The following is a 57671-nucleotide window of genomic DNA, read 5'->3' as shown; positions in this document are numbered from 1 at the left end:
AGATCCGCCGCCTGCTCGACTTCCTGCCTGCCAACAACATCGAGGGCGTGCCGGAGATCGAGAGCTTCGACGACGTCGAGCGCCTCGACAAGTCGCTCGACACCCTGATCCCGGACAACCCGAACAAGCCCTACGACATGGGCGAACTGATCCGCCGCGTGGTGGACGAGGGCGATTTTTTCGAGATTCAGGCCGCTTACGCCCGCAACATCATCACCGGCTTCGGCCGCATCGAGGGCCGCACCGTCGGCTTCGTGGCCAACCAGCCGCTGGTGCTGGCCGGCGTGCTCGATTCGGACGCCTCCCGCAAGGCCGCCCGCTTCGTGCGCTTCTGCGACAGCTTCTCGATCCCGATCGTTACCTTCGTTGACGTGCCGGGCTTCCTGCCGGGCACTGCGCAGGAATACGGCGGCCTGATCAAGCACGGCGCCAAGTTGCTGTTCGCCTACACCCAGGCGACGGTGCCGCTCGTCACCATCATCACGCGCAAGGCCTTCGGCGGTGCCTACGACGTCATGGCGTCCAAGCACGTCGGCGCCGATCTCAACTACGCGTGGCCGACCGCGCAGATCGCGGTGATGGGCGCCAAGGGCGCGGTCGAGATCATCTTCCGGAGCGAAATCGGCGACCAAGAGAAGATCGCGGAGCGGACGAAGGAGTACGAGGACCGCTTCCTCTCGCCCTTCGTCGCGGCCGAGCGCGGCTACATCGACGAAGTCATCATGCCCCACTCCACCCGCAAGCGCATCGCCCGCGCGCTCGGGATGCTGCGCACCAAGGAGATGGAGCAGCCCTGGAAGAAGCACGACAACATTCCGCTGTAAGCGGGCTGTTCGACGCTCATCCCACCAAATCCCTCATCCTAAGGTGGCGGCGCGCAGCGCCGCCCTCGAAGGAGCGCTCCAGTGAGTCGCGCGATTCATTGGAAGCCTCCTTCGAGGCCGCTTCGCGGCATCTCAGGACGAGGGTGAGTGTCGGTAGAAGCCGCTTCGACGCGCTACTCCGGCACCGCCGCCACGCACAGCCGCACCGCCGCGTCGAGTTCGAGGTCGCGCGGGTCGCCGATGTTCACCGTCTCTTCCAGGCAGCGGATGAAGTAGTCGCGGTCGAGCCGCGGCGAGAGCGCCGAGAACGACTTGGCGAGGCGGTTGGCGAGGTCGATCCGATCCTGGCTCGACGCGCGGCGATAGGTGCTGAGCTTGTCGGTCACCGACAGCCGCGCCTCCGCGACCGCCGTCAGACCTCCCAGGAGACCGCAGGCGAGAAGCATCGTGCGGGTCCGGCGAAGCCGAGCCGTCGAGGGTTGAGCGCGGGTGGTCGGCATCGGCGATCCTGATCGGCCCCCATAGATGGGGAGCCGACAATTTCCACGCGGGACCGAGGCCCGGTCAATGGCAATCGGTCAGCCAAAATTGCCCGCCCGGCTGGTCTTCAACGCCGGGGCGGCGCCCGTGAGCCGGCGCTTGAGGCGCACCAGGGCCTCGCGCTGCAATTCGCTCGGCGCCGAATGGGCCGAGGCGACCTGCGTCAGCATCTCGACGAAGTGCAGCCGTTCGTCCTCGGTCAGCCGCTCGCGGAACAGCGGCACCAGCGGGTCGGCCACCAGCGAGAACGGGCGGCGACCTTCCGTGTAGCGCCACGCCCGCTCGAAGGTCGCCGAGATCGCCTCGACCTGAAGCGGGTTCTCCATCAACTCCAGAATGCGGGTCTTCTCGGAGGCCGTGACCGGGCTGCCGGTGCGCACGATCTGGATCATCAGGATCACGGCGGCGAGCCGCACGTCGTTCACCCGTTCGAGCGGCGTGCCGATCAGGCCCTGGATCGCCGACTTCGCCCGGCGCTGGAGCCCCTTGGTGTCCCGATCGACTTCCCGAATCTGCTTCACGGTGCCATGCGCCCGCAGGACCCAGAACAGGATGCCGGCCAGGACGGTGATCGCGACGATGAGGACGGGCAAACGGCATCTCCGCACGCCCGGATTGGGCGAATCGGCGGCAAATCCAGCACAGCCGGAAGCCCAAGGTCAAACCGCAGTGGTCGATCCAAGAATGACGGAAGAAGAGGGCGTGGTGGGCGCGACAGGGATCGAACCTGTGACCCTTCGCGTGTGAAGCGAATGCTCTCCCGCTGAGCTACGCACCCGAGCCCCGACGTGCCGCTCGGGAAAGGCGGCACGGGCGCCGCAAACGCGGCGTGAGGGCCGTATACGTTGGGTCGCGGCGCTCGTAAAGCGCCTTGTTCGCGGGAATGCGGCCTGTCCGATTTGTCCGCCGGCTCGCCTTGTCCTGTCCGACGAATCGGACTAGTGAGCCGAACCGTACCGTACAGTACGGCTCCGACCCACGGTCCATGTCCGCCAGCGCCGCCATCCTCGACACCCCGTCCGAACCGCCGTCCCTGCGCCAGCAGGCGGTGCTCGATGCGGTTCTGTCGCTGATCGTCGAGGGCGGCGACCCGCTCACCATGGATGCGGTGGCCCGGCGTGCCAGCTGCTCCAAGGAGACGCTGTACAAGTGGTTCGGCGACCGAGACGGGCTGCTGAACGCAACCGTGCGCTGGCAGGCCTCGCGGGTCCATGCCGGGCGCACCGAGATCGACGCCCTCGACGCCGCGACGCTCAACAAGAACCTGCGCGACTTCGCCGAGTCCTGGCTTTCCGTGATCGCGAGCCCGACCTCGGTGGCGCTCAACCGCATCGCGGTGGCGCATGCGGGCTCGCACAAGAGCAACCTCGGCGCCATCGTGCTGGCCAACGGCCGTGTCGCCATCGGCGCTCGGGTCAAGCCGGTGCTGGAGGCCGGCCGCGCCGCCGGGCTGCTGGCGTTCGAGGACACCGAAGCGGCGTTCCGGACCTTCTTCGGTCTGGTCGGCCGCGACATCCAGATCCGGCTCCTGCTCGGCGACGCGCTCCCCCTCGACGCCGCCGGCATCGGACGCGACGCGGCGCAGGCCGTGGAGCAGTTCCTGGCCCTCTACGGCCGGGCGAACCCCTGACCCCAACCCACGAAGAAGAGAGGACACCCCCATGCGCGTCTATTACGATCGTGATGCCGACCTGAACCTGATCAAGGGTAAGAACGTCGTCATCGTCGGCTACGGCAGCCAGGGCCACGCCCACGCGCTCAACCTGCGCGATTCCGGCGTGAAGGACATCGTCATCGCGCTGCGCGAGGGCTCGGCCACCGCCAAGAAAGCGGAGCACGAGGGCTTCAAGGTCATGAACGTCGCCGACGCCGCCAAGTGGGGCGACGTGGTGATGATGCTCACCCCCGACGAGCTGCAGGGCGACATCTACAAGGAGTCGCTGGAGCCGAACCTGAAGCAGGGCGCCGCCCTCCTGTTCGCCCACGGCCTCAACGTGCACTTCAACCTGATCGAGCCGCGCAAGGACCTCGACGTGCTGATGGTCGCCCCGAAGGGCCCCGGCCACACCGTGCGCGGCGAGTACCTCAAGGGCGGCGGCGTGCCGACGCTGATCGCCATCGCCCAGGACGCCTCGGGCAACGCCCACGACCTCGGCCTGTCCTACGCCTCGGCCAACGGCGGCGGTCGCGCCGGCATCATCGAGACGACCTTCAAGGAGGAGTGCGAGACCGACCTGTTCGGTGAGCAGGCCGTGCTCTGCGGCGGCCTCGTCGAGCTGATCAAGGCCGGCTTCGAGACCCTGGTCGAGGCGGGCTACGCCCCGGAGATGGCCTATTTCGAGTGCCTGCACGAGGTGAAGCTGATCGTCGACCTCATCTACGAGGGCGGCATCGCCAACATGAACTACTCGATCTCGAACACCGCCGAGTACGGCGAGTACGTCACCGGCCCGCGCATCGTGACGCCCGAGACCAAGGCCGAGATGAAGCGCGTCCTCAACGACATCCAGTCGGGCATCTTCACCCGCAACTGGATGCTGGAGAACAAGGTCGGCCAGACCTCGTTCAAGGCCACCCGCGCCAAGCTCGCCGCCCACCCGATCGAGGAGGTCGGCGCCAAGCTGCGCGGCATGATGCCGTGGATCTCCGAGAAGGCCCTCGTCGACAAGAGCAAAAACTGATCTCTTGCGAGTTGCAGGCCGTGCTTCGCTCGGCCTGACCGTTGAGATTGAGGCCGGCGCCGCGAAAGCGGCGCCGGCCTTTTTCGTGCGGCACGGCGGGCATTTTGCCCTTCGCCGGCGGGCCGCCGACGTGCCAAAAGGGCCCCGCCCGCGAAAAGACGGGTCGGACAGGGAGAACGAGAATGGAATCGCTCTACAGCGAGGAGCACCGCGCGCTCCAGGACAAGTTCGAGACCCGAAAACTCGCCGACTTCCTCGACAAGCACCACGTCCAGCCGGCGATCGGCGATCAGGACCGCGCGTTCATCGAGAGCCGCGACCTGTTCTTCCTCTCCACCGTCGATCCGGACGGCAACCCGACCGTCTCCTACAAGGGCGGCCCGACCGGCGTGGTGAAGGTACTGGGCCCGAACGAACTCGCCTTCCCCGGCTTCGACGGCAACGGCATGTTCCTGTCGATGGGCAACGTCGCCGGCCAGGGCAAGGTCGGGCTGCTGTTCATCGATTTCGAGACGCCCCACCGCCTGCGCGTCCAGGGCACCGCCCGGATCGTGCGCGACGATCCGCTGCTCGCCGAGTGGGCCGAGGCGAAATACGTCGTGCGCGTCGATGTCACGAAGGCCTGGGTCAACTGCCCGCGCTACATCCACAAGCACACCAAGCTCGAGCAGAGCCGCTACGTCCCCAAGCCCGACGCCGAGACCCCGCTCGCCCAGTGGAAGCGCCTCGACATCGTCCAGGAGGTCATCAGCGACGAAGACAAGGCCCGCGTCGCGCAGGAAGGCGTGCTCGATCTCGACGCCTACGGCGCCAAGGTGATGCGGGGCGAGGGCTGATCAGGCGCCGAGCAGCCGGCGCCCGGATCGCCCTGCGGTTCAGACCGCCCGCAGGGCCGGCCCGCGGCGGACGAAGCCGACGATGTCCTTGACGGCGTCCAGCGTCGGCGCCGCGATGGCCTCGGCGCGGCCGGCACCGTCGGCCAGCACGGCGTCGATATGGGCGGGATCGGCCACGAGCCGCTTCATCTCGGCGTTGATCGGCGCCAGGGTTTCGACGGCGAGATCCACCAAGGCCGGCTTGAAGCTGGAAAACTGCGCGCCGCCGAAATCCTTCAGCACCTCCTCCCGGGTGATGCCGCGGAGCGCCGCGAAGATGCCTACCAGATTGTCGGCCTCGGGCCGGCCCTTGAGGCCCTCCACCTCGGACGGCAGCGCCTCCGGGTCGGTCTTGGCCTTGCGCACCTTCTGGGCGATGGCGTCGGCGTCGTCGGTGAGCGCGATGCGCGAATACTCGGACGGGTCCGACTTCGACATTTTCTTCGTACCATCCCGAAGCGACATCACCCGCGCGGCCGGGCCACCGATCAGCGGTTCGGTGATCGGGAAGAACTGCTCGCCATGGCCGTGCGCCTGGATCGACGGACCGAAATCGTTGTTGAATTTCTGGGCGATGTCGCGGGTCAGTTCGAGATGCTGCTTCTGGTCCTCACCGACGGGGACATGCGTCGCCCGATAGGCCAGGATGTCGGCGGCCATCAGCACCGGATAATCGTAGAGGCCGATGCTCGCGTTCTCGCGGTCCTTGCCGGCCTTGTCCTTGAACTGCGTCATGCGGTTGAGCCAGCCGAGACGGGCGACGCAGTTGAAGATCCAGGCCAGTTCCGCGTGCTGCGGCACCTGGGACTGGTTGAAGACGATGGAACGCTTCGGATCGATGCCCGCGGCGAGGAAGGCGGCGGTGACTTCGCGGATCTGGCCGCGCAGCGCCTGCGGGTCTTGCCACAGGGTGATCGCGTGTAGATCGACCACGCAGTAGAGGCACTGCGCGTCGCGCTCCTGCATCTCGACGAAGCGCTTGATCGCGCCGAGATAGTTGCCGAGGTGCAGGTTTCCGGTCGGCTGGACGCCGGAGAAGACGAGTTCGTTGAACGCGGCCATCGGCTCGGGTCCCAGGTGCAGGCCGGGCCGAGGCGATCTCGCATCCCGTTCGAAGGGGCGTTCTCTGGCCCGCCGGTGCCGCCGGGTCAAGGCGAGGGGTTGAGTAGGAGGCAGATGCCCCACCGTCATTCCGGGGCGCGAAGCGAACCCGGAATGACGGCGTAGGAGACGGCGAGGAGCGTCCTCGCCGCCCGTCTCTTCCTACAGGCTCGCTTCCTCGAACGCCCGCACCCACTCGGCGCAGATGCCGGAGCGGACGATGTCGTCCAGGGTGAACTCCACGATCGGAATGTTCATCATCCGACTCTTCACCAGATGGATCACGGTGCGAAGCCCCGAGGTCTCGCGCAGGTCGGTCTGCGAGACGTCGCCGTTGATGATGACCTGACAATCGTCGCCGATGCGGGTCAGGAACATCTTGATTTCGGGGGTGGTGGTGTTCTGCGCCTCGTCGAGGATCACGAGGCAGTTCTTGAAGGTGCGCCCGCGCATCACCTCGAACGGCACCACCTCGATGTCGCCGGCCTTGACCGCGACGTCGAAGGCACCCGCGCCCATCCGCTCCTTCATGGTCTCAGTCAGCGGGGCGACCCAGGGGGCGATCTTCTCTTCCAGCGTGCCGGGGAAGAAGCCGAGGGATCGGCCGGAGGGGACGTTGGGGCGGGTGATGACGACCTTGGCGATCCGGCGCTGGCGGAGCTGGTCGGCGGCGCGGGTGCCGGCGATGAAGGTCTTGCCGGTGCCGGCGGGGCCCAGGACGATGACCTGGGGCGAGGTGGCGAGAGCGTCGAGATATTGGCCCTGTCGATCGGTCAGGGGCTGGATCGGGGCGGGATTGCGTTCCTCGTCGAACCGGGTCCGATGCATCCGGATCGGTCGGTCCTCAACCAGTTCAAGCCGTGCGCGTCGTCTCTTCATGGATCAACACTCCACCTGACTCGTGCGTGACTTCAGCAGTCTCGATGTCTCAACCGGCCTCGACTGTCCTAAAACCCCCTGAAGATTGTACAGCATCACGGCCAAGGCCGCTCCAGCGATTGCAAGAGCAAAGCCAACCCTGGCGAGTCGGTTCCACGCCCGCGATGAATCGTTGTGGATGCGTCATTGTAGTCACGCTGCTCCTCCCGCGAAGCTTTTCAGCCGCGGGCGACGGTGGCGTGACGGGTGAGCGAAGAAGCGATGACGCGGCCCTTTTCGGACCGGAGCCGGCGGATCGGGACGATCCAGGCATCGTCATCGCGGGCGTCGCCCTCCTCGGGCGAGCGGACCGCCGGCGGAAACGCCCACCGGCCGGAGGCTTCAACCGGGCTGGAGGAAGCTCTCGAGGACCATCTTCCGGCCGGCCTTGTCGAAGTCAACGGTGAGCTTGTTGCCGTCGATGCCCGCGACCGTGCCGGGGCCGAACTTAGTGTGGAAGACCCGCGCGCCGTTGGCGAAAGCCGACGCGGTGGCGGTGGATTTGGCCACCAATTCGCCCTCGATCTCCCGCGGGCCGCCCGAGCGCCCGCCGCGATTCCCGCTCCCGAAATTGCCGGAGGTGTTGGCCTGCGCCCGCTGCCAGCCGGGCGTGCCGTAGGACGAGCCGAACGGGGCCGGGTTGCGGTCGAACCGCGAGGCGCCCGCCGAGAAGTGGGCGGGGGCCTCGATCACGTCCACGGCCTGGGGCGGCAACTCGTCGATGAAGCGCGACGGGATCGTCGAGGACCACATCCCGTGGATGCGTCGGTTGACCGCGAACGACAGTTTTGCGCGCTTGCGAGCCCGTGTCAGCCCGACATGGGCCAGCCGCCGCTCCTCTTCGAGCCCGGCGCGCCCGCTCTCGTCGATGGCGCGTTGGTTGGGAAACAGGCCGTCCTCCCAGCCGGGCAGGAACACGGTGTCGAATTCCAGCCCCTTGGCGGCGTGCAGCGTCATCAGCGAGACGCGGTCGGCACCTTCCGCCTCACTGGCCTCCATGACGAGCGAGACGTGTTCGAGGAAGCCCGCCATGTCCGGGAATTCCTCCATCGAGCGGACGAATTCCTTGAGGTTCTCCAGCCGCCCGGCGGCGTCGGCCGAGCGGTCCTTCTGCCACATCTCGGTGTAGCCGGACTCTTCGAGGATCGTCTGCGCCACCTCCGGGTGCGGCTTCGATTCCACCAGCCGGGTCCAGCGCGAAAAGCTCTCGACGAGGCCGCGCAGCATCGAGCGGGCGCGGGGCTTCAGCTCGTCGGTCTCGATCAGCTTCCGGGCCGCGGCCAGCAGCGGGATGCGGTCCGCGCGGGCGAAGGCGTGAAGCGTCTGCAGCGTCGCGTCGCCCAAGCCGCGCTTGGGCGTATTGAAGATGCGCTCGAACGCGAGGTCGTCGGCCCCGTTCATGGTGACGCGCAAGTAAGCCAGAGCGTCGCGGATCTCGGCCCGCTCGTAGAAGCGCGGGCCGCCGATCACGCGGTAGGGCAGGCCGACCTGCACGAAGCGGTCCTCGATCTCGCGCATCTGCGCCGAGATGCGCACCAGCACCGCGATCTCGGAGAGCGCGTGCTGCTTGCGCTGGAGCGACTCGATCGATTCGGCGATCTGGCGCGCCTCCTCTTCCGAGTCCCAGGAGCCGGAGACGGTGACGGGCTCGCCCGCCTCGTCCTCCGTTCGAAGCGTCTTGCCGAGCCGGCCCTCGTTCTTGGCGATGAGGCCGGAGGCGGCGGCCAGGATGTGGCCGGTCGAGCGGTAGTTGCGCTCCAGCCGGACCACGGTGGCGCCAGGAAAATCGTGCTCGAACCGAAGGATGTTGTCGACCTCGGCCCCGCGCCAGCCATAGATCGACTGGTCGTCGTCGCCGACGCAGGCGACGTTTTTTCGGAGTTGCGCAAGCAGCCTGAGCCAGAGATATTGCGCGACGTTGGTATCTTGGTACTCATCGACTAGGATATATTTGAAGCGATCCTGATAATTACGAAGAATGTCCGGGTTCTCGCGCCAGAGTTTGAGGCAAAGGAGCAAAAGGTCGCCGAAATCGACCGCGTTCAGGGTCGCGAGCCGCGCCTGATAGGCGGTGTAGAGCGCGCCGCCCTTGCCGAAGGCGAAGGCCTGCGCCTCGCCCGCGGGCACCTGCTCCGGCGAGAGGCCGCGGTTCTTCCAGCCGTCGATGGTGTGGGCGAGCGAGCGGGCCGGCCAGCGCTTCTCGTCGATGTTCTGATCACCGATCACCTGCTTCATCAGCCGGATCTGGTCGTCGGTGCCCAGAATCGTGAAGTCGGATTTCAGCCCGACCAGCTCGGCGTGGCGGCGCAGGATCTTGGTGCCGATGGCGTGGAACGTGCCGAGCCAGGGCATCCCCTCCCCCGCCGGCCCGATCAGCGCACCGATGCGGTGCTTCATCTCGCGGGCGGCCTTGTTGGTGAAGGTCACCGACAGGATGTCGTAGGGCCGCGCCTTGGCGGTCGCGATCAGGTGGGCGATGCGCGTCGTCAGCACCCGCGTCTTGCCGGTTCCCGCACCCGCGAGCACGAGAACCGGGCCTTCCGTCGCCTCGACGGCGCGGCGCTGCTCCGGGTTGAGGCCGGTGAGGTAGGACGCGCCCTCGGGTCGCAGGGCCGCCATCGCGCGGGCGGCGATCGAGGCCGGAGGGGAGCCCGGCTCGCTGTCACGGTCTTGCATCATGCGCGCATCCCTGGACCAAAAGGCGAACGCCGTCGAGACCCGCCCCGGAACCGCCCCCCACCCTCGGGCGTCACACCCGACGAGACTAATTCTCTCTTCCACAAGGACCCGCGAGGCCATGAACGCCCCGAAACCGAATGCCTCGACACTGCGCGTTCTAACGATCGCCTTTTTCGCGCTGCTCGCCTGTCTGACGGCGGCGGAGGCCCAGGTTCTCGGCCAGGGCCGCACCGGCGGCACCAACCGGATGAACCAGAATTTCGAGGTTCAGAACCAGAACCGCAATTTCCAGCAGCGCCAGTCGCTGGAGAACAGCGCGATCCGCAATCAGATCCAGCGAGCCCCGCTTAACCAGCCGCCGCCCGCCGGGCCCGGATACATCCGGCGCTGAGGGTCGGACCGCACGCCCCTTGAAGACGTGCCGATTGCGCGTTTCAGTGGCAGCGCCGCGGATCGGGCGGCGCTGCGAACGCTGCGGACCGGCATGAACAGGCGAACGAACGGGCAGGATGCTCAAGCCGGCGGCAGCGACGGGCCCCTCGCCGGACGGCTCGGCCCGGCTCCGCCGCTCTCGGACGGGCCCCGCGCCGAAGAACGTTTCGCCGAGATCGCCGAGGCGCTGCCGACCGTGTTGCGCGAGGGGCCGGCCCGCGGCCTGCTCCTGGCGCTCGCCGACCACTCGCCCTTCCTGTGGTCGCTCGCGGCCCGCGAGCCCGACCGCCTCGCGCGGCTCTTCCACGAATCGCCCGAGGCGTCGGATGCCCGCATCCTCGCAGACCAGCGCGCGGCCGGGCGCGCCGCCCCCGATCTCGACGCGCTCGGCAAGACGTTGCGCCGCAACCGCGCCGAGCACGCGCTGCTCGTCGCGCTCGCCGATATCGGCGGCGTCTGGCCGCTGGAGCGGGTGACGGCGGCGCTCTCAGATTTCGCCGACGCGTCCGTCTCCGCGGCTTTCGACGCGCTGTTGCTCCAAGCGGCGGCATCCGGCCGCTTCCTCCCGCCCGACCCCGAAAACCCGCAAGCCGGCTCCGGCCTCGTGGTGCTGGGGCTGGGAAAACTCGGCGGGCGCGAGCTGAATTATTCCAGCGACATCGACCTGATCGTCTTCTTCGATCCCGAGACCGCGCCGCTGAAAGAGGGCCTGGAACCGACGCCGTTCTTCACCCGCCTCGCGCAGGGCGCCTCCAAGCTGCTGCAGGAGCGCACCCGCGACGGCTACGTCCACCGGGTCGATTACCGCCTGCGGCCCGATCCCGGCTCGACGCCGACCGCAATGAGCCTCGCCTCGGCCTACGTCTACTACGAGACGACCGGGCAGAACTGGGAGCGCGCCGCCTTCATCAAGGCCCGGCCGATCGCCGGCGACATCCCGGCGGGCGAACGATTCCTGGCCGAGCTGACGCCCTTCGTCTGGCGCAAGTATTTCGATTTCGCGGCCATCGCCGACGTGCACGCGATGAAGCGCCAGATCCACGCCGTGCGCGGCCACGAGGCGCTCGCGGTCGCCGGCCATGACATCAAGCTCGGACGCGGCGGCATCCGCGAGATCGAGTTCTTCGTCCAGACCCAGCAACTCGTCTTCGGCGGGAGGCGACCCACCTTACGCGGTCGCTCGACCGTGCCGATGCTGGCGCGCCTCCACGAGGACGGCTGGATTGCAGAAAGCGCGCGCGACGAGCTCGCGCAAGCTTACGCCTTCCTGCGCACCATCGAGCATCGCCTGCAGATGGTGCGCGACGAGCAGACCCAGCGCCTGCCGACCGACGGAGCCGAACTCGACGCCTTCGCCCGCTTCGCCGGCTTTGCCGACCGACCGGCCTTCGAGGCGGCGCTCCTCCACCACGCGAGGCGGGTGCAGGCGCATTACGCCCTGCTGTTCGAAGCCGGGCCCGATCTCTCCTCCGAGGTCGGCGACCTCGTCTTCAGTGGCGCCGCCGACGATCCGGCGACGCTCGCGACGCTCCGCAGCCTCGGCTTCCGCGAGCCCGAGACCGTGGCCGAGACCGTGCGCGGCTGGCATTTCGGCCGCCGCGCCGCCGTGCGCTCCCCCCGCGCCCGCGAGGTGCTGACCGAACTCGTGCCCGCCCTCCTCAAGGCGCTCGCCGGCACGCCCGATCCCGATGCGGCCTTGGGCAATCTCGACCGCGCCTTCGGCCGGATGCCGGCTGCCGTCGAGTTGCTGACCATCCTGCGCGAGCACGAGCGCCTGCGCCTGCTGTTCGCCGACCTCCTGGGCAGCGCGCCGCGGCTCGCCGGCACCGTCGCCTTCAGTCCGCACGTCCTCGACGCGGTGATCGACCCGGATTTCGGCGACCCGGTCATCGACCCCGAGGGGATCGCCGCCCATTACCGCGCGCTCCTCGGAAAGCCCGCCGAGCACGAGATTTTTCTCGATCGCAGCCGCGACGCCGCCCGCCAACTGCGCTTCGTCGCGGGCGCGCGGCTGCTGTCGGGCATCCTCACGCCCAGAGGCGCGGGCGAGGCCTTTTCCGCCATCGCCGACGCGGCGGTGACGACCGCGCTCGAAGCCGTCTGCGAAAAATTCTTCGCCGAGCACGGGGCGGTGCCGGGCGGGCGCCTCGTCGTCATCGGCTACGGCCGCCTCGGCACGCGGCAACTCACCGCCGAATCCGATCTCGACCTCGTCGTGCTCTACGATTTCGACCCCGAGGACCGCACCAGCGCCGGCCCGAAGCGGCTCGATGCGGCGGTGGCCTACAACCGGCTGACGCAGCGCCTCGTCGCCGCGCTCACGGCCCCGACCCGGCGGGGCCTGCTCTACGAGGTGGACCTGCGCCTGCGCCCCGGCGGCGGCCAGGGCGCGACGGCGACGCAGTTCCGCAGCTTCCGCAGCTACCAGAGCGAGGAGGCGGAGTTGTGGGAGCACATGGCGCTGACCCGCGCCCGCATCATCGCGGGCGATGCGAGCCTCGCCGCGGAAGTCTCAGACGTGATCGGCGAGGCCCTGCGTCGCCCCCGCGAGGCCAAATTGGTCTACCGTTCGGTGCGCGACATGCGCGCCACCGTCGCGCACGAGAAGGGCGACCACGGCCCGCTCGACCTGAAGCTCAGCCCCGGCGGCCTGCTCGATCTCGACTTTCTGGGCCAAGCCCTGGTGCTCGCCCACGTGCACGCGCACCCCGATCTCATCGGCCTCGACGCCCCCGCCCTGTTCGTCCGGGCGGCGGAGGTCGGCCTCCTCGACGGCGGCGAGGCGGAGCGCCTGAGCGACGCCTACCGCCTCCTCGACGACGTGCATCAGTGGCAGCGCCTGATGGTCGAAGGCGACCCGACCGAGGCCTCGCAGGTCGCGATGGCGCGGCTCGCCCGCGCGGCTAACCTCCCCGACGCCAAGGCGCTCGCCGCCGAGTTGGAGGCCGAGCGGCGCGCGGTCCGGGCGATCTTCGACAAGAGATTGGGCAAGGCGGGGTGAAGGATGTCGCCTTGCGGGCGCCCCACCCCGCCCCCTAATCTGCCCCGATGAGCGTCGTCGCGATCGATTTCGAGACCGCCAACGAGCGGCGCGACAGCGCCTGCGCGGTTGGTCTCGCTTGGATCGAGAATGGTCGCGTCGTGCGGCGCGAATCGCGGCTGATCCGGCCGCCGCAGATGCGGTTCTCGCCGGGCAACATCCGCATCCACGGCATCCTGCCCGCCGACGTGCGCGATGCCCCGACCTTCCCCGAGGCGATGGCGCCGTTCCTGCCCGATCTCGCGGGTGGCATCGTGCTCGCCCACAATGCCGGGTTTGACATGGGGGTGCTCGCTGCCTCGCTCGGTGCCTGGAACGAGCCGGTGCCGACGCTGACGGGCCATTGCACCCTTCAGATCGCCCGGCGCATCTTCCCCGATCCGGCGGGCTGCGGCCTGTCGAAGGTGGCCGCCCGCCTCGGCATCCGCTTCGAGCACCACGATGCGGGCGAGGACGCCTATGCCTGCGCCGAGATCGCGCTCGCCGCCGTGCGCGAGACCGGCGCCCGCGACGTGCCCGACCTCGTCCGCGGCCTCGGGCTGACGCCGATCCGCGCGGTGAACGCCCCGCGCCGCGACCTCGTGCGTTCGACCTCGGTCCAAGCGCTCCGCGTGGCGGGCGTCGCCGCCGCCCCGTCGGAGCTGCGTTTCTCGCTGCGCGGCAGCACCGGCAACCGCTACGTCGTCGTGCTGGAGGAGAGCGCGAACGGCCCCTACCTGCGCTGCTCCTGCCCCGCCGGCACCCACCGCCGCCGCTGCCGCCACGTCGACGCGCTGATCGACGGCGACATCACCGACCTGACCTCGAACAACCCCGAAGACGTGGAACGCCTGCGCCTGCGCATCGGCGACGCCACGGTCGGGCCGGTGCGGGTGAAGGGTGTGGCGGCGGCGTGAGGTAACGCCCCCGGCTCTCCTACCCAGCCCCCTCATCCTGAGGTGCGGAGCGAAGCGCAGCCTCGAAGGAGGGCTCCAGCTCGCTCAGCGATCCCTGGAACCCTCCTTCGAGGCCCGCTGAAGCGGGCACCCCAGGATGAGGGGGGGATGGGACGAAGGGTGCCGTGGAGGCGTGCGCCCCGGTCCCAAAATCACGGCCGCACGCCCGGCGGCGTGATGTCCAGCGGCGCAGGCGCATCCGGCGTCGGCTCCGCCTCCTGCCTGGTACGGCGGGCGGCGTCCTCCGCGTCGCGTTGGCGGCGGGCCGCCTCTTCCGCCTCGCGCTGCCGACGAGCCGCCTCCTCGGCGGCCTGTTGCGCCTTGATCCGGGCTTGTCGCGCGGCCTCTTCCGCGGCGGCGCGGCTGCGATCCATCTCGATGCGGGCGCGGCGGCGCTGGCGCTCGGCCCCGTCGGCGTCGAACAGCTCGATCTTTTCGAGTTCCCGTTGCAGCACCAGGGCGGCGAGCCCGGTCGTCAGCGGCGCGGCATCGACCCGGCGCTCAGGCGCAGCGAGCGGGCCGGCGAAGCCCAACTGCACGGCGGGCGGCGCGCCGGACCAGCCCTTGGGCGCGGTCGTACCGGTGAGCGTGCCGCGAGCATCGAGGCTCCCCTGGCGTAGATCGACCGCGACCGTGCCGGTCCAGCGGCCGGGGCCGAGATCGAGGGTGAGCGGGGCGGAGCGCAGCACGCCGCCGACCAGCGTCACCGCGGCGCTCACCGGCCCCTTGGCGATGAGCGGGGCGGCGGCGAACTCTTCCGTCACCAGCGCCTGGGGACGCCCGTCGCGCAGGGGATCGTCCTCGGCGAGCGCGCGAGCGAGCGCCCGGTCGAGGGCGGCGGGGTCGGCCTCGGGCAGGCGGATGTCGGACAGCCGAATGTCGCCGTTGCCCGACAGGTCGTCGGCGAGCGCGGCCGGGTTCGCGCCCGAGGCGCTGAAGCGCAGAGCCCCCGAGATCGTGGCGGCGACGCGTCCGCCGTCGAGCAAGCGGGTCAGGCTCACGTCCTGAAGCCGCGCCTCGCCCGCGACGGCGGCCCCCCCGTCCGGTCGCGTCAGCGTCAGGCTGGCGCCGATCCGCCCGCCGCCGAGGCCGGCCGTAAGGTCGGCAACCTTCAGGGCGTCGCCCTCGCGCTGGAGCCGGAAGGTCGCGACCTCGGCCACGAACCCGCGGCCGAGATCGAGCCGCCCGACCCGGAGATCGAGGCCTGCGAGCGGCAGGTTCGGCGCCGGGGCGAAACGAGTGCCGCGAGCATCCGTCGGAAGGATCGAAGCCGCGATCATCGTCGGCAGGGCGAGTTGCCCGAGGGTGGCGGTGCCCGACCACGCGCCGTCCGGGCCGCGGTCGAGCCCCGCACTGAGGTCGGTGCCGGCGGCCCGACCCGTCAGGTCGAGATGCGGGGCCTCACCGCGGCGGGACATCGTGAGCGTCAGCGCCGCCGGCAACGGGGCGGAGACGGGCGTGCCGGCGAGCGCGAGGACGGGGCCGAGGTCGGCGCCCTCGATGCCGATCTCGCCGCCGAGCGGCGGACGGTCGGCGGCATCGAGCAGGATCGGCTTGCGCGTGGCGAGGCTGAAGCCCGGAAACGTGCCGTCCACCGTGACGGCAAGCGGCGGCGCGCCGCGCTCGGTCGCCCAGGCCTCCGCGGAGCGCGTGCCGGTCAGGCGTAGGCGGGCAGGCTGGCGGAAAGCCGCGATGTCGTCGCGGCCGAACCACAGGCCGGCGCGCGGGGTGTCGAGCGTGGCGTCCAGGCGGTCGATCCGACCGGCGCGGGTGAGCGCGGACAGCGCGATGTCGCCGCCGCCGGCCTTGCCGCGGGCCTGGGCCCGCAGCGCGTCGGCCTCGCCGGATTCGCGCTCCAGGGTCAGGGCGAGGTCGAGGCCGGCCTCGCGGAAGGCGGGCGGCATGAGGCGCGCCTCCGCGAGGTAGCCCCGTTCCAGCAGCGCCAGCAGCGGAGCGGCCCGCGGGGCCGAGACCCGGCCCTCGATCCGGCCCGATCCATCCGGGGCGATCCGTCCGGCGAGCCGCGCGCTGGCGCCGGCGAGGTTCTCGATGTCGAGGCTGTCGACGACGAGGCTCGCCCCGTCGGATTGCAGCCGCACCGTGATGGTGCCCCCGGTCCCGGACGAGGCGCCGTAGCGCACGTCGCGCGCGCTCAGCGTCAGGCCGAGATCGTGCCGGTCGAGCCCCTCCATCAGGCGGCTCGCCGGGGGCAGTTCGGCGATGTCGATGCCGCTTGCCGCGATCTGCGCCTCAAGCCGCCCGCGGCGGTCGGCCTGCGGGCGGGTGTAGGCGGCGTTGCCGGTGACCTTCAGCGACCCGAGCCCGAGGCGCAGGTTGCGCAGCGACAGGTCGGCGGCGGTGGAGGATACGTCGGCGCCGAGATCGAGCGTGCGCCCGTCGAGCAAGGCGGCGACCGCCTCCTCGGCGCCGAGCCGCCCGAGATAGCGCCCGAGCCCCTCGGAGTTGCGCGCCGCGATGTCGATGTGCCCATTGAAGCGGGCGGCGGTCGAGAGGTCGATCTCGCCGGTCGCCGCGACGGTCGCGGCCCCCGGCGCGGTGCCGGAAAAGCGGCGCAGCACCAGCCCGCCGGAGCGGTCGAAGGTGCCGCGGAAGGCCACGTCCGACCAGTCGTCGAGGCCGAGCGCCACGCTCTCGGCCCGAAGGTCGAGGTCGAGCATCATCGGCAGCGAGGGCGCGAGGCTCCCCGTCCCGCGCGATATCAGTGCGCGTCCCCCCGGCGTCAGCAGCAGCCCGTCGAGGTCGAGCCGGCGGGTGCGGAGTTCCAGCCCGGCGCGGGGCGTGCGCAGGTCGATCCGGCCGGTGCCCGAGAGGCGCACCGCCTTGCCGCCGGGATCGAGTTCGAGTTCGACGGTCTTCGCGGTCACGCTCGTGCCGCGGGCCTCGAACTTGGCCGCGAGCGTCAGCGGCAGGTAATCGCCCGCAGCCTGGACCGGCGGGCCGACGGTGAGCCGGGCCGAGCCTTCCGCCTCCGGCACGAGGCCGCGGCGGGACTCGATGGATTCCGGCTTGAACGCGAGGCGGGCGTCGGCCTCCAGTCGCGGCAGCGCGTCGCCGCCGCCGGTGAGCTTGAGGGCGAGCGCGCCGTCAGCGCTCACGGTGCCGGTGGCCAGATGGAACGGGCTGCCCGCCACCATCCCTTCCGCGAGCCACGGCCCGGCCAACGCAGGCGCTTTCAGCCGCACGTCGTCGGCCGAAAAAATCTCGCTCGGCGCCGCGCCGTCGTGGATGGTCGCGACGGAGAGGCGGCGCACGGTGAGCGCCTCGATCACCACGTCGCGGCGCGGCGCCTCACCGGAGCGTGGCAGCAGCAGCACGTCCTGCGCCACCGGCAGGGTGACGCGGGCGCGCTCGATCAGGGTGGCGGTGAAGCGCACCTCGCCCTTGAGCAGCGGCGACAGCGCGATTTCGGCATCGACCCCGTGGGCGTCGAGCGCCGGCCCGTCCTCCGCGCCGAGGATCAGCCGGTCGAGGCGCAGGTGCGGCGAGGGCAGGAGGCGCAGATCGACCGCGCCCTCGCTGCGGGCCGGAGTGCCGAGGGATTGCGTGATCGCCCGGTCGATCAGCGCGCGCTGACCCGACCAGTCGATGAAGGGCGGCACGACGAGCGCCGCCACGAGGATCAGCACGACGACGCCCGCGAGCGCGGTCAGGAGGTCACGCACCGAATTCGCTTTCGCCTCGCCTCACGGGCATCGCCGCTCGGCGACGATGCAACCCCTCCGGCGGCCATAGCACAGGCGGCGCCGGGATCGCATCTCAAGCTTGACGGCCATGCGCGGGACGATCCTCGAAGCCGATTATGAGCCCTTCCGACCGGCCCCCTTCCGCCAAGCGCCGAGCCGCCGTCGGCACGTGCACCCATCGATCCCGAGACGGATGGAAGTGGGCGATGAACCCCCGAGTGGTGCGGTGAGACGCAGCGTCAAGGGATTCGTGCGAACCGGTAGCCTCCCTCCGTATGCGCCGCTCGCAAACTGAGCTAGTCCCGTCTTAACTTTCAAAGATGGGGGCAAGAGCATAATGGCCAAGTCAGGACTGAAACTCGATTATTTCACTGCTGCCGTTGAGGTGACGAATCTCGCCCTCAACTTGATCTCGATGATTCCCGGCGTCGAGCTGCCTAAAGAACTGACGGCGCTCTTCGGTGGCGCGGATACGGATCCGACCGTGGAACGCCTGGATGACATGAGTCAGAAGCTCGACCAGATCATAGCGCTGAATGAAAAGGTTCTTGCGGCCGTCGATGGCGTTCGGGAAACGATCCATCGCAACATTCTGTCCAACATCAAATCCGACGTAAGCGATGCCAAGTCCTACGTCCTCCAGTACCTGACAACAAGCAACGCCGAGCTGGCCGGCAAATACCTGTTCGAGGCAGAACGACTCTCGACTTCTGCGATCACGAGGGCGAAAGACTATCTCAGGGGAGAGGATTCCGACGCCGCCATTGCCATCCCGGCCCTACTCTCCGCCATCACCACGCGAATCGCCGTCATCCGTGAGATCGGCGATGGAGCAACGTCCAGCGAACAATACAAAGAGACCTTGCAAGATGCAATTGGAGCACTCGTCACGGGAATCGGGAAGTTCGAAGAGTCCGCCCACGATAATATGCCGGCGGAGGTTCGTATTGATATAAATGCTAACAAGCAGGTATATATCACAATTGAGTATAAGGCAAATTCCGGATACATTGAACAGTCGAGTGTATTTGTGGGAGATAAGGGTTCCGTCGGACATCAGAAGGCGGTCGCCGCCTCAATGCTCCTCTTTTCAAACAATACCAGCACAACCGAGCAGCAGATAAGGCAGATAACCGATTATGCAGCTGTCAAGCAATTGTACGCGGACCGTGCGGCCGGGATAAGCCAACCAGACATCATGATCAAATTTGATGAAAAAGAAGACAATACATTTACCAGTTACTTCAGAAACGAAAGAGGCATTGAAAAACTCGAAAAAGCTGCCGCAGCTCTGATGGCCCTGACGCAAGGTCAGCACAAGAAGGGTACGAACGACAACGACATGGACGTCCGGGTCGATTCGACCCTCGACGTGGTCACCGACAAATGGGGGGTGGAGCACCTCGTCCCTCACACGCTGGAGGGCCTGAAGGGCAACGACACCCTCTTCGGCGGCAGGGGCGGCGACACGCTCCGGGGCGGCGGCGGGGGGATCATCTATTCGGAAGAAGGCGACGGCGACGATAGCCTTCACGGCAACGGCGGCGACGACATCCTGATCGGCGGCACCGGCAACGATTGGCTCGACGGCGGCGTCGGCGACGACCGCATGGACGGCGGCGCGGGCATCGACATCGCGAGCTACCGGTCGGCGAAGGAAGGCGTGACGGTCTCCCTCGATGAGCAGGACTGGCAGGTGGTCGTCGCCGAGAAGACGATCGTGTTCCAGCCGGACCCTTTCGTCTCCGAGGGCGGCGTCATCATCACTCCCGATCCCATCATCACGAAGGTCCCGGCGGAGACGGACCGCCTCCTGAACATCGAGAACCTCGAAGGCAGCGCGTTCGGCGACCGGCTCACGGGCGACGAACGGAGCAACGCGATCTTCGGCTTGGTCGGCGACGACACCATCGACGGCCGTCGGGGCGCGGACCGGATGGAGGGCGGCGCCGGCAACGACACCTACGTCGTCGACAATGTCGGGGACGTCGTCGTCGAGGCGGCCAATGCCGGCAGCGACACCGTCCGTTCCTCCATCAGTTCCACGCTGGCGGCCAATGTCGAGAATCTGACGCTCACCGGCACCGCCGCCATCAACGGCACCGGCAACGCGCTGGCCAACACGCTCGTGGGCAACGGCGCAGCCAACGTCCTCAACGGCGGCGCCGGGGCCGACAGGATGATCGGTGGGGAGGGTTCGGACACCTACACCGTCGACAACGTCCGCGACAAAGCCGTCGAGACCAACGGCGCGGCCGGTGTGGACCACGTCTACGCCTCGGTCTCCTTCTCGCTCGCCGGCTCCGAACTGGAGAACCTGACGCTGACCGGTACCGGCCATATCAACGGCACCGGCAACTCCATCGCCAACGTCATCGTCGGCAACGGCGGCAACAACATCCTCAACGGGATGGGCGGCGCCGACCGGATGATCGGCGGAGCGGGTTCGGACACCTACACCGTCGACAACGTCGGCGACCGAGCGGTCGAGACCAGTGGCGCCGCCGGCATCGACACGGTCTACGCCTCCGTCTCGTTCTCGCTCGGCGGCTCCGAACTGGAGAACATGGTGTTCATCGGGACGGGCAACCTCAACGGCACCGGCAACTCCATCGCCAACAACATGAAGGGCAATACCGGCGCCAACGTGCTAAACGGCGGGCTCGGCAACGACACGCTCACGGGTTTGGCCGGCAAGGACACCTTCGTGTTCTCGACGGCGCTCGGCGCGGGCAACGTCGACCGCATCACCGACTTCTCGGCCGCGGACGACACGATCCAGCTCTCGAAGAGCATCGTCACCGCCCTCTCGGCCGGGACGCTTGCGGAAGGCGCGTTCAAGGAACTGAGCGTGGCGGGCGCCAAGGTCGATGGAGACGACCGCATCCTCTACAACAAGACCACGGGCGCCCTGTCCTACGACGCCGACGGCAGCGGATCGAAGGCGGCGGTGCAGTTCGCGGTCATCGACACGAACGTGGCGCTGACCCACGCCGACTTCCTCGTGGCGTAAGCCCCGCGAAACGCCTCGGCCGAACGATTTCGGTTCGGCCGAGGCGCCTCACCTATCCGGACTGTCGTCTGCCTCCGTGATGTGTCGGCGGCAGGGTCTTCGCGCATGTAACGGTCGGCATCGTCGGATCGCGTTCGCTTGAAAGAGCGTTTCGGCGCCGGCTTGTGCCGACGCTGCTTGCCCAAAGGGGCTTGTCGAAGGCATCGGGTTGCCGCCGATGCCAAGGCGATCTCGGCAGGCCCGGGGGTATCTCGAAATCGTGTTTGCGACGTCGAAACCGCGCAGGGTCGAACAGCTTGCTCGGCCCGCGGCGGACCGCCTAGGAATTCAGTACCGGACGGCTCCGCTAACGGACGCGTCGGTCTGCGGGGTGTAGACTTCATGTCGGCCGAAGAGGGCCTGCCGCACTTCTTCCTCACGACATCGGGTTTGCCGCCCGACGAGGCTTTCGAGCGATGGCGCACCCTCCTGGCGCCGATGTACGAGGTCGGTCCGACGACGCCGTCCGCTCCGCTGCCGTTCGGTTCCAACATCGCCTACCAGATCGGCGACCTCGTCACCCACCGCACGCAGCTCTCGACCCAGCGGCTCCGGCGTGACCGCAAGCGCGTCGAGGCCGGTCCCGACCATTACATCGTCCAACTCTACCGCTCTGGCCGCTTCCAGGGGACCGTCGCCGACACACCGCTCTCGGCCTCGCGCGGCACCGTGACCCTCATCGGCCGCCGGCATCTGCTCGATGCCCGGCTCGACCGAGCCGACGCGATCGGCATCGCCGTGCCCTGCGAGCGCTTCCACGGGATTCCGGTCGAGAAGCACGGCCTGCTCTTCGATGCGGCCCGTAACCGGCTGCTGGCGGCCCGCATCCTCGACATCTACCGCCGATTGCCGACCACCCGCGCCGACCAGGCTCCGGCGCTCGCCGACGATTTCGTCGCCTTCCTGCACCGCCTGCTCGACGGCTCGCGCGCCGCGGACGTGCTGGACGGCCGCGAACTCGACGGCGGCCAGATGGCGCTGGCCCGGATGATCGTTCGAGCGAACCTCGCGCGGCCCGATCTCACGCCCGCGTTCATCGCCGGGGAGATGCAGGTTTCGCGGGCCACCCTCTATCGGCTGTTCGAACCGGAGGGGGGCGTGATGCACTTCGTGCAGGGCGAACGGCTGGGAGCGGTGCGCGACGCCCTCGCCGATCCGATGGAGACCCGCACCCTCGGCCGGCTGGCCGACGTGTTCGGCTTCAGCAGTCTGTCGCAGCTCAGTCGTAGCTTCCGCAACCGCTACGGCGTCCCGCCCCAGGCCTGGCGCGGCGAGCGTCGGATGGTCCAGCGGATCAGCGGTCGGGGGACGGTGCAGCACGTCTGGAAGTGGCTGCGCGAAAGGTGATCCCTTCACGGTGATCCCTTCACGGTGATCCCTTCACCGGGCGGCTCGGTCGATCGACGCCGTGAGACGACAGCCTCAACTCACAAAGGTTGCGTCGAGCACCCCGGCGCAAGCCCTCGATCCGTGACGCTCACGCCGCCCGAAGGGTCGCAACGAAGCGGCGCACCGTGTCGGCCAGCGTCTCGCACTCGCCCGCCAGCCGCGAGGAGGCGTCGAGGCCGGAGGCCGCGGCGGTGCCGGTGAGGTCGGCGGAGCGGGTCAGGCCGTCGAGGGTGGAAAACACCTCGCCGCTGCGGCGCGCCGCACGCTCGGCGTTCTCGGCGATGGCGCGGGTGGCCGCGCCCTGCCCCTCGACCGCGTCGGCGACGGAGCGGGTGATGGCGTCGAGTTCGCCGATGGTGCCGCCGATCCGGGCGATCGCCGCCACCGCCTGATCGGTCTGGCCCTGGATCGCGCGGATCTGCGCCTCGATGTCCTGCGTGGCCCGCGCGGTCTTGCCGGCGAGCGCCTTCACCTCGCCCGCCACCACGGCGAAGCCCCGGCCCGCCGCGCCTGCGCGGGAGGCCTCGATGGTGGCGTTCAGCGCCAGGAGGTTGGTCTGCTCGGCGATGGTGCCGATCAGGGTGACGATCTGCTCGATGCGCTGCGCGGCATCCGCCAGCGAGCGCACGGTCTCGTCGGTCTGGCCCGCCTCGCCGGTCGCCCGGCCCGCGACATCGGCCGTCTGCGCCATGTGGGCGCCGATCGCCCGCACCGAGGCCGAGAGCGTGCCCGCGGCGGCGGCGACGCTGCGCACGTCGTCGGCAGTCTCCTGCGAGGCGGCCGATAGGGCCGCCGTGCGCTGCGCCGTGTCGCTCGCCGCGTTCGAGAGATCCTGCGAGGAGTGGCGCACCCGCGCGGCGGTCTCGGCGGCCTGCCGGACGAGATGATCGATGCTGCCCTCGAACCGCTCGGCGAGGTCGTCGGCGGTGCGGCGGCGGGCGGTGCGGGCTTCCGACTCACCGGCGATCTCGCGGGCATGGGCCTCGGTCTCGGCGTTGCGCGCGGCCTGGGCTTCCGCGATCGAGCGGGCCGAGAGGGCGAACAGCCCGACGAGTTGCGCGGCGAGCCATGCCAGAACGGCCGTCTCCAGGACGACGATGACGGCATGCAGCACCACGCGGCCGAGATCGGCCCCCTCGGGATAGACCGCGGCCGGCAGCAGCAGGTTCAGCGTCAGGTGGTGCAGGGCTGTGGCCCCGGCGGCGGCGATGAGCACGCGCCAGTCGCAATAGACCGACAGCACCGCGAGCATAGCGAAGAAGTACATGTGGAGGTCGAGCTGCCAGGGATGGCCGGCCATCGCCTGGAGCAGCAGGGCGACCATGCCGACGAGCGCGACCGCGACCGTCAGGCGGGTGGCGAGCACTTCGCCGCGCATCCGCCACATCGCGGTCGCCGCCGCGGCGAGGCCGAGCGCCATCAGCCCCTCCGTCAGGGCCGGGCCGCCGCGCCACAGGGCTATGCCGGCGATCAGCGGCACGTGGAGCCAGATCAGGGCGATCAGCCCGCGGCTCGCCGCGCGGCGCAGGCTGTCGAGATCGCGCGAGGCTGTCGTCATGGTCGGCGCGTTCCGGCGGGGGTGCAGAGGCCGAGGCCTCTCGGATCGAACAGGAGCCACGCGCCCGCCGCGTGCAGGCGAGCCTCGAAGCCCGGCGCGGAGGATTGCGCGATGACGAGGCCCGGACCGGCCCGGAGCACGGCCCCGCCGGCCGCGACGGCAGCGGCCACCCGCTCGGCCGAACTCCACCAGGGCGGAAAGATCGCCGCCACCGGCTCGCCCGCCTTCGCCGAGGGCAGGCCGAGCCAGACGGACGCCGTCAGGCTCGCGGCGAGCAGCGCGCCCGGTAGTCGCCAGGTCGTGGGCTCGGGATGTGCGACGGGTGCGGGCACGGCCCCGGCTCCTGTCATGGGCAGTCCGGCAAAGGTTCCGCCGGAAACACAATCTATGACGGTTTATTCGCGCGGCTTCTTAAGCGATCGTTACTGCCGTGTTCGCTGCCGGAAATTCCTCGGCTGCGGTTCGAGGCGTTCCGCCGGGCACCGCAAAGGTGTCTTCCGGATCTCGGTTCTACGGTGCCGGCGGCGGAACGCCTTGCTCCGCTGCGAGAATCCGACCGAGCCTATTCGAAATCGTTCTTCGGAGGCGGCCGGATCGACGATCCGATCTTTCCGGGCCTCATCCTCATTCGGGGGCTCAACAAGAGAAGCCTCGAGCAGAAGGAAAGGATGGGAGTCGAGGTCGATCACGGCAGCACCGGCGCGCACACCGCCCGCCCCGTCTGCGGCAGCGGCACCACCGCGACCTCCACGCCGTAGAGCAACCGCAGCGTCTCCGGCGTCACCGTCTCGACCGGGGCCCCGAGTCCCGCGAGGCGCCCGCCGTGGAGCAGCGCCACCCGATCGGCGCAGAGGAAGGCGTGGCCGGGATCGTGGGTCGAGAGCACCACGGCGATGCCGTGCTCCGACAGCCGCCGCACCTGCCCCAGCACGCGGGCCTGATTGCCGAAATCGAGGCTCGCGGTCGGCTCGTCCATCACGAGGAGGCGCGGCTCTCCGGCGAGCGCGCGGGCGATCAGGGCGAGCTGGCGCTCGCCGCCGCTGATCTCGGTATAGACCCGCTCCGAGAGATGCCCGATGCCGAGCATCGTGAGCGCCCGCTCCGCCGCCGCGTGGTCGGCCGGGCCGGGGCTGGCGAAGGCGGAAAGCCGGCTCGCGCGGCCCATCACCACCACCTCCCGCACCCGGAACGGGAAGAACGCCGCATGCGCCTGCGGCACGTAGGCGACTTTTTTGGCGATTTCCCGTCGAGGCAGCGCGGCGAGGTCGGCGCCGTCCAGCAGGATCCGCCCACTGAGCGGCGGCAGCAGGCCGAGCATCGTCTTGAACAGGGTGGTCTTGCCGCCGCCGTTCGGCCCGAGCAGGCACAGGGTCTCGCCGGGGGACAGCGTCAGGCTCACACCCGAACCGACGGTTTTGGCGCCGTAACCGAAGGCGAGGTTTTCCAGTTCGAGCATCAGGCCCAGCCGCGCTTGGCGGTGGCCAGCAGCCACAGGAAGAGCGGCGCGCCGACCAGTGCCGTGAGGATGCCGAGCGGCACCTCGATGGTGGCGACCGTGCGGGCCAGCAGATCGACCGCGGTGAGGTAGCCCGCGCCGAGCAGCAGCGAGGCCGGCAGCAGGCGGCGGAAATCGGGGCCGACCAGCAGGCGGGCCACATGCGGCACGATCAGCCCGACCCAGCCGATGACTCCGGTCACCGAGACGGCCGCCGCCGTCACCAGGGTCGCGGCCGCCACCAGCACCGGACGGATCACCCGTGTCTCGACGCCGAGCGCGCGGGCCTCCTCGTCGCCCAGACTCATCAGGTTGACGCGCCAGCGCAGCAGCACCAGCGGGATCAGGCCGATCAGCATGGCGGGCAGGATCGCGCCGAGATCGCCGCGGTTGACCGAGGCGAGGCTCCCGAGCAGCCAGAATGTGATGGCGGGCAGCTGGTTGTAGGGGTCGGCCAGCACCTTGAGCAGCGCGATGCCCGCGCCCAGCAGCGCGCCGACGGCGACGCCCGCCAGCACGAGCGTCAGCACCGGATCGGACGCCCCGCGCCGCCGCACCGCGATCCCGACGCCGTAGACGATGGCCACCGCCCCGAGCCCCCCCGCGAAGGCGAGCCCCTGGATGGCGGCGGCCGGCAGCGTCAGCACGATGCCGAGCACCGCCCCGAGGCTCGCCCCCGCGGACACCCCCAGAATGTCCGGCGAGACCAGAGGATTGCGAAACAGCCCCTGATAGGTCGCCCCCGCCGCCGCCAACCCGGCCCCGACGACGAGCGCGCCGAGCACCCGCGGCAGGCGCACCTGCAAGACGACGATCTGCGCGGTCGGATCGACCGCGGACGTCAGGCCGAGGGCCTTCGCCAGCAGCAGCGAGAACACGTCGGCGAGCGGCACGGGATAGCGGCCGGTGCCGAGGGAGACGAGCACCAGCAGGAGCAGCGCCAGCACCGGCAGGGCGGCGAGGCCCGCTGTCGTCAGGCGTCGCCGGGCCGGGAGGGTGACGACGGCCTCGCTCATCGCGGCTTCGCCAGCGGCGCGGTGGCGGACAGCAGCGCCTCGATCTGCGCCGAACTCGGCTCGACATGGTAGAACCGCCGGTAGAAGCCGCGCACGGCCTCCGGCAACGGCTCGGTGAACTTGTCCGGGAAGAACAGGCCGGCGAGCCAGCGCAGACCGATCAGGCGGTTGATTCCGGGCGGGGCATCGACCCAGCCGAAGGGCAGCACCGGCGCGGCGTAGACTCTCTTCTCGCGCACCGCCTTGAGCCCGCTCCAGAGCGGGTCGGTCGGCAGGCTCGCGGCGAAGGCCGGATCGAGGAGAAGGATCACGTCCGGATTCCAGGCGAGCACCTGTTCGGGGGAGATGCCGGCGAGCCCGCCCATCCCTTCCGCGGTGGCGACGTTGCGCCCGCCCGCCGCCTCGATGATCTCGGTGTTGATCGAGCCGGCGAGCCCCGTCTCCAGTCCGCGGGGGCCGCGGCCGTAATAGACCCGCGGGCGCTGCTCCACCGGCACCGTGGCGACGGCCTCGGCCACCGCCTTCAGGATTCTTTCGGACTCGGCGGCCAGCGCCTCGCCCTCGGCTTGCGCGCCGATCAGGGCCCCGAGCGTGCGAAACGTCTCGGCCGTCTTCGAAAAACTGCCGTCGAGGAGGATGTAGGGGATGCCGGTCTGCGCCTGCACCCGGTCGGCGAGCGAGGCGTAGGTCGCGCCGGTGCTGCCGACATCCACGATGAGGTCGGGCTTCAACGCCAGCACCGCCTCGACGTTCGCGGTCCCGCCCCGCCCGGTCAGCCGCCCGGTGGAGGGCAGAACGGAGGCTTCGGGCGTGAGGAAGGCGCTCTCCTCCGGGCGCGGGGCGCGGGGCCAGCCGATCATCGTCTTGGGCGCCAGCGTGTAGAGCAGCACCGCCGCGGGCGGGCCGGCGGCGAGCACCCGCTCGATCCGGTCCGGCACCTCGACCCGGCGCCCGGCGGCGTCGGTGACGGTGCGGCTTTGCGCCGAACCGAGGCCCACGGTCAGGCAGGCGAGCGTGAGCAGGCAGCGCAGCAGGGGCATCGATGGGAGCCTCGTGATCTCAGGCCCTCTATAGCTGCGTCCGGCGCCCGCCCGAACCCCGCCGGCCCTGCGGCGTTCGCCGCATGAGCCCTTCCCATGGACGCCGATGCCCGACCCCGATCTCCGCCATCGCCACGTCTCGCTCGGGGGTTTGCGCCTCCACGTCGCCGAGGCCGGCCCAATGGGCGGGCCGCCGACGATCCTGCTGCACGGCTTTCCCGAATCCTGGCGCGGCTGGCGCCGACAGATCGGCCCGCTGGCGGCAAGCGGCCTGCGCCTCGTCGTGCCGGACCAGCGCGGCTACGGCCTCAGCGATCGACCGCGGGGCATCGAGGCCTACCATCTCGACCGGCTCGCCGCGGACGTGATCGCGCTGGCCGACGCCTGCGGCTTCACGCGGTTTCGACTCGTCGGGCACGACTGGGGCGCCCTGGTCGCGTTCTGGACCGCGAGCTTTTTTCCCGAGCGCGTCGAGCGGCTGGCGGTGCTCAACGGCTTCCATCCGGGGGTGTTCGGGCCCTATCTCCGGCGCCATCCGGGACAGGTGCTGCGCAGTGCCTATGCCGGCCTGTTCCAGTTGCCGCTGCTGCCCGAGCGCCTGCTCACCGCCCGCGATTTTCTTGGATTGCGCGAGATGCTGCGCCGTTCCGCCCGGACCGGCACCTTTTCCGATGCCGATCTCGACCGTTACGCCGAGGACTGGCGCCGCCCCGGCGCGGTGACGGCGATGCTCGATTGGTACCGGGCGCTCGCCCGCCTACCGCGGGAGCAAAATCCGCCGCGGATCGCGGCGCCGACCCTGATCCTGTGGGGCCGGCGCGATCCGGCGCTCCAGCCGGGGCTGGCCGAGGCGAGCCTCGCGCTGTGCGAGCGAGGCCGGGTGCAGTGGATTCCGGACGCGACCCACTGGGTGCAGCACGAGGCGGCGGACGAAGTGAACGCGGCGTTGATCGAGTTCTTGCGGGCGTGACGCCTACGCCGCCAATCCGCCCCACCGTCGCACGTCGCGAAACCTGCGCCCGTCCGAAAACCGCAGCTCCACGCTCTCCGACAGCCGGCCCGCGGCCTCGATCCGTACGGAATCGGGGCGTTCCATCTCGTCCTGCCGCTCCAGGGCCTCCGCGACGGTGAGCGGCACCGGCTCGGCCCCGCCGCAGGCGCGCCACCACGCCACCGCGCGCTCGCGGGCATGGCCCGACTGCTCCAGGCCGATCTCGACGCGGCAGCCGCCGCCGGGCCAGCGCAGAACCGCCTCCAGCCGGTCGGGCCCGTGGCCGCCGGGACTGCGCGCGAGGCTCCAGGCCGACACCGAACGCCAGCCGGCGACCGTCTCGGACAGGATCGGCAGCGCATCCTCGGCGGTTGCCGCGTGGGGCGCCTCGGCATCCTCGGCCTCCGGCTCGACCCAGCAGGCCTCACAGGTGCTGGCGTTGAGCGCGATCAGGGCACCGCAACCGGGGCAGGGCTTGGCTCGCGCAGCGCCTCCCAGAGCGGGCCCGAGCGCGACGCTGCGGGCGGTCACGGCATCGACCGGGCCGTGCATCCGCACGAGGCCGGCATAGTCGAGCACGAGCCCGTCGGACTTCCCCGGCGCGCGGCGGAGCGCGCGACCGACCTGCTGCACGTAGAGCCCCGCGGATTGCGTCGGGCGCAAGAGCGCGATCAGGTCGACCTCCGGCACGTTGAAGCCGGTCGAGAGCACTCCGACCGAGGTGAGGCAGCGGATTTTGCCTGCCCGAAAGTCGCGCACGACCCTGTCGCGCTCGCGCTTGCCCATCTCGGCCGTGACGGTCTCGCAGGAAAACCCTTGGCCCCGCACCGCGTCGCGCACGGCGCCCGCGTGATCGACCCCGGCGCAGAAGGCGAGCCAGGCCCGGCGCTCGCGCCCGTAGGCCGCCATCTCCTCGACCGCGGCGCGGGTGATCCACTCGCGGTTGACCGCGGCCTCCAGCGCCGAGGGGATGTAGTCGCCGCCGCGCTGGCCCACGCCCGACACGTCGAGGGTGAGCGCGGTGGCCTTGCAGATCAGCGGCGCGAGGTAGCCCTGCCCGATCAGGTCGCCGACGGCGGAATCGTGGACGATGCGCTCGAACACCCGGCCCTCGCCCTCGTCGAGGCGGCCGGAATCGAGACGGTAGGGCGTCGCGGTGAAGCCCGCGACCTTGAGATCGGGATTCTGTGCGCGAAGCCCGGCGAGGAAGCGGCCGTAGCCGGTCTCGGCCGAGCGTGGCACCAGATGCGCCTCGTCGATGACGACGAGATCGGTCCCCTCGAACAGCGCCGCGCGGTCGCGCACCGACTGGATCGAGGCGAAGGTGACCGGCGCCCCGCTCTCGCGCCGCCTGAGCCCGGCCGAAAAAATGCCGGCCGGCGCCTCGGGCCAGTAGGCCAGCAACTCGGCGTGGTTCTGCGCCACGAGTTCGCGGACATGGGCGAGCACGCAGATGCGAGCCTGAGGCGCCCGCTCCAGCCATTCGCGCACGAGGGCGGCGATGACGAGCGCCTTGCCGGCCCCCGTGGGCAGCACGACGAGGCCGGGCCCGCCGTCCGCGTCCCAGTGCCGGTGGAGCGCGTCGAGGGCGGCGCGCTGATACTCGCGGAGGCGCAGCATGGCGCGCCGTTTAGCCAAGCCGGGGCGTGGGGAACAGAGGAGAAACGCGAGCCTCCTACGCCGGGCCGGCGATCTCGTAGTGGATCGGCTTGAAGGAAAAGTTGTTCGATTGCAGCGCCGAGCAAGCCGTGAGCCCGATGATCAGGTCCGCCTTCGCCTCGAACACCACGCGGTCGCCCGCCCGGCTCAACGGCGGCTTCACCGCGATTTCGCCCGTGGTGCCGTCGATGGCGACATGCATGAACACGTTGAAGGCGACCGGGATGCGGTCCGGCCCGATGCCGTAGGGTTCGAGCGCCGCCGCGAGGTTGCCGAAGCAGCCGCGATGGGGGTGCGCGTCGCCGTAGATGAGGCGGAAGGTGTCGGCCGAGCAGGGCGTGAGCAGGAAGTCGTGGCGCCCGACCGTATCCTCGACGATGTCGAGCAGCACGTTCGAGCGGTTGGAGTAGATCGGGTCACCCGTGGTGAGGAACAGGCGCGAGGCGTAGTCGATGGTGCGGCCCGACGAGATCACCTCGTCGATGTCGTCGCGCACGAAGGCCACGAGGTCGGCGACCTGCTCGCCCTCCGGGTCGATCACGGTGAGCCGCTGGCCGCGCTTCAGGGTGAAGGCGACGCCGGAGCGCGGTTCGATTTTTTCGGGGGCGTGCCCGCCATGTCCACACATCTCAGCGCACTCGTCCGTCCAGGCGGGTGAAGGGCGTCGGCACGAGGGGCGTCTCCCGTCGGCCCGCGGCGTTCTTTGCCGCGGCAGGGAAAGACCGCCGGACCCGCAAAGTTTCCCGGCCCGGAACGTGCCGCACCGGAGCGCGGTGCTCGCAGGATTCTTTGCCGCCGTGCCCGCGCCCGCTCCGACCTCGCGGCATGTCGAGATCCCATGGCGCGGACTGCCGCTCGGGGCGTCCATCGTGATGGCCGCCGATCCCGGCCGTGCGGATGCTCGATCAGCGCGCCGCGAGCTTGCCCCCGCCGATGCCGTCGAGCACGACCGCCTCGGTCAGGATCTGCGGCAGCACCCGCGCGTCGCCCTTGCCCCGGTAGACGAGATAGAGCGGCACGCCGGAGCGGCCGTGGCTTTCCAGAAGCCGCGTGATTTCCGGGTTCTGGTTGGTCCAGTCGCCCTTGAGATAGGCGACCGAGCCGGCCCGGAACGCCGCCTGCACCGCCTCGCGCGAGAGAACCGTGCGCTCGTTGACCTGACAGGTGATGCACCACGCCGCCGTCATGTCGACGAACACCGTGCGCCCCTCCGCCCGCAGCGCGTCGAGGCGGGCCTGCGTAAAGGGCTCCTCGATGCCGGCGAGCCGCACCCCCGCGGCGCCGGCTCGCTGGCCGTCGAGGGCGGCGGCGAGCGCGAGCGCCCCGACGAGGGCGAGCGCCGCCGTGGCGCGCCCGAACCCGGTGCCGAACCGACCCGCGGCGCGGGCCCGCTCCCAGGCCCAGGCGGCGAAACCCACGAGCACGAGGCCGCCGAGCGCGCCGAGCAGCCCGTCCGGCCCGACCTGCTGGGCCAGCACCCAAACGAGCCACGCGGCGGTGGCGTAGACCGGGAAGGCGAGCGCGCCCTTCACCGTCTCCATCCAGGCGCCGGGCCGCGGCAGCAGGCTTAAGCTGCCGGGAAACGCGGTGAGGGCCAGGAACGGCAGGGCGAGGCCGAGGCCGAGGCAGGCGAAGATCAGGAGCCCGACGCCCGCGCCTTGCGTCAGTGCGAACCCCACCGCCGCGCCCATGAACGGCGCCGTGCAGGGCGTGGCCACCAGCGTCGCCAGCACGCCGGTGAAGAACGAGCCTTGATAGCCCGCCCGCCGGGTCAGCCCGTCGCCGATCCCGGCGAGCCGCCCTCCGACATGCACCACCCCCGACAGGCTCAGGCCCACGGCGAACAGGCCATAGGCCAGCAGTGCCACGACCACGGGCGACTGAAGCTGGAACCCCCAGCCGATTCCGGCGCCGCCCGCCTTGAGTGCGATCAGCAGCCCGGCCAATCCCAAAAAACTCGCCAGTACGCCCGCGGTGTAGGCCAGCCCGTGCAGGCGCACCCGCGCCCGCTCTTCGCCCGCCTGCTTCACGAGGCTGAGCACCTTGATCGACAGCACGGGGAAGACGCAGGGCATCAGGTTGAGCACGAGCCCGCCGAGCAGCGCGAGGCCGGCGGCGCTCCACAGCGTCAGGTTTTCGGACTCCGCGACCGGAGCGGGGGCCGGCGCCGGTTCCGCGGCGGTCGCGGCCGGGGCGGCTTCGGGCTCGGGGCCGATCGCGTAGGCCTTGCGGGTGCCGGCCTCGTCGAAGGTGAGGACGCCCCCGAGCGCCTCCGGCGCGACCTTGCCGTCGCCGGGCTTCAGGACGAGGCGCTGCGCCCCGCCCTCCCCCGCAAGGGTCTGCTCGGCGGCGTTGTCGAGGGCGTTTTCGGAATAGGGAAAGAAGGCCGCGCTCGTGATCGCGGGAGCACCGTTCGGCCGGTCGAGCTGGATTGAAAAGTCCTCGCCCTCGCGGGTCGCGCGGACCGGGAACGGTGCCGGCTCGGGTAAGGCCGCGCGGGCCTCCGTGAACAGGTGGGCCTGCGCCGGATCGGGCTGAGCATCGGTGCCGACGGCTAGATCGAGGGCGAGTTCGGCCGAGCCCGGGATGCAGATTTCCTCGCAGACAAGGTAGGACAGGGTGCCGGACAGGGGCACGCTGCCGCCGGCCGGCAGCGTCTCGGGCACGCGCAGCGGCACCAGCAAGGTGACCTCGCCCTCGTAGCCGAAATTCATCAGGGTCTGGACCGGGATGCGCTCCGGCGCCGGCCATTGCGTCGGGCCGACGGAAAAGCCCTCGGGCAGGCGCCACGCCATCTCCGGCGGCAGGCCGGAATCGCCCGGATTGCGCCAGTAGACGTGCCAGCCGGGCTTCATCGCCATGTGCAGGCCGAGCGTCACCGTTCGGCCGGGGGCGAGGGTGGCGGCCTCCGACACGAGGCGGGCGCGCACCAGATCCTTCGGCGCCAGATTCTTCGCAGTCTTGCTCAGCTGCGCCGCCGCGAAGTCGGGGGCGGCGAGGAACAGGACCAGAAGGAGGATGCGGAGCATGGGTCCTGTCAAAAAAAGCCCCGGCGCCTTGGCCGGTCCACCGAAGTTTAGCAGAGCCGTCGGGCCAACGGGAGCCGGCCCGCCCCGCGACCCCGCGAAGCGGTTTTTTCGCTATTCGGCGTCCGCGGGCGAGCGTCCGTCCATCTGCGCCAAGCGCACCGCGTGGTTGATGAGCGCCATGTGGGTGAAGCCCTGCGGGACGTTGCCCCGCTGCTCACCCGTCTCGGCGTCGATCTCTTCCGCGAACAGGCCGAGATCGTTGCCGCGGGTAATGAGGCGCTCGAACAGGGCGGTCGCCTCCTCTCCCCGGTCGGCCAGTGCGAGGCAGCCGACGCGCCAGAAGGCGCAGGCCGTGAAGGTCGCCTCCTCGCCCTCCAGGCCGTCGTCGAGGCGGTAGCGATAGAGCAGGTCGCCTGCCCCCAGCGCGTCCTCGATCCGCTCCAGGGTGGCGGCGACGCGGGGCGAGCGCCCGTCGAAGGCCCGAAACAGCACCGCGCGCAACACGGCGGCGTCGAGATCGGGCGAACCGTAATCCATGGTGTAGGCGCCGACCGCCTCGTTCCAGCCCTCGGCGTGGTACTCGGCACGGATCTCCCCCGCCACCCGCTCCCACTCGGCGATCCTTTCGGGCGCGGCGAGACGGTGCCGGGGATCGGAACGGGCGATCTGCACCGCGCAATCGAGCCCGACCCAGAGCATCGCCTTGGTGTGCAGGATCTGGCGCATGTCCCCGCGCAGTTCCCAGATGCCGTGGTCGGGCTCGCGGCGGCGGTCGATGATGTGGCCGGTCAGATGCGCCAGGGCCTCGGGCAGGTGGTCGTTGACCTTCACCGGCGGGTCGAAATCGACCGCCTCCAGATAGTGGTGCAGCGCCACCAGGAACTCGCCGTAGATGTCGAACTGGCGCTGGTCGCTCGCCGCGTTGCCGAGCCGCACCGGCTCGGTTCCGCGCCAGCCGCGCAGATGATCGAGGATGGTCTCGTCCGGCACCGGCCCTTCGAGGGCGTACATCAGTTGGAGATGGCGGCCGCGGCTCGGGTCGGCGGTGCGCAGGAAGCGCAGGAACTCGGCGGCCTCGCGGTCGTAGCCGAGGTTGACGAACGCGGTAACGGTGAAGCTCGCGTCCCGCATCCAGACATAGCGGTAATCGTAGTTGCGGTTGCCCGGCACCGCCTCGGGCAGGCCCATGGTCGCGGCGGCGACGATGCCGCCCGACGGCGCGTGGGTCAGCAGTTTGAGGGTGAGTGCGCTGCGCAGGACCGTCTCGCGGTAGGGACCGCGATAGGTGCAGCGGCCGGACCATTCCTGCCAATAATCCTCTGTTGCCCGGAACCATGCCTCCGCCCGTTCGAGCCCGACCGCGCCCTCCGCCCCGTGGGCGAGGACGAGGTCGGCCCCCTCCCCGGCCTCCAGCCGGAACGCGGCCTCGGCACGCCCCTCCCCGATGTCGAGGGGGCTGGAGCAGGCGGCCTGCATGGCATCGCCGCCGCCGCGGAACAGCACCGTGCCGTCGGCCCCGGCTTCGGCCGTGGTGGCGGCGCGGGCATAGTCGAAGGTCGGCCGCACGATCCAGCGGCCGGAGACCGTGCCGGCCACACAGGCGAGGCGGCGCACCACACGCGCCTCGGCCCGGCCGTCCGGCCCCTCCTCCGGCACCGGCTCGCGACGGCTGAGTGGCATGAAGTCGGTCAGCCGCACCCGGCCAGTCTCGGTGGTGAGGACGGTTTCCAGGATGTTGGTGCCGGGGCGGTAGCGGCGCTCGCTGCCGGTCACACCATCGAGGAGAAGGCGGCAGGCGCCCCCTCTCTCGCGGTCGAGCAGCGCCAGGAACGAAGCCGGCCCGTCGTGGCGGGGCCAGCACAGCCAGTCGAGGGAACCGTCGCGAGCGATGAGGGCGGTGGTGCAGGTATCGCCGATCACGGCGTAGTCGGCGATGGGTCTGTCCGTCACGGCCTCGTCCTGTTTGCGTCGCGCGGCAACGCTCCGGATCGAGGCGAAGTTGCCCCCTGCGACACCCGCGCGGGGTCAGCGGTGACGGCGGCGATGCGGTGCAAAGCGGCGGGCGCCGTTGACGCCCTGGCGCAGCGAGCGGCGAGTGCCGTCGCTGCCGGGCCGCCGGTCATTGCCGTCGTTGACGCCCGCCGAGCGGTCGTTGCCGGTGGCGCTCGCCCCCGGCGACAGCCCGCTGCCGGCATTGGCGTTGCCCTCCTGGGCCAGCGCACCGGCGCTCAGGAGCAGCCCGGCGGCGGGGGCGAAGGGTCAGAGGCGAGTGAGGCACGGCATCGGGATCGGCTCCGGGGCGTCCGTTCACGGTTCTGTGAACGCGGTAGGGAGGGCGATCCAAGCGATGCCGCGTCTGTTCCCTTGCCCCTATTTGATCGCGATCAGCGACTTGGTGAACAGCCCGAGGAAGCGCTCGCGCACGATCTTGCCGTCCGGGAAAAGCGACTTCATCTCAAAATGGTCGAGCAGGGCCGCGTCGTTGAGGATGCGGTCGGCCTCGTCGATGCTGTCGGTGCGGGTGTGGAAGGCGAAGTCGCGTCGCATCACCAGGGCCCGCTGCCACGGCCGGGGCAGCCAGTGGAAGAACAGGGCCCGGAAATGCGGCTCGACCGGGAACCAGTAGTTCGGCGTCTGGATGAAGTAGCGGGTGCCGAGGCGGCGCGCCTCCTTGGCCATGCGGACCTTGTTCTGCCAGCTTCCGACATGCTCGATGACGGAGTTGGAAAATACCAGATCGAATTCCCCGTCGGCGTACATCGGCAGATCGCAGGCGTTGCCCTGGATCACGAGGAAGCGCGGATCAGCCACCGGGGTCGGCACCAGATCGACCAGCGTGACGTAGATCTTGCGGTTGCGCCACATGTGTTCGAGGCCGAGCCAGTAATCGGACCGCCCACCGAGATCGAGAATCCGGCACATGTCCTTCTTCTGCAGGACCTCATCGACCATCTCCAGCAGCATTTCCATCCGCTTGGCGCGGAATTTGTTGCTGTAGACCTCTTTCGCCGACGGACGCTCGACTCTCATCAACATGCTGGGATTCCGTTAGGCGGGAAAAAATTCGACGATTGCACATCGGATTTGCAGGATATGTGCCAATCTAGTCGCATCTGGTGCGCTGCAGCAAGCGCTTCAGATCGACGATCTCGTCAATCCACAACGATGCGAGATCAGTATTCGCTCCGGACGGCGCCGGTTGTATTTCGTCCGAACACACGTGATGAGCGGCGTGACGCATCATGGCGTCAGCGGACACCGCCGACCGGATGGGTATGTCCGGTCAAAGTCCAGTCCGGCGTTGCGACATCCTTGTCCACGGCGCCTGCCGACGGTTGCGGCGTCGCCTTACGTTTCGGAGAGCCCGCGGGCATCACGGTCGAGACCAGGGCGACCCAGCCGAAGATGAACGCGACGAACAATCCTTCGGCGAGCCAGAACACCGCGTGGGAGCCGCTCGCCTGCCACGCGAGCGCGACCCAGTAGAGGCCGAAGTTGCTCGCGCAGAAGCAGGCCAGCGAGTGGCGACCGAGCATGGCGAGCGCCCGTCCGATCTGGGTCTCGACGATCCGGAAGCGGTCGGCGAGCCAGATCATGGCGACGACGACGCACAGCGAGGAGACGATCTTGAGCGGCCCCAGTGTCGCCCGGTCCACGCCGGGCAGGATCCACGGCGATTCGTCCAAGCCCATTCGGTGCGGATACTTCTGGCCGATCCATCCGATGGCGATGACGGCCAGGAGGAGGCACGCCCCGCGAAAGATCCTCGGATCGGTGACGATGACGCGGGCGATTCCCGCGTAGCGCCGCCCGACGCCGAGCCACATCCCGCCGAAGAACGTGATCTGCCAAGCCCAGATGTTGATGGCGATCGTCTCGTCGTGTTCGAGACCGATGGTCCGCGACCAGATCCCGACGGCCACCCAGCAGGTCACCAGCCATGCCAGCGCGGCACTGGGCGACTTGAGCAGCAGCCAGGCGAAAAGCGGGGTCGCGAGGAAGAAGATGATGTAGATCTGCAGCACGTCGAAGCCGAAGGGCGCCGAGCGCATCAGCACGAAGTTGCGCGCGGCCGTGAACGGGTCGGTCGCGAACAGATCGAACCGGCCCGCGCCGAGCAGCGTCGGGCTGGCAAGGCTCATGAAGGCCATCACGAGGAGAAGAGTGACGGCGTTGTAGGCGTAGAGCTGCCACGTGCGCTTGAGGGTGTCGCCGAGGAAGGTGCGATCGACGGCCGTCATCTTCGCCAGGCGCGTATGCCCGAACAGATAGCCGCTCATCAGGAAGAAGATTTCGGCCGTCGTCGACGGCAGCACCTGGGCGATGGTGATCGGGCTCGCGGCGTGCCGACCCATCGCCCGGCACAGGCTGGTCCCATGGTCGAGCGCCATGCTGATCAGCATGAAGCCGCGGATGAAATCGATCTCCAGGATGCGCGCGCTAACGCCGGTCGCCTCCGCGGCACGATCGCTCGATCGAATCTGGCTCATCACGGCCTCGCGGCTCAGCGCATCAGGGACGGTAGGGCACGTATCGGAACGGCGCGATCGCGCGCGTTGCCTCGCGTGGGCGGCCCGCGGACGCCTGCGCCGCCAGGGCGAGGCACGGCAAGGCGTAGAAGCTCAGCGACAGGAACGACACCAGGCCGCCGATGGTCGGCTCGGTGATGCCGTAGAGCAGGTAGAAGATGACGATGCCGATCACGTTGTGCGCCCTGGCGGACCACGCCCGACGCAACGTGAGAACGAGGCTCGTCAGGAAGATCGACAGCCCGATGAGGCCGCCCGAGAACAGGATGTTGAGATACATGTTGTGGGCGTGGGCCGCCGCCTTGAACAACATCGGATGGAACGGCAGGATGAACTTGGCCGAGCCCGCGCCGTAGCCGAACAGCGGCTGCTCCATCCACAGTTCGATCACCACCGCCCAGATCCGTGTGCGCCCGGTGCCGCTGGTGATCTCGTCCGCCGAGCCTGAGCGCGACAGGCCGCTCATGATCGAGTCGCCGAAGCTCGCCATCACCAGTACGCCGAGCGCGGCGACGAGCAGGCCGAGGGCGAACTTGATGCCGAAGCGCCCGCGCATGGCGTAGACGTAGAGGAGGCCGGCCATCATCGCGGCGACCGACATGCGGTTGTTGGAAACCAGCAGGCAGAACGCCATCGGGGCGATCAGCACGTAAAAGAGGGGCCGCCGCAGCGACAGGCCGGAGAACAGCACCGTCAGCATGATGCCGATCGCCGCCGCCGCGCCCGCGGCGTTGGCCGTGCCGAACACGCCGGTGAGCCGCGAGGTCGGGATGAAGGCGCCGTTGACCCAGTCGCTCATCCGCCCGAGCAGCGGGTTGAGGAAATAGGCCGCGATCGACACGATGCACAGCACGAAGCAGGCGGTGATGAGGATGCCGGTGGCGTTGCGCACCCCGAGGAAGCGCACGAGGCTGTAGACGTAGAGAAAGGCAGCGATGTTCGAGACGGTCTCGACGAAGGACAGGGTCGGCTGGACCGAGTTGGCGCTGGTCACGATCAGGTAGGCGAAGAAGGCGAACCACAGCAGCGCTTCGGACGATTCCCGCAGCGGCCAGCGCCGGACCATGGCCGCGAGCGCGAGCGTCAGCATCGAGCCGACGCAGGCAAGCTTGATCAGGATCTGGAAGTCGATCGTCTTGTCCTCGATCTCCCGCACCCGCAGGTTCGCGCATTGCAGGATGATGACGAGGATCGCCCCGTAGAAGGCGTAGCTCTGGTTCCAGGCCAGCGTCTGGGTGCCGACGAACAGCAGAATCGGCAGCGGCAGCGCCGCCAGCATGATCACCGGCGGCAGGCTCTCGCCCTCCGTCGCGCTCAAGCCGATCACGAGCAGCGCGACCGCCGCCACGATCGCCACCGCGGTGGCGGCGGGCAGCCAGATCCAGTCTCGGTGCGGGGTGAGGCCGGCGGCCTGCATGGCGCCTCGCGCGGGTGGCGGGAAGGACGGGGCGGAGCGGGTCAGCCGGGGGTGAGCTGGCGCGGGCGGAGCTTGGCGAGACCGAGGCGGGCGAGGAACACCGCGTTGCCGACGAGGTAGCGCTGGGCCAGCCGCCGCGGCTCGACGCAGAGGCGAAACACCCATTCGAGGCGAGTGCGGCGCATCCAGGCAGGCGCGCGCGGCACCGTGCCGGTCAGGAAGTCGAACCACGCGCCGACCGCCATGGCGTTGTCGCAGATGCCCGGCACGTGGGCGGCGATCCAGCTCTCCTGGATCGGGTTGCCCATGCCGACGAGGATCAGGTCGGGACGTGCCGCGGTGATCGTCCGGCTCAAGGCGTCCTGGTCGGCTTCCTTGAGGAAGCCGTGATGGGTGCCGACGATCGCGTGGCGCGGCCAGCGCCGGGCGATGAGGCGCCCGGCCTCGGCCACCACCTCGGGACGGGCACCGAGGAGGTAGATGCGCAGGTCGTGGACCGTTCGGTCGAGGTAGTTCGTAACGAAGTCGGTGCCGTTGAGGTTCTCCGAGAACGGCTCGCCGTGCAGCACCCGTCGGGCGATGTCGAGGCCGACCCCGTCGTTGAGCACGAGGAACTGGTCGAGGCAGCCGCGCAGCTCGGAATTGGTCGAGGCGAGGTTGGAGAGATGCGCGTTCAGGAACGCGACGCGGGTGCTGTCGCGGGACTGGATGCGCCCGTCGATGTGCTGGACGACGTGACCGACAGAGCCCGAATGGACCCGCACGCCGAGGATATCGACCGACGTCAACATGGAACGGCCTCCGCTGATCTCGATTTCATCGGTGTCGTGTCGCAGGGCCGGCCTCACGTGCCGAGGCCGACGATCCGGCGGTCGCGCAGCAGGACGATCAGCAGGCCGAGCGCCATGCCGACGAACAGCGAGGCCGCCAGGATGATCGCCGACTTCGGCGCGCTCTTGGATTGGGGCGGGTAGGCGAGGCTCGCGACCTGGGCGTCCGGCAGCGTCATGAATTGCTGCTGCCACGTTTCGGCGTAGCGCTCGAGAAACTTGTCGTGCAGGACGCGGTAGGTCTGCGCCTTGCTCTCGAGGTTCTTCAGGGTCACCCGCGCCAGCGCCGAACTCTCGCCCGCGAGCGAGCCGGAGAACTTGAACTGCTCGACGGCGTTCTCGGCCTTCCGGGTCTCGGCCTGCAGCTCGTCGGTGCGGGCCTTGAGCATGTTGCTCATGCGCCGCGACAGCTCCTCGCGCAGGCTGGCCTGATCCTGGATGAAGGCGTCGGCGTAGGCGTTCGCCACGGCCGCGGCCTGGGTCGCGCTCGGCATGGTGGCCGAGACCTCGACGACGTAGGTGGTGCCGAGGCGCTTGACCGTCGTCAGCTTCTGCAGGGCGCGCGCCGCCCCCGTGACCTTCGGATCGGCGCCCTCCGCCGCGGGCGCCGGCTGCTTCCAGAACATCACGGTGCCGGTGATCGCCGATAGGGTGCGGGCGAGCGGACCGGGCTGGAGCGCGGGGTCGTCGGCGAGGTTCTGGGCCACGACGACCCGGCGGACGATGCGCTCGGATTTCAGGAGTTCGACCTGGCTCTCGATATTGGCCGAGTCGACGTTGGCGTCGGAGACCGTGGGAGCGGTGCTGCGGAGGCTCGCACCGTTCTTCAGGTCGATCAGGATCAGGCCCGAGGCCGTGAATTGCGGCGTCGCCGTCGCGAGATAGGCCACCGCCACCGCGACCGCCGCCACGCTCGTCAGGGCGATGGTCGGCCAATGGCTGAGCACCGCCTTCATCGCGGTCGCGACGGGCGACGGTCCCTCGGGCGCGGCGCTCGTGAGCGGCTGCGGATTCTCGATACTACGGAGCAGAGCCTCCAACCGCAGAGCGTCCCCCATGCGATTCTGCCTCCTGCGATGACGAACGCCCGGGCCGAGCGAAGTCGAGATGCCTTGCCGGCAAGATGACGAGGCGTCTCCGGCGATGCATTTCTGGTGTCGCAGGGGAGCCCTGGTCGGGCACCGTGCGCACCGCAGCATCTCGGGAAACGAACCTTGTGTGCAGTGCCGAAACGCTGCCTGCCGAAAATAATCGCATCCCTTTGCAAATTGCACGCTCAAACTTTGAGCAGCAACAGCGTAAAATATCAGCACCACTATACGGCTAAGTAGAATAACAGTGACGCTTGGCCGAGTTCCAGAGGCATGACTCAAGTTATAGTGAGCTGAATATCTTTGCAAGAGGCCTGTACGATACTGCCTGAATCCCTGAATTTTGCCGGCCCAGCGCTGTCGAGGGGCGCTTTGGGCGATGCGGATGCGGGCTTAGATAGAACCATAATTCACGACGACAACGTCACAAATGATTTACCGACTATTTACCTTCCGGGTGGGAACGCTTCTGGCGTCTCGGGAGATCACGAAGCGCCGCATTTTCGCCTTCAAAAAATTGACTAAATCTTCATCACTGTTTGGGTGCGGCGCTCCGCTGCGGCGCAAAATAGCGTTGACCGATCGTTACCCGTTCGCATTAATACGGAGAGATTGTCAGCAGAGCGAGAGAACGAATGGCGGCCGAGTCTTCACGCCCCAGGCTTTCCCCGTGGCTGCGGCGCGAGCACGCCGGTGTTGCGACATCGACCGCATTGCCGAATGCGCGTTGGCCCAAAGTCGCTTCGCGCGCGATGCCGACGGTCGTACGTCTGCGCGAGCGCGGATACAGCGCGCGCTCGCGCCGCAACTATCTCGATTCACGCCAGAAGCGGGCGCTCGACTTCACCGCGGCCCTTTCCGCGATCCTCTTGCTGCTGCCGCTTCTGATCGTGGTGGCCCTGCTGGTGCGGGCGACCTCGAAAGGTCCGGTGCTGTTCCGCCAGAAACGCTGCGGCCTTAACGGTCAGCCGTTCGAAATCTACAAGTTCCGCTCGATGCACGTCGTGCCCGACGAGGCGGTGGTCCAGGCGACCCGCGCCGATCCCCGCGTGACCACGGTCGGCCGCTTCATCCGCCGCAGCAGCATCGACGAGCTGCCCCAGCTCTTCAACGTGCTGCAGGGTCACATGTCGCTGATCGGGCCCCGCCCGCACGCCATGGCGCACGACGCGTTCTACGGTGAGCGCATCCCGCGCTACGCCGACCGCTTCGTCGCCCGGCCGGGCCTGTCGGGCCTCGCCCAGGTCCGCGGTGCCCGCGGCGCCACCCCGCAGCTCTCCGACATGGAGCGGCGGATCGACCTCGACCTCGAGTACATCCGCAATGCCAGCCTCGCCTCCGATCTGCGCATCATCGGCGCGACCGTGCGCGAGATGATGTTCAGCTCGACCGCCTACTGACCCGACGCCCGGCCGCTCCGGGCGCCCCTCCCCTTCCACGATCGGCGCGCGAAACGACGCGGCCGGAGCCAGGCTCCGGCACGGTTCTGGCTCCGTGCCGAATCGGCACCCCGCCCCGATTCAACGACGAGGCAGATCATGATGCTGCGACCGGCTCGGTGGACGACGCAGATGGCGCTGGTCGCCGTGCTCACCGGCACGGCGGCCGGCCCCGCGCTGGCGGAGTACATCATCCGCCCCGGCGACACCCTCGAAGTCGCGGTGGCCGGCATCCCCGACCTCAAGCAGCGCAGCGTGGTCGATCTCGACGGCCTCGTCACCCTGCCGATGATCAAGCCGGTCCCGGTCGGCGGCCTCGGCCTCACGGCGGCCCAGGCGGCGGTCAAGGAGGAGATGTCGAAGAAGCTCTACCAGCAGCGCACCCCCGCGGGCGCTGAGAGCGTCACGGCGATCAGCCCCGACGCCGTCACGGTCAGCATCGCCGAGTACCGCCCGGTCTACCTCAACGGCGACGTGTCGAAGCCCGGCGAGCAGGCCTACCGGCCGGGGATGACGGTGCGGCAGGCGGTGTCGCTGGCCGGCGGTTTCGAGATCATGCGCTTCCGCATGACCAACCCGTTCCTCGAATCGGCCGACCTGCGCAACGACTACCAGACCCTGTGGATGCAGTACGTGAAGCTGCAGGGGAAGGTGTGGCGCATCAAGGCGCAGCTCGCGGCCCCCGGCGGACCCCAGGCGCCCGCTTCGCCGCCTGCCAAGGGCAAGGCCGCCGCCGACGACCCGACCGCCGACGTGAAGGCGCTGGAGCAGCTGACCCAGGCGCCGCTGCCGAAGGAACTCCTCGACCGCACCCGCGACAACGCCCGCCAGCAGCTCGAACTGGAGCGCACCCGCTACGGGGCGGAGCGCGCCTTCCTGCAGCGTACGGTCTCGGTCTCCGACGACCAGATCGCGCTGCTGCGCTCGCGCCAGGTGCGCGACGACGAGAACGCCCAGGCCGACACCGCCGACTACAACAAGCTCAAGGAATTCTCGGAGCGCGGCAACCTGCCGATGACGCGCCTGTCGGAAGCGCGCCGCCTGTTCCTGTTCTCGGCGACCCAGTCGCTCCAGACCGGGGTGCAGCTCACCAACACCATCCGCGAGCGCGACGACGCCGCCCGTAAGGTCGTCCGCCTCGAGGAGCAGACCCGCGCCGACCTGCTTAAGGATCTCGACGAGGCCAATGTCGAGCTTGGCGGCCTGCAATCGAAGCTCCAGGCGGTCAGCGAGAAGATCACCTATACCGGCATGATCCGCTCCCAGCTCGTCCGCGGCGGCGGCGCGAAGCCCTCGATCCGCATCGTGCGCTCGGGCCTCGACGGCGGCGGCAGCGAGACCGCGAGCGAGGATTCGCCCGTGCGGCCCGGCGACACCGTGGAGGTCGCCCTGCACACGGAGGTGCCGGAGCTGTCGCAGTGACGCGCCGAATGACCCGGTCCATAGACGGGATGCCGTTCCTGCCGCATCGCCGGGCCGTGCTCGGCGGGGCCGCCTGCCTCGCCGGGGCTGCGCTCGCAGCCCCCTCCGCCGTCCGGGCCCTGTCCGAGGCAGCACCGCTTCGCCGCGGCGTGAACCTGTCGCATTGGTTCGCCCAGAGCTTTCGCGGCTACGGGCGCGATCACCTCGCCGGCTACATCGCCCCGTCCGATCTGGAGCGGATCGCGCGGGCCGGCTTCGACCATGTCCGCCTGCCGGTCGATCCCGGCATCCTGCTGTCTCAGGGTGGCACGGAGCTGAACGGGCCGGTGTTCGAGGCCGTCCGCGCCGCGCTGGCGCTTATCGACCGCTTGGGCCTGACGACGGTGCTCGATCTCCATCCCGTCGGCGCCGGCAAGGTGCCGCTGCAGACGTCGGAGGGCGCGCGCGCCTTCCTCACCGGCTGGACGACGCTCGCCACCGCGCTCAGCCCCTCGCAGACGCCGGGTCTCGTGCTGGAAATCCTCAACGAGCCGGAGCCCCTGAAGGGCGAGGCGTGGTGGGCGCTTCAAGCGGAGGCGCTGGCGGCGATCCGGCGGGCCGGCTGGCGCGGGCGCGTCGTCGCCAACGGCGGCGGCTGGTCCGGCATCGACGACCTCGTCGCGCACAAGGCCTACGACGACCGTGCGATCGTCTATACCGTGCATTGCTACGCGCCGCTGCTGTTCACCCATCAGGCCACGACCTGGAGCTGGGACGTCGCCCGCCGGATCGACGGCCTCGGCTGGCCGATCCCGAAGGACGAGGCCGAGCGCGCCGCAGCAGGGGCCACCCGCGACGACGAGGCCCGCGGCCATGTCCGCTCGCAGATCGCGGCGGGCGCGTTCACTTCTGCTGCGATGGCGGCGCAGTTCGACCGGCTCGCCGCGTGGCAGAAGGCGGAAGGCGGCCCAGCGATCTATGTCGGCGAGTTCGGCGTCTACGAGCCCAAGGCGCCGGTCGAGGCCCGGCTCGCATGGCTCAGAAGCGTGCGTGAGGCCTGCGAATCGCGCGGCTTCGGCTGGGCGATGTGGGACTACTCCCCCTCCTTCGGGCTACTGCCGCCCTCGGGCGCCCGCGTCATGGCGCCGGACACGCTGCGGGCGCTGGGGATCGGCGCGTCATGAGGGCGTGGCTCGGGCGCAAGCTGCGGGGCGGCACTGGCGGCATCGGATCGAGCGGGCCGCTCTTCGTGGCCAACATGCTCGAAGCCGTGTTGCCGTTCCTGCGCAACATCGCGCTCGCCCACCTCATCGCCCCGACCGATTTCGGGCTCGCGATCTCGCTCTCGGTGGTGATCGGCATCGTCGAGGTGCTGACCGATTTCGGCCTGCCGGTCTTTGCCGTGCGCAAAACCTCGGACACCCCGCCCGCCCTGATGATGGGCACGCTCCAGAGCCTCGCCCTGATCCGCGCGGCGCTGATCGGGCTGGTGCTGGTGGCGGCCTCGCCCTGGATCGCCGGCCTGTTCGAGGCGCACGGGGATTTCACCGTCTACGCGCTTCTCGGCATCGTCGTGGTGGTCCGCGGTTTCGAGAATCTCGGCGTCAAGGAGATGATGCGCCATTACGTGTTCTGGCGCGAGGCGACCGTGCTGGCGAGCGCCCAAGCCATGGGCGCCCTCGTCACCGTCCTCTCCGCCTGGATGGGCTACGGCTTCGCCTGCATGCTGCACGGGATGCTGGCGACCGCGCTGACCACGGTGGCGCTCTCGCACCTGCTGTCGCCGACGCCGTTCCGACTCGCCTGGAGCACCCAGGCCGCGCAGGAGGTGGCCCGGTTCGGGCGCCCGCTCCTCATCAACGGCCTCGCGGTCGCCTGCACGCTCGGCGACCGGCTCCTCGTCGGCGGCGTTCTGGGGCCGGCGCAGCTCGCCCTCTACAACGTCGCCTACGGCACCGCGACGCTGCCGCGTACGGTGGCGGCGAAGTTCCTCACCAGCATCTTCCTGCCGCTCTTCGTCGAGAATCACGAGCGCAAGCGCGGCCCCGAGCTGTTCGACACCTGGGCGTGGATCCTGTCCTGCATCGCCTTCGTCTACGGGTTGGCCCTGAGCCTCGTCGGCGATCAGGTGCTCGCCTTCGTGTTCGGCCCGGCCTTCCAGCCCTCGCGCCTGTTCATGTGCCTGGCCGGCATCAGTATCTGCGTGAAGTTCCTGATGCTCCTGCCTGCTCCGCAGGCCTACGCCTCGGGCAACACCCGCCTTGTCGCCTTCGGCTCGATCCTGTCGGCGCTCGCCGTCATCCCCGGCGCGGTGCTGCTGCTGTGGCAGCGGGACGTGAACGCCTTCCTCCTCGGCCTCGCGGTCTCCGAGTTCGTCGGCCTGCTGGTCTATTCCCGCCGCGCCATCCGCGAGCAGGCTTTTACCCGCACGACGACGTGGCTCGTCATCGCCGTGCCGCTGGCGCTGCTGGCCTCGCTGGCGCTGCTGACCGGGCTGAAGCCGCAGATGAGCTTCCAGGCGTGGTGCGTCGCCTGCGCGGTGGCGCTCGGCCTCTCGGCGACGGCCTACGGCCTGATCGTCCTGCGCTGCCGCATCGGCCTGCGGATGCTGTTCACGACCTGACGATACGCCCCTGAGGAGCCGAGATGGCGATCCACCTGTTCACGACCACGGATTGGCGCGGGCCCCGCCGGGCCGACCTCGTGCGCCTGCTCGACTCGGTCGAGCGCAGCCGGGCCGCGGGCGTGCGCGTTCACCACCACCTCCTGCTTCAGAACTGCCCGCCCGAGACGCTCGCCGCCGAGCGGGCGAGCCTGCCGGCGCAGACCCAGGTCTCGGCGATCCCGGGGCGCGCCTCGATCTCGGCGGCCCGCAACCAGCTCATCGCCGGCGCCCTCGCCGAGACGCCGTTCGGAGCCGACGACGTGGTCGCCTTCCCCGACGACGATTGCTTCTACGCCGACGGCTTCCTGGCGCGGCTGGAGGTGGCCTTCGCCGCGCGGCCCGGCCTCGACCTCCTCCTCTGCCGCGTCGCCAACGACCCCGAGGACGGGCCCGACGGCCTGCGCGACATCGCCCCGGCCAAGCCTTCGCAGATCGTCCGGCTGACCATGTCCAACAGCATGTTCCTGCGCGGGTCGCTCGCGACGACGCTCGGCGCGTTCGATCCGACCCTCGGCCTCGGCACCCCCGCCCGCGGCGGCGAGGACACCGACTACGCCGTGCGTGCGCTGCTCGCCGGCAACGCCACGGGCTTCGTCGATCGCCCCCTCGTGGGCCATCCCCCGGCGGACCGGAGCGCGGCGGCGCGCTACTACCATGGCGCCGCCATCGTGCTCGCCCGCTACGCCCGGCGCCGGCCCGCGCTGATGCGCGAGTACCTGCGTAAGCTCCTCGTCGGCCTCGTCTTCACGCTGCAGGGGCGGGTTCCGGCCCGCACCTACGCCGAGACCTTGCGCGATACGCTGCCCATCGTCGGCCTGTTCCCGCGGCGGGGGAGCGGAGCCGAGCCGGCCTTCGGCCTGTCCCGTCCGCTCGCCCGGTGAGTTCGCCCAGGAAGTTCGCCCAGGTGCATGCCAAAACGAACCCGGAGCCGTTCGTGACCGATCGACCGATCTGCCTCCTGCTCTGCATCGATGCCGCCTATCTGCGGCAGGCCGGCATCACCCTGGCCTCGATCCTCGAGAGCAATCCGGGCAAGCCCATCGACGTCACCCTCGTCGGCAGCGGCCTCACCCATGCGCAGGTCGATTCCGTATTCGCGCCGCTGGGCGCTCGCCATCCGGCGCTACGCCTGCACTTCCGCGCGATGGATCCGGCGGCGTTGCCGGATCTACCGGTGACGCGTCAGTTCAGCAGCAGCATCTACACCCGCATCCTGCTCGACCGCTTCATCGACCGCTCGCACACCCGCGTCCTCTATCTCGACGCCGACACGGTCGTCTCCGCCGACCTCACGCCGCTCTGGAACGCGGATCTCCACGGCGCCGTGCTCGGGGCGGTGCGCGATCCGTTCCGGCTCGATCTCGACGCCATCGGCTTTGCCCCGGACGAGCCCTACTTCAATTCCGGCGTGCTCCTGATCGACATGGAGCGCTGGCGCGCCCTCGATTGCGAGGCCCGCGTCCTCGACGTGCTGGTGCGGGAGGCCCACCGCCTGCCCTGGATGGATCAGGACGCGCTCAACCTCGCGCTGCGCGGGCAGGTCCACTTCCTCTCGCCGCGCTGGAACTTCCAGCCGCGCTGCGCCGACGTGCCGGCCGGGTTCCTCGGCCTCGACGATGCGGAATACGCCGCGCTGCGCGCCAACCCCAGCATCGTCCACTACACCACCTCCCATAAGCCGTGGAACGCCGGCTTCCGGGTGCATTACAGCCGCGCCTTCTTCTCGGTGGCGCGCCGGGCCGGGCTCGGCATGGCCCCCGCCCGGCCCAAGACCGTCGCCGACCGTGTGCTCCAGGCCAAGACCTGGCTGCGCTGGCACTTCCCCGGCCCCTTTCGCACCCTGCGCCGCATCGCCAAGCCCGAGTCCGCGGCCCTGATGTACGGCGCGCGGGCCGGCCAGTAGGAGCCTCACACCCGTGCGTGCCCTGACCGACATCGCGCCAGCGGCGCCAGCGCGAACGGACGCGCCCGATCTCAGCTTCGTCATGGCTGCCTACAACGCCGCCCCCTGGATCGAGGCGGCGCTCGCCTCCGCCCTCGACCAGCGCGGCGTCGGCGTCGAGGTCGTCGTCCTCGACGACGCCTCGACCGACGACACCGCGACCCGCGTCGCCGCGCTGGCCGCCCGCGACCCGCGGGTGGTCCTGATCCGGCGCGAGCGCGGCGGCGGTCCGTCGGCGGCGCGCAACCTCGCGATCGACCGCGCTCGCGGCACGTGGATCGCCATCCTCGACGCCGACGACGCGGTTGAGCCGGAGCGCGCCCGTCATCTCATCGCGCTGGCCGAGCACACCGGCTGTATGGTCGCCGCCGACAACGTCGCCTGCTTCCCCGATGGCGAGCCCGAACGCTCCTGGCCCCTCGTCCCTGACCTGGCCGAGACGGCGGAACTGCGCGTCGGGATCGCCGAGTACCTGAACCGCAACCGGATGACGGACGGGCGCTCGAATCTTGGCTTCCTCAAGCCGATCTTTTCCCGCGCCTTCCTGACCCGTCACGGCATCCGCTACGACGAGGACGTGCGCATCGGCGAGGATTTCCTGCTGTGCCTGCGCTGCCTCATGGCCGGGACCGAGATGGCGGTGACGGGGCGCGCCGGCTATCGCTACCGGATGGTCGCGACCTCGCTCTCGCGCAAGCTCAAGGCCGCCGACCTCGACGCGCTGCGCGCGACCTACGATGCGCTGGGATTTGCCCCGTCCGAGCCCGCTTCGGTCCGGGCGGATTCCGCCTATCGCGGCGCGCTCGCCGAGATGCGGGCCTATGTCGGCCTGCGCGAGGGGATTTCGCGGCGCGACCCCGGCGTGGTGCTCCGCCACGCGCTGCAACCGGCCTGCTGGCGTGCGGTCGCGCATCTCGCATTGCGAAAGCTGCGCCGCCGATGATCCTTTGGGAGGGCCGCGCTCAGCGCTCGCCGCTCTCCGAGCGTTGTCGGGCGGCGCGGATGCGCTCGTCCATCTCGCTCACCGCCCGGTCGAGGCTGCGGGCGTCCGGGCTGACTTTACGCCGCCGCACGCCCCCGACCCGGATCGAGACCGCGCGGTTGAGCCAGCCCGCGACCAGGATCGTCGTCACGTAGCCCGGATCCTTGACGCCGTCCCACGGACTGCCGTCGGCGTGGCAGCGCGGATCGGCGAAGCCGACCATCGGCAGCCAGCCGCCGAAGAGCGGCCAGCCGGTCGAGGCGGGCAGGCTCCCTGCTGGCCGTGCGAAGCGCAGGCGTGGATGCGTCATCTCGTTCGTCCTCGTCGGCGCTTCCCCGGTCTCCCGCCGGGCCGCGCCGTTCCCCCTGAAGCCTTGATGTCGTTAGATTTTCCTGCGGTCGGGCCGGTCCTCGTAGCGGCGCGAGGCCGAGCCGCGCACCGCCTCGATGCCCCAGCCGGACAGGGCGAAACTGACTTGAAGCACGACGTAGCCGAGGAGCGCTTGGCCGAGCGCGGGAAGCACCGGGGCGCCGAGCCCCACTATCGTCAGCACGTAGACTGGGACGAGCACCACGCCGACCAGCGCGACGAAGATCCAGCGCAGGAACCCCGCCGCCACCGCCCCGGACAACGCCAGGATGAGCAGGAAGGCCGTCATCGCGCGCCGACGCCGCGCGCCGCGCTCTCGCTCGTGCCGGTCATCGCTCCCCCCTCCAGACGCCCAGACGCTCACTGAGGGACGATTGGATAGCACCGAACCCGCTACCAGTCTGTAAAAATTCGCAGGGTCAGTTCCGTCGAATTTGACCGAAATTCCCTAAGCTCCGGGAAGCCATATTTCCATCCGGCCAATAGCATCGGCTCCGAATGGAAAGGTGCCTCCAACTTGAGCATATCTCGCAAATGCGAAATTAAGACATGGGAGCCAGCCTCGCGGTCATGAGATGCCGCCGCTCAAACCACCGGAGCGGTTGGCCGGGGAACCGCGACGATGACTGCTCTGGGTGCCTACTTCGGGAACGACCCCTCCGTCCTGCCGGCTTACGAGGAATGGCTGGGGCGCAAGGTCGACAACGTCCTGTTCTATCTCAACGACTGGAGCTGGAAGGACTTCGACAACTCGATCGGCTGGGCCGCGGGCCTGTGGAAGCCGATGGACCGCCCGGTGCTGTGGTCGGTGCCGCTGACCGTGACCGGCACTTCGCTCGCCGAAGTCGCCACCGGCGACTACAACGACCACTTCCTCAAGGCCGCGAAGACGCTCGCGCAGAGCAAGCCGAGCGACGACGGGTTCATCTACGTCCGGGTCGGCTGGGAGTTCAACGGCTCGTGGATGCCCTGGGCCGCCAAGGGCAACGAGGCCGCCTTCATCGGCGCCTTCCGTGAACTGGTCGATACGTTCCGCGAAGTGTCGGACAAGTTCAAGTTCGTCTGGGACGTCAATGCCGGCGGCGAGATGAACCCGGAGAAGGCCTATCCCGGCGACGCGTATGTCGATGTCGTCGGCATGGACTTCTACTACAACAAGGAGTGGGACAACGCCGACCCGGCCAAGGCCTTCCTCGACAAGGTCAACATGAGCTACGGGCTCAAGTGGCAGCAGGATTTCGCGGCCCAGCACGGCAAGCAGACCTCGGTCTCCGAGTGGGGCGTCAAGACCGACGATTCCGGCGCCTTCGTGAAGGCCGCGCTGGCGTGGATGACTAAGTACGACATGCTGTTCCAGAATTATTGGGAGAGCGACTACGCCAACTTCACCGGCACGTTGCACGACGGCAGCAAGCCGACCGTCGGCGGGATCTTCAAGGATCTGTTCGGCTCCTCAGGCGGCGACACCCCGCCGCCGCCGCCGGTCAAGCCCGACCTCGCCCCGAGCGTCACCGAGATCGCGGCCTCCGCCCCCAACGCCGCCAACGGCGTCGGCACGGCGGTGGTCGGCGAGACCGTGACGCTGACCCTGACGCTTTCGGAAGCCGTCACGGTCGCCAGTGCCTCGAAATTCAGCCTCAGCCTCAACGACGGCGGCTCGGCCCTGTTCGACGCGGCCGCGTCGGACGCCACCCATCTCGTCTTCCGCCACAAGGTGCTGGCCGATCAGGTGGCGGGCGACGTCGCGATCACCGGGGTCAACCTGAACGGCGCGGTCGTGCGCGACGCGACCGGCAACAAGGCGGTCTTCACCGGTGCGGTCGGCAGCCCCGACGGCGTCCTCAAGATCGACGGCTATACCGGCTCGGCGGGCAACGACGTGTTCCGCGGTACGGGCGGCGCGGACACCTTCAACGGCCGGGGCGGCGACGACACCTACTACGTCAACCACGTCGACGATCGGGTGAACGAGGGCGTCAAGGGCGGCACCGACACCGTCATCACCACCGTCAGCTACAAGCTCGGGTACTATCAGGAGGTCGAGAAGCTCACCACCGACGACGCGGCCGGCAAGGCGGCGATCAACCTCGAAGGCAACAGCTTCGACCAGACGCTGGAGGGCAATGCCGGCAACAACATCCTCGACGGCAGTGCGGGCGCCGACAAGCTCTACGGCTTTGCCGGCAACGACACCTACTTCGTCGATCACATCAACGATCAGGTGTTCGAGGCCAAGGGCGGCGGCTACGACACCCTGATCGCCTCCGCGAACTACCGCCTCGCCGCGGGACAGGAGATCGAGCTGATCCGCTTCGCCGATTCGATGAAGTCGGGACAGCTCGTGACCGGCAACGAGTTCAACCAGACGCTGATCGGCAACAAGAACGACAACATCATCGACGGCGGTGCCGGCAACGACATCATGACCGGGGGCGCGGGCGCCGACACCTTCGTGTTCTCGACCACGATCGGCCCCCGCAACGTCGATCGCATCACCGACTTCTCGAGCCCCGACGACACCATCGCGCTCGCCCGCAGCGAGTTCTGGAACCTCTCGACCGGCAAGCTCGCCGACAACCTGTTCAAGAACCTCGATACGGCCAAGGTCGATGCCGACGACCGGGTGCTCTACAAGCAATCGACCGGCGAGCTGTTCTACGACTGGGACGGCTCGGGCAAGCAGGCCGCGATCCTGATCGGCGTCCTCGACAACAAGGCCCCGCTGCACGCCTCGGATATTCTGGTGGTGTGAGGCGGCCAGGATGGAGGGCTGCGGTGCTCGTACCGAGTGCCGAAGCCCTCCTCGGGCTCGTTCGCATCGCTTAATTTACTATTATAAACAGCGTCTTATCGTAAATCCGCTTGTCTCGGCCCAGGGCCCTGCCCTAACACCCGCGCCGCGCCCCATGCTCGGGCGCCGAGCCTGAGGTTCCGATGAGCGAGCACCACAAGGACGCTTCCCCTGCCGTCGCCCGCGTGATCTTCGAGGGGATGGCGCCCGCGGAGCGGGCCGAGGTCGAGAAGGAAGCGCAGGCCAAGGGCCTCGATCCGGTCGAGATCGTGCGCCTCTCCCTCGACGTGCTGATCTCGGAAACCGGGCAGGCCGCCGGCAAGCCGCAGCTCGTCCGGCGGTCGGGGCGCTGAGCGGACGGGCTCTCACCCTGCCGGCGGGACGAGAACGTACTTGCCGACGAACGGATCGCTCTGGCTGTTCACGCCGGTGCAAGCGTAGGGGCGCTCGCCCGCCGCCATGGTCCTGAACTTCAGCGTCGCCTTGCCGTTCAGCTTGATCGTGTAGCCTTTCTCGCTCGCCGAATGGCCCTGGTCGCCATCGACGTGCTGCACGAGACCTTTCTCGAACTGGCCGTCGATGGTCAGCGTCACCGGCTGGTCGGCGCGGTTGACGACGCGCAGCTCGGCATTGGTGTCGGCGGGCAGGCGCAGTTCCGCCGGATCGCAGGCGATCTTGCCGTCCCGCTTATCGATGGTCAGCTCCATCACCGGCTGCCCACTCGAGGCCGGCGGCGGCAGGGGCTTGCCTTCCGCGAAGACCCCGGTGCTCGACAGCACGAGGCACGCCGTGCCCGCCACCCATTGTCCGACTCGCATGCGATCGTTCTCCCGGAAGTCCATTGACGCTCCGCCGGGAAAGACCCGAATCGGACCGGGGGGTTCCGGGCCGCAACGCCGCACCGCGTCACTCCACGCCGCGTCACTCCACGCCGCGGCGGCTCCTCCCGAGAGCGAGGAAGGCGAGCGAGCCGCCCGCGATCAGTCCGAGGAAGAAGCCGGCGCCGAAATCGCTGTCGTCCTCGTGCGTGCCGAGCCACAGGCTGCCCGCGACGAGGGACAGGATCAGGGCGACGAGGGCGGGGTCGATCAACCGGCGCAGGCGTTGCATCGCCCCCATCTATCACGGCCGCGGTCGATGGTCCGAGTGCCGGTCGTCACCCGACGCGTCAGAGGTGCCCGTGCGGCTGCGGCTCTCCCGTCGTCGGGCTGTGCATCATGGGGGGTATCTATAAAGACCATTTACATCAATGGTTTGCGGCGCTATGCGCAACCGATGCGTAAAGGCGCCCGACCATTTTCACTATTCGCCTCGATCGGGGCGCCGAGCATGCTGTTTGCGATGGCGTCGCAAGCCGCTCGGCGACGGTGCCCGTTGACCAGCGGATGAGCGTAGACCTGCAACGTCATGTCGAACGTGCTGTGACCCATCAGGGATGCCACTTCGGTCAGCGGCAGCCCTTCGTCGATCATGAGACTGGCGGCAAAATGCCGGAGCGCGTGGAAGTGGGGCGCCCCACTGGTCACGCCTGAGCGAGCGAGCAAGGGGTGCCACGAGTTTGCCCGGAAAACGCCGAACACGATCTGCGCCGGCTCGCCGCCGTCTTTTGCCGAGCGCGTTCGGAACACTAGGTCTGGGCGGTTCGGTATGTGATGCTTCGCGAGATATTCACGCAACAACAAGACGAGGTGGGGTGGCATCGGCACATCTCGGATGCCGGACTTAGACTTGGGTCCCTTTAGTTCGTCGTCGCAAGTCAGGGAGTGTCTCGCCTGAATAATGCCGGCGTCGAGCATGACATTGGGGCGGGTAAGTCCCATGATTTCGCCGATCCGCAGTCCGCAAAACACGGCAAGATGCACCGAGCATTTCAGTATGGCATGCGTCGAGTCGTGGTGCTTCCATGCCCTGGTCTCGACGGCGCGCAGGATTGCCACGACGTCTTCGCGGGTAAAGGTCTCGATCTTGCTCTTGCGAACGCCGCCGAGCATGGCGAGCCCGGCGATGCATGGATTGGTCTTCGCGTAGCTGCGGGGGATGCCCCAGCGGAAGAAGATGGACAGCACATTGAGGGACCGCCGCGCGAACTGGCCCGACAATCCGCCGCCGGCCGCACCTAATCCAAGGCCGCGCTTCTTCATTCCATTCTTCATCAGCCCGCGAAACCAGTCGTGCACCTCAACTGGCCTGATCTCATGGAACTTGTGACGGCCGAAGGTGGGCAGTACGTGGTTGCGGAGATGGCCACGGTAGTTGCGTGCGGTCTGCTTGCCGAGCGCGCCGCTGATCATCCGGTCTTCCAGGTGACGCTCAAAGTCCGCGGCCGCCGCATCCAGCGTCACGCCGTCCGCGCTGGCGACGTGAGTGCCCTCATGAAGCTCGTTCTCCACCTTGCGCTTGAAGGCATCAGCGTGCCGCTTGAGCTTGAACGTCTGACTTCTGTGCTTGCCGCCTTCCTTATAGAGGACTTCCCAATTTTCCTTTTGTTCGCCTTTCGCATTCGTCCACTTGCGCTTCGCGACGCTGGCCATAGTGCTGCTCTCCTCAAGCGAGAAGCCGACCGCGCAGGATTGCGCGATCGACGGTCGTGAGGCCCGGCCGGACTATGGCGCTTTGACCGCACGAGACGGCCGGGCCGGGTGTCAGGCGCTCGTGGCGTCGCCGTAGGCGCGGCCCAGGGCCAGCGAGAGGGCGGTCAGCCGGTTGGCGGCGCATTCCAGCGCGTCGGCGCGGTCCTCGGTCAGAACGCAGCCGCGATCCGGGCCGCGGGCGCCCATCGCCTCGTTGACCACCATGTCAGTGACGAGGGCCATGCCGCGCAGCTCCGCGACGTGCCGTTCGAGGTCCAGAAGCGCCCTGCGCGGCGCTCGGCGAGGCCCGTCATGCGGCGCCCCGTCGGTCAGGCGCAGCGCCGCGCGCTCCAGGCTGTCGAGGAGGCCGAGGGCGACGCGGACGCGGGTGCTCTCGGCGAGGGCGCGGATGCGATCGTACGGGTCGGCGCTGGTCTCGTCGCGGCCATGAGGATCGCACGCGACACGGGGCCGCCCGGCGCAACGAGGCGCGGGGACGTCGGATTGTGGGGGGGCATCTCGGTTCTCGCAGACGGAGCCGGCCCTCGCGAGGACCGGTGATCGTCGGCCTTTCCAGGGGCGTCGGATCGTGCCGGCGGACGGCGCTGGCACCGGGAGTCTGGAAACACGCCTGCGAAAACGTGCGCCACAGCCTTCGCCCGAAGGCTGTTGTATAGCCGTGGCACTCCCGGCATGATGAGCCGGTCGCAGCCCACGGCGTGGGCGCGGTCGTTACGGCAGCGCAGAGGCCGGCAAGCCGCAGCGCACACCGTCGCAGAACTGAGATGCCAGCCCCGGCAAGGGCCCATCTCGGGAGTTTCCAGGCTCCACCTTCAGCATGACACGAACGCCCCGCGCCCGGCAAGGCAGCGGGGCTTCGTGCTGCGCGCTTCCTGGGTAATTTATGGCACGCCATTTAATCGTTGACGCCTCGATCTTGTGGCGCTACAACAAACCCATGGCGTTCACCTTTCACCCCGCGAAGCGAGACCAGACCCTCCGGGAGCGGGGTATCGACTTCGCGAGCGCCGCGCTCGTGTTCGCCGGCCCGTGCGTCACCTTCGAGGACGACCGCCAGGACTACGGCGAGACCCGCCTGATGACGATCGGGTTTCTCGCCGGCCGCATGGTCATCGTGCTCTGGACCCCGCGCGGTGACGACCGCCATGTTTTTTCGATGAGGAAGGCCAATGACCGCGAGCAAAGAAAATATGGACCGGCCTTCGGATGAAGGCCTCGGCGAGACCGATCTGGCCAAGATGGATGCCCACGACATCACGGCCGAGGAGTACGAGGAGATCCCCGAGCTGACCGATGCGATGATGGCGCGGGCGGTGCCGGGCGACGGGGCGGACCTCGCGCGCCGCAGCCGCGGGCGGCCCCGCGCCGACAACCCGAAACAGCAGGTGACGCTCCGGCTCGACGCCGACGTGATCGAGGCCATGCGGGCGAGCGGCCCCGGCTGGCAGGTGCGGGCGAACGAGGCCCTGCGGGAGCGGTTCAAGCCCTGAGCGTGCGGCACGGGCTGCTCGGTTGGCCCGGCAAGGTGCGGATGGTGATGACGGGTGCCAATTTTCATCCCCCACCCTATTGCCAGCACCACCTGCACTTTTTTACTCAACCAGCACCACCTGCACATTTTTGCCCGAACAGAACCGCCTGCGCTTTTGTGCTTGACCAGCACCACCTGCAAATTTACTTTGCGTGGTACCACTAGCGTCCTTGGCTCGGCGGCGGAGGGCCATGTTATGTCGTCGCTTGAAAAAGTCTTGGAAACGCATTCAAAGGTCGTCGAGGATGGTCACGTCCAAACAGGGGAACTAAAGTATCGATCTTATGCTGTATCTACCCTGCGGGGTGGAGTAGGAAAGTCAACAATCGCATTCAATTTTGCTTATGAATTATCAATACAAAGACCATTGCTTCTCGCTGATATGTGCGCGCAATGTAATCTAACTGAAAATTTGATGAGGGACCAAGATCCCGAAATTACCGTATTAGATACTCTTCAGCCGATATTGTTGGGTCCAGCTTTTGGAAGTATACCCCACGATGCCTCGTATCGTGTTTCAAAATACTGTGACCCATTCAAGATGACGAAGCCTAGCTACCTTATGCCGGGCAATGCTGAATTGTTTGCATTTCCTTCAATGCTATATCAGCAGCTACAAACCGCGCACTCGCAAGGTAATAAGAAGGCGGTCAAGGCGCTGCTGGAGAGTCTAAGAACCATTTTAGATAAGGAGGCGAAAGATAAGCACTCGGAGGGTATCTTGATGGATACTAGTCCATTTTATGCAGGGGGAACTCATATAGCCTGGGCTGCAGCAGATGCGATTATTATTCCCGTACGTGTTGACGAGCATTCGATTGACTAGCTGGAGCTAACACTCGACCTCCTCGACAACCCTTCGAAAGATTTTGGCGTTTGGAATGAACGAGCAGGGGGGAGGACTGCGCCAAGAGTTGCGGCCATTGTGATGACGATGGTGGGCTCGAAAAGTCAGCTTCGAGCAACTCCAGATCGCGCATCTAGAATGTACATTGAACGTGCTATCGACATAGCGGAGAAGCACGCGACGCTGTTCGATTATGCGGATCCAGCGGATGCATTTGTTGTCACAGACGACTTCGTTTCTTCTGGACGTATCAGTGGCGCAGAAAGTATCCCAATATCAAAATTGAAA

General features: G+C 68.9%; 48 protein-coding genes and 1 tRNA gene (1 of these 49 only partly in view). 22 read left to right on the top strand and 27 right to left on the bottom strand.

Annotated features, from left to right (window positions below; genetic code table 11):
* Positions 1-824, top strand: the 3' portion of a protein-coding gene (locus ASG52_RS18460; RefSeq protein ID WP_056246493.1) for an acyl-CoA carboxylase subunit beta. 709 nt of this gene lie to the left of the window's left edge; 824 of the gene's 1533 nt are visible here — the last part of the coding sequence; its start codon lies off the left edge, out of view; it ends in the stop codon at positions 822-824.
* A gap of 173 nt (positions 825-997) precedes the next feature.
* Here ASG52_RS18460 and ASG52_RS18455 read toward each other — a convergent pair whose 3' ends face one another.
* From ASG52_RS18455 to ASG52_RS18445, 3 genes are all read right to left on the bottom strand, one after another.
* On the bottom strand, positions 998-1270 hold the full coding sequence (locus ASG52_RS18455; RefSeq protein WP_286159098.1) for a hypothetical protein: 273 nt from the start codon (positions 1268-1270) through the stop codon (positions 998-1000).
* A gap of 132 nt (positions 1271-1402) precedes the next feature.
* Positions 1403-1957 carry a tellurite resistance TerB family protein gene (locus ASG52_RS18450; protein WP_056246491.1) on the bottom strand — a complete coding sequence of 185 codons (555 nt, stop codon included), beginning with the start codon at positions 1955-1957 and terminating at the stop codon, positions 1403-1405.
* A 110-nt stretch (positions 1958-2067) separates the two neighbouring features.
* Positions 2068-2142, bottom strand: a tRNA-Val gene (locus ASG52_RS18445).
* Between the two features lie 207 nt (positions 2143-2349).
* Between ASG52_RS18445 and ASG52_RS18440 the strand changes: the two genes are divergently transcribed.
* The 3 genes from ASG52_RS18440 (at position 2350) to ASG52_RS18430 (ending at position 4881) form a co-directional block, all read left to right on the top strand.
* A complete protein-coding gene (locus ASG52_RS18440) occupies positions 2350-2994 on the top strand; it encodes a TetR/AcrR family transcriptional regulator (protein ID WP_056246487.1) in 645 nt (214 codons plus the stop codon).
* A 31-nt stretch (positions 2995-3025) separates the two neighbouring features.
* The gene (ilvC, locus tag ASG52_RS18435; RefSeq protein WP_056246484.1) at positions 3026-4045 is read left to right on the top strand and encodes a ketol-acid reductoisomerase; all 1020 of its coding nucleotides are present in this window, start codon (positions 3026-3028) and stop codon (positions 4043-4045) included.
* 182 nt (positions 4046-4227) lie between these two features.
* Positions 4228-4881: a pyridoxamine 5'-phosphate oxidase family protein gene (locus ASG52_RS18430; RefSeq protein WP_056246482.1), complete on the top strand. Its 654-nt coding sequence runs from the start codon at positions 4228-4230 to the stop codon at positions 4879-4881.
* Positions 4882-4920: 39 nt separating this feature from the next.
* Here ASG52_RS18430 and trpS read toward each other — a convergent pair whose 3' ends face one another.
* The 3 genes from trpS to ASG52_RS18415 form a co-directional block, all read right to left on the bottom strand.
* Entirely contained in the window at positions 4921-5982 is a 1062-nt protein-coding gene (gene trpS / locus ASG52_RS18425; RefSeq protein ID WP_056246479.1) for a tryptophan--tRNA ligase, read from the bottom strand.
* A 201-nt stretch (positions 5983-6183) separates the two neighbouring features.
* Positions 6184-6900, bottom strand: coding sequence for a PhoH family protein (locus ASG52_RS18420; RefSeq protein WP_056246476.1), 717 nt, complete (start codon positions 6898-6900; stop codon positions 6184-6186).
* Between the two features lie 381 nt (positions 6901-7281).
* Positions 7282-9618 carry an ATP-dependent helicase gene (locus ASG52_RS18415; protein ID WP_502691085.1) on the bottom strand — a complete coding sequence of 779 codons (2337 nt, stop codon included), beginning with the start codon at positions 9616-9618 and terminating at the stop codon, positions 7282-7284.
* Positions 9619-9736: 118 nt separating this feature from the next.
* On the opposite strand from ASG52_RS18415, the gene ASG52_RS18410 reads away from it, so the two are divergent.
* From ASG52_RS18410 to ASG52_RS18400, 3 genes are all read left to right on the top strand, one after another.
* Positions 9737-10009, top strand: a complete 273-nt coding sequence (locus tag ASG52_RS18410; protein ID WP_286159097.1) for a hypothetical protein — start codon at positions 9737-9739, stop codon at positions 10007-10009.
* Positions 10010-10102: 93 nt separating this feature from the next.
* A complete protein-coding gene (locus ASG52_RS18405; protein ID WP_056246473.1) occupies positions 10103-13051 on the top strand; it encodes a bifunctional [glutamine synthetase] adenylyltransferase/[glutamine synthetase]-adenylyl-L-tyrosine phosphorylase in 2949 nt (982 codons plus the stop codon).
* 47 nt (positions 13052-13098) lie between these two features.
* Positions 13099-13986, top strand: coding sequence for a 3'-5' exonuclease (locus ASG52_RS18400; RefSeq protein WP_056246470.1), 888 nt, complete (start codon positions 13099-13101; stop codon positions 13984-13986).
* Between the two features lie 191 nt (positions 13987-14177).
* On the opposite strand, the gene ASG52_RS18395 is transcribed toward ASG52_RS18400, so the two are convergent.
* Positions 14178-17708, bottom strand: a complete 3531-nt coding sequence (locus ASG52_RS18395; protein ID WP_056246467.1) for an AsmA family protein — start codon at positions 17706-17708, stop codon at positions 14178-14180.
* A 358-nt stretch (positions 17709-18066) separates the two neighbouring features.
* Here ASG52_RS18395 and ASG52_RS27380 point away from each other — a divergent pair, with 358 nt between their 5' ends.
* Both ASG52_RS27380 and ASG52_RS18380 read left to right on the top strand, forming a co-directional pair.
* The gene (locus tag ASG52_RS27380; RefSeq protein WP_156384024.1) at positions 18067-20742 is read left to right on the top strand and encodes a calcium-binding protein; all 2676 of its coding nucleotides are present in this window, start codon (positions 18067-18069) and stop codon (positions 20740-20742) included.
* 381 nt (positions 20743-21123) lie between these two features.
* Positions 21124-22128: a helix-turn-helix domain-containing protein gene (locus ASG52_RS18380; protein ID WP_082552636.1), complete on the top strand. Its 1005-nt coding sequence runs from the start codon at positions 21124-21126 to the stop codon at positions 22126-22128.
* A 130-nt stretch (positions 22129-22258) separates the two neighbouring features.
* On the opposite strand, the gene ASG52_RS18375 is transcribed toward ASG52_RS18380, so the two are convergent.
* The 5 genes from ASG52_RS18375 to ASG52_RS18355 form a co-directional block, all read right to left on the bottom strand.
* Positions 22259-23728, bottom strand: a complete 1470-nt coding sequence (locus ASG52_RS18375) for a methyl-accepting chemotaxis protein (protein ID WP_056246458.1) — start codon at positions 23726-23728, stop codon at positions 22259-22261.
* Positions 23725-24060 (bottom strand): hypothetical protein, encoded by a 336-nt coding sequence (locus tag ASG52_RS18370; protein WP_056246456.1) that lies wholly within the window; start codon positions 24058-24060, stop codon positions 23725-23727. Before ASG52_RS18370 ends, ASG52_RS18375 begins: the two co-directional genes overlap by 4 nt.
* Positions 24061-24413: 353 nt before the next feature.
* A complete protein-coding gene (locus ASG52_RS18365; RefSeq protein ID WP_502691084.1) occupies positions 24414-25184 on the bottom strand; it encodes an ABC transporter ATP-binding protein in 771 nt (256 codons plus the stop codon).
* Positions 25184-26239 (bottom strand): FecCD family ABC transporter permease, encoded by a 1056-nt coding sequence (locus tag ASG52_RS18360; protein WP_056246454.1) that lies wholly within the window; start codon positions 26237-26239, stop codon positions 25184-25186. The genes ASG52_RS18365 and ASG52_RS18360 overlap by 1 nt, the downstream gene beginning before the upstream one ends.
* Complete coding sequence (locus ASG52_RS18355; protein ID WP_056246452.1) at positions 26236-27279, bottom strand: iron ABC transporter substrate-binding protein; 1044 nt, start codon at positions 27277-27279, stop codon at positions 26236-26238. The genes ASG52_RS18360 and ASG52_RS18355 overlap by 4 nt, the downstream gene beginning before the upstream one ends.
* A 106-nt stretch (positions 27280-27385) precedes the next feature.
* On the opposite strand from ASG52_RS18355, the gene ASG52_RS18350 reads away from it, so the two are divergent.
* Complete coding sequence (locus tag ASG52_RS18350) at positions 27386-28249, top strand: alpha/beta fold hydrolase (protein ID WP_056246448.1); 864 nt, start codon at positions 27386-27388, stop codon at positions 28247-28249.
* 3 nt (positions 28250-28252) lie between these two features.
* Here ASG52_RS18350 and ASG52_RS18345 read toward each other — a convergent pair whose 3' ends face one another.
* The 9 genes from ASG52_RS18345 to ASG52_RS18305 form a co-directional block, all read right to left on the bottom strand.
* Positions 28253-29890, bottom strand: a complete 1638-nt coding sequence (locus ASG52_RS18345) for a DEAD/DEAH box helicase (RefSeq protein ID WP_056246446.1) — start codon at positions 29888-29890, stop codon at positions 28253-28255.
* A 55-nt stretch (positions 29891-29945) separates the two neighbouring features.
* Positions 29946-30557, bottom strand: a complete 612-nt coding sequence (locus tag ASG52_RS18340) for a DUF1989 domain-containing protein (protein WP_056246443.1) — start codon at positions 30555-30557, stop codon at positions 29946-29948.
* 277 nt (positions 30558-30834) lie between these two features.
* Entirely contained in the window at positions 30835-32958 is a 2124-nt protein-coding gene (locus tag ASG52_RS18335) for a protein-disulfide reductase DsbD family protein (protein WP_056246441.1), read from the bottom strand.
* A 111-nt stretch (positions 32959-33069) separates the two neighbouring features.
* Positions 33070-34908, bottom strand: coding sequence for a glycoside hydrolase family 15 protein (locus ASG52_RS18330; protein ID WP_056246437.1), 1839 nt, complete (start codon positions 34906-34908; stop codon positions 33070-33072).
* 420 nt (positions 34909-35328) lie between these two features.
* Positions 35329-35994, bottom strand: coding sequence for a class I SAM-dependent methyltransferase (locus ASG52_RS18325; protein WP_056246435.1), 666 nt, complete (start codon positions 35992-35994; stop codon positions 35329-35331).
* Positions 35995-36206: 212 nt separating this feature from the next.
* Entirely contained in the window at positions 36207-37448 is a 1242-nt protein-coding gene (gene opgC, locus ASG52_RS18320; RefSeq protein ID WP_056246432.1) for an OpgC domain-containing protein, read from the bottom strand.
* A 22-nt stretch (positions 37449-37470) separates the two neighbouring features.
* On the bottom strand, positions 37471-38904 hold the full coding sequence (locus ASG52_RS18315; protein WP_056246429.1) for an O-antigen ligase family protein: 1434 nt from the start codon (positions 38902-38904) through the stop codon (positions 37471-37473).
* Positions 38905-38945: 41 nt separating this feature from the next.
* Entirely contained in the window at positions 38946-39695 is a 750-nt protein-coding gene (locus ASG52_RS18310; protein ID WP_056246425.1) for a WecB/TagA/CpsF family glycosyltransferase, read from the bottom strand.
* 53 nt (positions 39696-39748) lie between these two features.
* Complete coding sequence (locus ASG52_RS18305; protein ID WP_056246423.1) at positions 39749-40792, bottom strand: Wzz/FepE/Etk N-terminal domain-containing protein; 1044 nt, start codon at positions 40790-40792, stop codon at positions 39749-39751.
* Positions 40793-41577: 785 nt separating this feature from the next.
* On the opposite strand from ASG52_RS18305, the gene ASG52_RS18300 reads away from it, so the two are divergent.
* The 7 genes from ASG52_RS18300 (at position 41578) to ASG52_RS18270 (ending at position 49215) form a co-directional block, all read left to right on the top strand.
* A complete protein-coding gene (locus ASG52_RS18300; RefSeq protein ID WP_082552633.1) occupies positions 41578-42225 on the top strand; it encodes a sugar transferase in 648 nt (215 codons plus the stop codon).
* A 138-nt stretch (positions 42226-42363) separates the two neighbouring features.
* Positions 42364-43686 (top strand): polysaccharide biosynthesis/export family protein, encoded by a 1323-nt coding sequence (locus ASG52_RS18295; RefSeq protein ID WP_056246420.1) that lies wholly within the window; start codon positions 42364-42366, stop codon positions 43684-43686.
* An 8-nt stretch (positions 43687-43694) separates the two neighbouring features.
* The gene (locus tag ASG52_RS18290) at positions 43695-44849 is read left to right on the top strand and encodes a glycoside hydrolase family 5 protein (RefSeq protein ID WP_082552632.1); all 1155 of its coding nucleotides are present in this window, start codon (positions 43695-43697) and stop codon (positions 44847-44849) included.
* Positions 44846-46288, top strand: a complete 1443-nt coding sequence (locus tag ASG52_RS18285) for an oligosaccharide flippase family protein (protein ID WP_056246414.1) — start codon at positions 44846-44848, stop codon at positions 46286-46288. Before ASG52_RS18290 ends, ASG52_RS18285 begins: the two co-directional genes overlap by 4 nt.
* 23 nt (positions 46289-46311) lie before the next feature.
* On the top strand, positions 46312-47211 hold the full coding sequence (locus ASG52_RS18280; RefSeq protein WP_056246411.1) for a glycosyltransferase family 2 protein: 900 nt from the start codon (positions 46312-46314) through the stop codon (positions 47209-47211).
* Between the two features lie 53 nt (positions 47212-47264).
* Positions 47265-48233 carry a glycosyltransferase family 8 protein gene (locus tag ASG52_RS18275; protein WP_162250013.1) on the top strand — a complete coding sequence of 323 codons (969 nt, stop codon included), beginning with the start codon at positions 47265-47267 and terminating at the stop codon, positions 48231-48233.
* A 13-nt stretch (positions 48234-48246) separates the two neighbouring features.
* Complete coding sequence (locus tag ASG52_RS18270; RefSeq protein ID WP_056246404.1) at positions 48247-49215, top strand: glycosyltransferase family 2 protein; 969 nt, start codon at positions 48247-48249, stop codon at positions 49213-49215.
* 19 nt (positions 49216-49234) lie between these two features.
* On the opposite strand, the gene ASG52_RS18265 is transcribed toward ASG52_RS18270, so the two are convergent.
* Positions 49235-49564: a hypothetical protein gene (locus ASG52_RS18265; protein WP_056246401.1), complete on the bottom strand. Its 330-nt coding sequence runs from the start codon at positions 49562-49564 to the stop codon at positions 49235-49237.
* Between the two features lie 72 nt (positions 49565-49636).
* The gene (locus ASG52_RS18260; RefSeq protein WP_056246399.1) at positions 49637-49912 is read right to left on the bottom strand and encodes a hypothetical protein; all 276 of its coding nucleotides are present in this window, start codon (positions 49910-49912) and stop codon (positions 49637-49639) included.
* A 333-nt stretch (positions 49913-50245) separates the two neighbouring features.
* On the opposite strand from ASG52_RS18260, the gene ASG52_RS18255 reads away from it, so the two are divergent.
* The gene (locus ASG52_RS18255) at positions 50246-52375 is read left to right on the top strand and encodes a glycosyl hydrolase (protein WP_056246396.1); all 2130 of its coding nucleotides are present in this window, start codon (positions 50246-50248) and stop codon (positions 52373-52375) included.
* A 182-nt stretch (positions 52376-52557) separates the two neighbouring features.
* Positions 52558-52767 (top strand): hypothetical protein, encoded by a 210-nt coding sequence (locus tag ASG52_RS18250; RefSeq protein ID WP_056246393.1) that lies wholly within the window; start codon positions 52558-52560, stop codon positions 52765-52767.
* 12 nt (positions 52768-52779) lie between these two features.
* On the opposite strand, the gene ASG52_RS18245 is transcribed toward ASG52_RS18250, so the two are convergent.
* From ASG52_RS18245 to ASG52_RS27375, 4 genes are all read right to left on the bottom strand, one after another.
* Positions 52780-53232, bottom strand: a complete 453-nt coding sequence (locus ASG52_RS18245; protein WP_056246611.1) for a cupredoxin domain-containing protein — start codon at positions 53230-53232, stop codon at positions 52780-52782.
* A 103-nt stretch (positions 53233-53335) separates the two neighbouring features.
* A complete protein-coding gene (locus tag ASG52_RS18240) occupies positions 53336-53524 on the bottom strand; it encodes a hypothetical protein (protein WP_056246391.1) in 189 nt (62 codons plus the stop codon).
* A 152-nt stretch (positions 53525-53676) separates the two neighbouring features.
* The gene (locus ASG52_RS18235; RefSeq protein ID WP_056246388.1) at positions 53677-54945 is read right to left on the bottom strand and encodes a tyrosine-type recombinase/integrase; all 1269 of its coding nucleotides are present in this window, start codon (positions 54943-54945) and stop codon (positions 53677-53679) included.
* Between the two features lie 111 nt (positions 54946-55056).
* Complete coding sequence (locus ASG52_RS27375; RefSeq protein WP_156384023.1) at positions 55057-55227, bottom strand: hypothetical protein; 171 nt, start codon at positions 55225-55227, stop codon at positions 55057-55059.
* 715 nt (positions 55228-55942) lie between these two features.
* Here ASG52_RS27375 and ASG52_RS18225 point away from each other — a divergent pair.
* Genes ASG52_RS18225 through ASG52_RS27960 form a run of 3 tightly spaced genes read left to right on the top strand, consistent with a single transcriptional unit; the run spans position 55943 to position 57362 of the window.
* Complete coding sequence (locus tag ASG52_RS18225; RefSeq protein WP_056246383.1) at positions 55943-56215, top strand: BrnT family toxin; 273 nt, start codon at positions 55943-55945, stop codon at positions 56213-56215.
* A complete protein-coding gene (locus ASG52_RS18220) occupies positions 56196-56495 on the top strand; it encodes a BrnA antitoxin family protein (protein ID WP_502691083.1) in 300 nt (99 codons plus the stop codon). Before ASG52_RS18225 ends, ASG52_RS18220 begins: the two co-directional genes overlap by 20 nt.
* A gap of 54 nt (positions 56496-56549) precedes the next feature.
* Positions 56550-57362: a ParA family protein gene (locus ASG52_RS27960; RefSeq protein WP_200945633.1), complete on the top strand. Its 813-nt coding sequence runs from the start codon at positions 56550-56552 to the stop codon at positions 57360-57362.
* Positions 57363-57671 lie beyond the last annotated feature (309 nt).

Source organism: Methylobacterium sp. Leaf456 (genome assembly GCF_001425465.1).
Lineage (GTDB): Bacteria > Pseudomonadota > Alphaproteobacteria > Rhizobiales > Beijerinckiaceae > Methylobacterium.
The sequence above is the reverse complement of the archived record's forward strand: the minus strand, read 5'-3'. Positions and strand labels throughout refer to the sequence as shown.

Bases quoted from the DNA above. Each gene is read 5' to 3' on its own strand.
- ASG52_RS18455 (WP_286159098.1), bottom strand. From the start codon at position 1,270: ATGCTTCTCGCCTGCGGTCTCCTGGGAGGTCTGACGGCGGTCGCGGAG.
- ASG52_RS18440 (WP_056246487.1), top strand. From the start codon at position 2,350: ATGTCCGCCAGCGCCGCCATCCTCGACACCCCGTCCGAACCGCCGTCC.
- ilvC (WP_056246484.1), top strand. From the start codon at position 3,026: ATGCGCGTCTATTACGATCGTGATGCCGACCTGAACCTGATCAAGGGT.
- ASG52_RS18430 (WP_056246482.1), top strand. From the start codon at position 4,228: ATGGAATCGCTCTACAGCGAGGAGCACCGCGCGCTCCAGGACAAGTTC.
- trpS (WP_056246479.1), bottom strand. From the start codon at position 5,982: ATGGCCGCGTTCAACGAACTCGTCTTCTCCGGCGTCCAGCCGACCGGA.
- ASG52_RS18420 (WP_056246476.1), bottom strand. From the start codon at position 6,900: ATGAAGAGACGACGCGCACGGCTTGAACTGGTTGAGGACCGACCGATC.
- ASG52_RS18415 (WP_502691085.1), bottom strand. From the start codon at position 9,618: ATGATGCAAGACCGTGACAGCGAGCCGGGCTCCCCTCCGGCCTCGATC.
- ASG52_RS18410 (WP_286159097.1), top strand. From the start codon at position 9,737: ATGAACGCCCCGAAACCGAATGCCTCGACACTGCGCGTTCTAACGATC.
- ASG52_RS18405 (WP_056246473.1), top strand. From the start codon at position 10,103: ATGAACAGGCGAACGAACGGGCAGGATGCTCAAGCCGGCGGCAGCGAC.
- ASG52_RS18400 (WP_056246470.1), top strand. From the start codon at position 13,099: ATGAGCGTCGTCGCGATCGATTTCGAGACCGCCAACGAGCGGCGCGAC.
- ASG52_RS27380 (WP_156384024.1), top strand. From the start codon at position 18,067: ATGGCCAAGTCAGGACTGAAACTCGATTATTTCACTGCTGCCGTTGAG.
- ASG52_RS18380 (WP_082552636.1), top strand. From the start codon at position 21,124: ATGTCGGCCGAAGAGGGCCTGCCGCACTTCTTCCTCACGACATCGGGT.
- ASG52_RS18375 (WP_056246458.1), bottom strand. From the start codon at position 23,728: ATGACGACAGCCTCGCGCGATCTCGACAGCCTGCGCCGCGCGGCGAGC.
- ASG52_RS18365 (WP_502691084.1), bottom strand. From the start codon at position 25,184: ATGCTCGAACTGGAAAACCTCGCCTTCGGTTACGGCGCCAAAACCGTC.
- ASG52_RS18360 (WP_056246454.1), bottom strand. From the start codon at position 26,239: ATGAGCGAGGCCGTCGTCACCCTCCCGGCCCGGCGACGCCTGACGACA.
- ASG52_RS18355 (WP_056246452.1), bottom strand. From the start codon at position 27,279: ATGCCCCTGCTGCGCTGCCTGCTCACGCTCGCCTGCCTGACCGTGGGC.
- ASG52_RS18350 (WP_056246448.1), top strand. From the start codon at position 27,386: ATGCCCGACCCCGATCTCCGCCATCGCCACGTCTCGCTCGGGGGTTTG.
- ASG52_RS18345 (WP_056246446.1), bottom strand. From the start codon at position 29,890: ATGCTGCGCCTCCGCGAGTATCAGCGCGCCGCCCTCGACGCGCTCCAC.
- ASG52_RS18340 (WP_056246443.1), bottom strand. From the start codon at position 30,557: ATGTGTGGACATGGCGGGCACGCCCCCGAAAAAATCGAACCGCGCTCC.
- ASG52_RS18335 (WP_056246441.1), bottom strand. From the start codon at position 32,958: ATGCTCCGCATCCTCCTTCTGGTCCTGTTCCTCGCCGCCCCCGACTTC.
- ASG52_RS18325 (WP_056246435.1), bottom strand. From the start codon at position 35,994: ATGTTGATGAGAGTCGAGCGTCCGTCGGCGAAAGAGGTCTACAGCAAC.
- opgC (WP_056246432.1), bottom strand. From the start codon at position 37,448: ATGAGCCAGATTCGATCGAGCGATCGTGCCGCGGAGGCGACCGGCGTT.
- ASG52_RS18315 (WP_056246429.1), bottom strand. From the start codon at position 38,904: ATGCAGGCCGCCGGCCTCACCCCGCACCGAGACTGGATCTGGCTGCCC.
- ASG52_RS18310 (WP_056246425.1), bottom strand. From the start codon at position 39,695: ATGTTGACGTCGGTCGATATCCTCGGCGTGCGGGTCCATTCGGGCTCT.
- ASG52_RS18305 (WP_056246423.1), bottom strand. From the start codon at position 40,792: ATGGGGGACGCTCTGCGGTTGGAGGCTCTGCTCCGTAGTATCGAGAAT.
- ASG52_RS18300 (WP_082552633.1), top strand. From the start codon at position 41,578: ATGCCGACGGTCGTACGTCTGCGCGAGCGCGGATACAGCGCGCGCTCG.
- ASG52_RS18295 (WP_056246420.1), top strand. From the start codon at position 42,364: ATGATGCTGCGACCGGCTCGGTGGACGACGCAGATGGCGCTGGTCGCC.
- ASG52_RS18290 (WP_082552632.1), top strand. From the start codon at position 43,695: ATGACCCGGTCCATAGACGGGATGCCGTTCCTGCCGCATCGCCGGGCC.
- ASG52_RS18285 (WP_056246414.1), top strand. From the start codon at position 44,846: ATGAGGGCGTGGCTCGGGCGCAAGCTGCGGGGCGGCACTGGCGGCATC.
- ASG52_RS18280 (WP_056246411.1), top strand. From the start codon at position 46,312: ATGGCGATCCACCTGTTCACGACCACGGATTGGCGCGGGCCCCGCCGG.
- ASG52_RS18265 (WP_056246401.1), bottom strand. From the start codon at position 49,564: ATGACGCATCCACGCCTGCGCTTCGCACGGCCAGCAGGGAGCCTGCCC.
- ASG52_RS18260 (WP_056246399.1), bottom strand. From the start codon at position 49,912: ATGACGGCCTTCCTGCTCATCCTGGCGTTGTCCGGGGCGGTGGCGGCG.
- ASG52_RS18255 (WP_056246396.1), top strand. From the start codon at position 50,246: ATGACTGCTCTGGGTGCCTACTTCGGGAACGACCCCTCCGTCCTGCCG.
- ASG52_RS18250 (WP_056246393.1), top strand. From the start codon at position 52,558: ATGAGCGAGCACCACAAGGACGCTTCCCCTGCCGTCGCCCGCGTGATC.
- ASG52_RS18245 (WP_056246611.1), bottom strand. From the start codon at position 53,232: ATGCGAGTCGGACAATGGGTGGCGGGCACGGCGTGCCTCGTGCTGTCG.
- ASG52_RS18240 (WP_056246391.1), bottom strand. From the start codon at position 53,524: ATGCAACGCCTGCGCCGGTTGATCGACCCCGCCCTCGTCGCCCTGATC.
- ASG52_RS18235 (WP_056246388.1), bottom strand. From the start codon at position 54,945: ATGGCCAGCGTCGCGAAGCGCAAGTGGACGAATGCGAAAGGCGAACAA.
- ASG52_RS27375 (WP_156384023.1), bottom strand. From the start codon at position 55,227: ATGGCCCTCGTCACTGACATGGTGGTCAACGAGGCGATGGGCGCCCGC.
- ASG52_RS18225 (WP_056246383.1), top strand. From the start codon at position 55,943: ATGGCGTTCACCTTTCACCCCGCGAAGCGAGACCAGACCCTCCGGGAG.
- ASG52_RS18220 (WP_502691083.1), top strand. From the start codon at position 56,196: ATGGACCGGCCTTCGGATGAAGGCCTCGGCGAGACCGATCTGGCCAAG.